This is a genomic window from Herbiconiux daphne, from assembly GCF_024979295.1.
GTDB classification, from domain to species: domain Bacteria; phylum Actinomycetota; class Actinomycetes; order Actinomycetales; family Microbacteriaceae; genus Herbiconiux; species Herbiconiux daphnes.
Window position 1 is genome coordinate 509,797 of sequence record NZ_JANLCJ010000002.1, and the last position, 54,862, is coordinate 564,658.

The window sequence follows — 54,862 nt, forward strand, 5'->3', positions numbered from 1 at the left end:
GAGACGATCGCTAGCCGGCCACCAGCGTGAGCACCGGCGCACGCGGCGCCGAGGTCGAGTCGAGCTGCACACCGGCCGTCACGGTCTCGCCCGGTGCCACGTAGCGGGCCCAGTCGGTGCCCGTGCAGGTCACGGTCTTCGCCTTCACGGCGCAGTCCATGCCCCACGAGTTCACGACCACAGTGGCGTTCGGGTCGGGCCACGAGACGCTCCACCCGGATGACCCGCCGCTGTTCGTCACCGACACCTCCGCCACGTACCCGGCCTGCCACTCGCTCTGCAGCGCCCACGAGGCCGAGAGGTCGCCGAGCGATCCGGTCGAGGGCGGCACGGCAGGGGGCGGCACGGCAGGGGGCACCGCGGGCGGCGGCACGTTCGGCGTCGCCGGCGAGCCCGACGGGGTCGGTGAGCCCGAGGCCCCGCCGATCGGCCCGGGACCGGCCGATCCGCCGATCGTGCCCGGCGCATCCGGTGCCACCGACGGCAACGGCGTCGGCTCGCCCGAAGGCCGCGGCGCACCCGGAGCCGGCGTGCCCGAACCCGACTCCGGCCCAGCCCCGCCCCCAGGCCCAGCCCCGTCCCCGTCCCCCGCCCCCGGCGCCACCGGCGCCCGAGGCACCACCGGCGCCCCCTCCCCGAGCACCGGGGCGAGCGCCGCGAGCTTCTCCGCCTGCGGCGTCACCCAGTCGTCCTGCACGATGCCGCCCGTGTCGCCGCTGTTCGGGTTGAACGACCAATACGAGAAGCTCAGCGCGTTCACCGCCAGATAGTCGACGAGGGCTCCGAGCCAGGCGCGGTCCGACGCGGTCTGGAGCTTCGTGCCGAACTCCCCCACCAGCACGGGCGCGATGTTCTCCGTGACGAGGTAGCCCCAGTTCGCGTCCCACACCCCGGGCAGATTCGCCGGATAGTCCGCCGCCGCGAACCACGCCTGTGAGAAGATCGACGCCGGGTAGTCGTGCGGCGAGTACACCACCCGATCCGCCACAGAGAGCGCCACCGGCGCCGCCGCGACATCCGCGAGCCCGCCGCCCCACCAGGTGCGGCTGCCGTCGCCCTGCTGTTCGACGCCCTCGACCACGATGAGCAGCCGCGGGTTCACCGCCAGCACGGCGTCGCCCGCCCGAGTCGCGGCCGCCCGCCAGTCGACGGCCTCGTCGCCGCACCCCCAGCAGGCCGTGCCGTGCGGCTCGTTGTGCAGGTCGAACCCGATCACCGCGGGCTCGGACGCGTACCGCTCGGCGAGCATCGTCCAGTCGGCGATCCAGGTGGCCTCGCTGAAGCGGTCGGTGTACCAGAGCTCCGACTGCGCCCCCGAGTCGGGCCGGTGCCGGTCGAGGATGACGCTGAGCCCGTAGCCCTTCGCCGACTGCACCACGACGTCCATCAACTGCAGCGGCGACAGGTCGACCAGCCCCGGATTCGCGTTCGCATCGATCGACGTCGAATGCGCCGCCGCGAGGCACTCGTTCGAGAACGGCAGCCGGATAGTGTTGAACCCCATCGACGCGATCTGCGCGAGACCGGCGTCGAGACTGATCGACCAGAGGCCGTGCGGGGCGCAATTGCTCGTCTCCATGCCGAACCAGGCGATGGCCTTGATGACGAACGGCGACCCGTCCTCACGCTCGATCGTCGCGCCGTCGGTGTGCAGCCAGCCGGCGACGGATGCCGCGCCCGCGCCGCTCCGGTCCGACCCGGCCGTGGGCGCCCCCGTCGACCCGCCCGCCGAGGTCTGCGCGGGTGCGGCCGTCGGGGTGCCGATCGGTCCGGGCGCCGCCGCGCCGGTGTGCGGCGTGGCGCCGGGCCCGGCATCCGTCGTCTGCGCCGCGGCCCCTGACTGCACTGCGCGCCCCGGGTCTGCTGTGGGGACCGCATTCTGAGCGCCCGCGAGACCCGCGCCGCCCGCGCTCGGCGCCGCCACCGCCGACACCAGAGACGACACCGACGCCGCTGATGCCACAGATGCCGCGCCCACCACGCCCGCGACGAGCACGACCGCGAGCAGCCCGGCAGCCCGCCCACGCCACGGCGCCCGCCACGCAGCCTGCCGCCGCGCGCGCCGCGCAACCGAGGTGTCGCGCTCCGAACGCCGGCTCATCGCCCAGACCGTGCCACGGCCGCCCTCTCCCCCGGGTCGTCGGCCCGATCGTCAGTGCCAGCCCGGCGCTCCACCCCTGCGCACCGGTTAGGAGGGGAACGATATCAGGTCAGCGCCCGACGATGGTGACGAGCGGTTCGTGCCGGCGGATGCGCACCCGCAGATGCAGGTCGGAGCGCCTGGCGATGACGAGCCCCACCACCACGGCCGCGAGCGCCGGCACCGCACCCGACAGCACCATGCCGACGTGGGCGCCGAAGTGCTCGACCACCCACCCCATGGTCGGTCCGCCGATCGATTGGCCCCCGAGCAGCACGAGCACGTAGAGCGACATCACGCGGCCCCGGATGGCGGTGTTCGACGACATCTGCACCAGCGCGTTGGCGCTCGTGATGAAGAGCAGCCAGCCGAAACCCGCGAGCACGAGGGCCGCGCCGAAGAGGTATTCGCTCGGCATCAGGCCGCTCGCCGCCTGGAGGGTGCCGTAGAGGGCCGCCGACACCACGATCGTGCGCAGCCGCACCGTGCGCCGCCGCGTCGAGAGCAGCGCCCCGGTGAGCGCCCCGACGGCGACGAGCGTGTTGAAGAGGCCGTAGCCGCCCGGGCCGACCTGGAACACGTCGTTGGCGTAGGCGGCGAGGATCACCGGCAGGTTCTGCGAGAAGACGGCGAGGAAGGCGAGGATGACGATGGTCCAGAGAATGGTCGGCTTGCTGCGGGCGTAGCGGATGCCCTCGATCAGCTGCCCCTTCGCACGCGGCGCGACCGGCGCCGGGTAGAGCTCGCTCGTGCGCAGCCGGCTGAGCGCGAACACGACGAGGGCGCACGCGATCGCGTTGATGCCGAACGACCAGCCCGCCCCGACGGCCACGAGCAGGGCACCGCTGATGGCCGGACCGATCAGCCCACCCAGCTGGAACATCGACGAGTTGAGACTGATCGCGTTACGCAGGTGCACCGGCCCGACGAGCTCGTTCGTGAACACCTGCCGCGCCGGGTTGTCGATCACCGTGACGAAGCCCAGCACCACCGCGACCGCGTAGATGTGCCACACCTGAACGGTGCCGGTGAGGGTCAGCACGGCGAGCGTGAGGCTCGTGAGCACGGCGGCGGTCTGGGTGAGCATGAGCAGCAGCCGGGTCGGGTAGCGGTCGACGATCACCCCGCCGACGAGCCCGAACAGCAGCATGGGCGCGAACTGCAGTGCCACGGTGATGCCCACCGCGGTCACGCTGCCCGAGAGCTGCAGCACGAGCCAGTCCTGAGCGATGCGCTGCATCCACACCGCGGTCATCGCGACGATGTTCGTCATGGCGAAGATGCGGTAGTTGCGCACCGTCAGCGAGACGAGCGTGTGCTTCCACGGAGGCGGCGAGCTCAGAACGGTGATCGGTTCGGTTTGGGGATATCCGGAGAGAGTCGATGCCACGAAGAGTTTCCTAATAATTGTTCGCCTGCCTTCGACGCTAGCGAAGGCCGCAGCATTGTGAGACTAAATTGGAGCTATAACTCCTATTGGCTTTTCGAATGAACGGATGCCGCGTGTTCGACCCTGTCCTCCTCCGAACGTTCCTGGCCGTGGCCGAGACCCACAGCTTCACGAAGGCCGCGACCCAGCTCGGCCTCAGCCAGCCGACCGTGAGCCAGCAGGTGCGAAAACTCGAGACGGCAGCCAAGCGCATCCTGATCGCCCGTGACACGCGCATCGTGACGCTGACCGACAACGGCGACGCGATGGCGGGGTTCGCCCGCACGATCCTGGCCGCGCACGCCGCCGCATCGAGCTACTTCACCGGCTCGGCCATGCGCGGCCGCCTGCGGTTCGGGGCCGCCGACGATCTGGCCATCACGCAGCTGCCGCGCATCCTGCGTCACTTCCGTCAGCTCTACCCCGAGATCAACCTCGAGCTCACGGTGAACCAGAGCCTGCCGCTCTACCGGCAGCTGAAGGCCGGGCGGCTCGACCTGATCTTCATCAAGCAGATCCCCGAGGCGAACGACGGCGCCATTCCCGAGCAGGGGCGGGTGGTGCGGCGCGACACCATGGTGTGGATCGCCGAGGAGAAGACGGTCATCGACCCCGGCGAGCCTGTTCCGCTGATCGTCTATCAGGCGCCGAGCATCAGCCGGCAGCTCGCGATCGAGGCTCTCGAGGCGGCGGGGCGAACCTGGCGCGTCACCTGCAACACGCGCGAGGTGAACGGGGTGCTCGCGGCGGTGCGTGCGGGCATCGGGGTGGCGGCTTTTCCGCACACGCTGATTCCCGACGACCTCGTGAAGGTGAGCAACAAGTTCAGCCTGCCGGCGCTCGGCGACGTCGACTTCACCCTGCTGTCGAACCCCGCCGCCCCCTCCGAACCCGTCGAGGCCCTCTCCTCAGCCATCCTGGGACGCGCCCTCTCCCGCACAGGCGCCTAACCCCTCTCGCCCTCCCCCGCCGTCCCGCCCCTCCTCGGGCCCCTGCTCCCCCCTTCGCCGAGTTGCGCCAAAGTGCCCTTCCCTGCGCCAATTGTGGGCACTTTGGCGCAACTCGGCGGAAGGGAACGGGAGGGAGCGTCAGGGAGCGTCAGGGAGCGTCAGGGGCGGCGGCGGCGCAGGTCGGGGAGGAGGGCGCCCCAGGAGCGGCCGCGGAGGGCGCTGACCCAGACGCCCGCGCCGTAGGCGAGGTCGTCGAGGCGCCGCAAGAGCGCGAACCGCACCGGATCGAGCCGCACGCGCGTGCGCCGGTGCTCGATGGCGACGTCGACCAGGTGCGCCACGAGCACGGCCCGCCGCAACCGGGCCGAGAAGAGGCATCCGATCGCGACCGCCGGCCACCAGTGCCGCAGCAGCAGGGCCATCGCCTGCACGAGCGAGGCGAGCAGTCCGCTCGCGGTCAGCCCGGCCGCGACCCGCACCGGATGCCCGCTCTTCGACAGCTTCGCCGCCAGGCGCCACACCGTCACGGCCGAGATGCCGAGCGCGACCGGCACCGACCACCGGCGCTGGGCGAGCAACGCAGCGACGACGGCGGCGCTCCACGGCGCGAGCACGGCCGGCGCGATGTCGTGCGGATGCCGCTCGGCCAGCGGATGCGCGCCCGTTCCATAGAACGCCTTGCGCGCCATCCAGGTCACGAGCGCCGTGCGGTGCTCGTGCCACACCGTCGCCGCGGGTTCGTAGCGCACGCGCAACCCGGCGTCGGCGAGCCGCCACACGAGGTCGACGTCTTCGCCCACCCGCATGTCGGCGCTGAAGCCGTCGGCGAGCGCGTCGACCCGCCCGAGCAGAAAGGTGCTCGACACCCACGACACGCGCGCCCGCTGCCGCACGATCGCGGGATCTCCCCCGAGATCGAGCGACGACCGGGCGTCTTCGTAGCGGCCGATCCAGTTGAGGCCGCGGTCGCCCGGCAACCCGAGCACCCGCGGTGCGACGAGCGCCACCCGCGCGTCGGCGAAATGCGGCAGCATCGCCGCCACGGCCTCCGGATGCGCCACCACGTCGGAGTCGACGAACGCGACGAACGGCGTGGTCACCAGCTGCAGTCCGGCGTTGCGCGCCCCGGCCGGGCCCACGTTCTCGGCGAGTTCGACGAGTCGCGCCCCGTGCGCCCGGGCGACCGCCCGCATGGCCTCGACGTCGACGGATGCGTCGTCGACCACGATCACCCGTGCGCCCACCGTGTGCGGCGCAGCCCCACCCGCGTCTCCGCTGCCGAGTGGGTCCGCGGAGTCAGCCGATCCGGACGGGCCGCTCACCACCAGCGCGTGCAGGAGCCGGTCGAGCTGCGCCGGGCGGTCCCGCACCGGAATGACATACGTGACCTGCGTCGGGTCGCCCGACGGGAGCGATCCCACGACCGGGTCGGCGATACCCGTCTCGAGCAGCCGATCGGCGAGCACCGCCGTGGCCCGATCGCGCACGGTCAGTTCGCGCCCGTCGAAGAGGCCGGACGCGGCCGAGGTCAAGTACAGCACCCGCGTCGGTGCACCCCCGATGAGCGCCCGCCCGCCGTCCTTCACCCGAACCCGCCGCCCCAGCCGCACGACCGTGCCCACCGGCAGCGGCAACACCTCCGCCGGCGGTCCACCGCCGCTCATGGCGCTGCCTCCCCGCTCGGTTCCACGCAGTCACTGGATGCGCGCGAGACGGAGACGCCCAGCATGCCGTTCGCGTCGGGCACGCCGGCGGCGACCCGCGCCGTGGCGTCGGCGATCATGCCGGCGAGCAAGGCCTCCCCTTCGGCGGCGGTGGCGCCCGTCGGATCGCCGAGGATGCCCGACGGCGACACCGATTCGACACCGGATTCCGCCAGTCGAGCGAACAGCTCCGGCAGCGGCGTCGTGCTGCCCGCCGGCGGCAGCGGCAGAGCGACCGCGTGCGGCATGAGATGCAGCATGAGCGAGGTCTCCACCCGGCCCGCGTGCGCATCGACCACACCCTCGAAGCCCGAGTTCCGGGGCACCGTGCACGGCACCCACGCCACCCGGTGGCCCTCGGCCACCAGCTGGGGAACAGCGGATGCGAGGGTCGTGACATTGCCGCCGTGACCGTTCACGAGCACCACGCGCCCGGCCCAGGTCGAGAGCGATCGCACGAGCTCGATCAGTACGAACCGCAACGCCTCGTGACCGATCGAGACGGTGCCGGCGAACGACTGATGCTCGCCGCTGGCCCCGAAGGCGAGAGCCGGGGCGACCACCGCTCCACGGCCCAGACGCTCGGCGACCCCGGCGACGACCGCCGAGGCGATCACGGTGTCGGTGTCGAACGGCAGATGCGGGCCGTGCTGCTCCGTCGAGCCGATGGGCACCAGCACCACCGCGTCGGCGGGCACGCGTGGCCACGACGCGGCGGACAGGTCGATCGCACCCGCTGCCTCCGGGCCGGCCGACCCGGCAGAACCCCGCCGGCGCTCCCCACTCACCATGCCCTCGAGGCCTCCTTCGGCGTCGCGTCGATGGTCCACGGTACCGTCCGCCCTCGGCCATCGCCCGACGCCCGACCAGCCCGACCAGCCCAAACAGCCCGAGCAGCCCGCCCGGCCCGTCGCGACCGCGCGTCAGCCGTCGGACTCGGCCTTCGCCAAGGGCTTGGCCGTGCGCGTTCGCGGGCCCGTCTTCGACGTGGTCTTGGCCGGAGGCGCCGTCGACGCCCCGGAATCGACGACCGCGCCCGACGCGCCCCCGCCCGCACCACCGGCATCCGCACCGCCGCCCGCGCCACCCGGCCCGCCCGAAGCCCCCGCCCCGTCCCCGCCGAGCGTCACCTCGAACCCCGCCGGAATCACCAGATCGCCCACCCCCAGCTCATGCACCGATGCGTGCCCGGTGCCGAGCACCGCCGAGTCGAGCCCACCGCGCAGGATGTCGAGCACGTTCTCGACCCCCGCCTGCCCGTTCGCCGCGAGTCCCCACAAGTAGGCCCGCCCGATCATCACGGCCCGCGCCCCGAGCGCCACCGCCTTCGCCACGTCGCCACCGCGCCGCACCCCGCCGTCGAGCACCACCTCGATCTGGTCGCCCACGGCCGCCACCACCGACGGCAGCGCGCGGATCGTGGCCGGCGTCGTGTCGAGGTTGTTGCCGCCGTGGTTCGACACCGAGATCGCCGTCACACCGGCGTCCACCGCGCGCCGCGCGTCGTCGACCCGGGTGACACCCTTCAGCATGAACGGCCCGCCCCACTCCTCGCGCAGCCACGCCACGTCGTCCCAGGTGGGCGGCGGCGTCTGCATCCACTCGTAGTAGGCGCCGAAGAAGGTCGGCGCGTCGCCACCGGGCGGCTGCAGGTTCGGCGCCGTGAGGTCGGGCAGCTCCCGCCGCTTGAGGTAGGCGAGCAGCCATTGCGGATGCGGCAGCACGTTGGGCGCGAACGTCACCATCGTCTTGAGGTCGAGCTTCTCGGGAATCGACGGGCTGCCCCAGTCGCGCCCGTTCGAGAACGACCAGTCGAGCGTGGCGATCAGTCCCTTCGCCCCAGCCTTGCGCGCCCGGTCCATGCGCTGGATCATCGCGTCGCGCGTTCCCGTCCAATACATCTGGAACAGCGTGTCGGGGTTCGCCGCCACGACCTCCTCGACCGGCTTCGACGCGAACGACGACAGCCCCATGCTGATGCCCCGATTGGCCGCGGCCCGTGCCACCGCCACCTCACCGTCGGGGTGCACCGCCTGCACACCGGTGGGCGAGATCATCACCGGGAACGACAGCGGCAACCCCATCACCGTCGTCGAGAGCTCGCGGTTGGGCTTGTGCCCGGCCACGTGCGGCGCGAATCCCAGCTGCGAGAACGCCCCGATGTTGTCCTCGATCGTGAGCCCGCGCTCCGACCCGGCGACCAGTGCGCCGTAGACCGAGCTGGGCAGCCTCTTCTTCGCCCGGCGCTGCGCCTCGGCGACCGTCTCGAACCAGGGATTCATGATTGCCCTCTCTCATCGTTCGTGGCCGCCGAGCAGGCGACCGGATGCCGCCGGCAGGGCGGCATCGCATCAGAAGTACTGCGCACCCGCGTCGACACTCAGGTGCTCGGCCGTGATGAACTTCGCGTCGTCCGACGCCAGGAACGCCACCGCGTCGGCGATGTCCTCCGCATCGACCGACCACACCGGCAGGAACGGCGTTCCCATCACCGCGAGCGGCGGGTTGCTCTCGTTGGTGTGGGTGATGGCGGCGATCATGTCGCCCGACCCCATCGGCGTGTTGACGGCGCCCGGGTGCACGCTGTTCACCCGGATGCGGTGCTTGCCGAGCTCGGCCGCGAAGGCGCGCGTCATGCCGGTCACGGCGTGCTTCGACGCGGTGTAGTGCACCATGAACGGCTGCATCTTCTTGCCCGCGTAGGAACTCGTGAGGATGATCGAGCCGCCGCCGCGCTCGACGAGGTGCGGTGCGCCCACCATGACCGTGTTCCAGACCCCGGTCACGTTGATGTCCATCGTGGTCTGGAACATCTCGGGCGTCGTCTCGTTCCAGATCGCCGGGATGCAGATGCCGGCGTTCGCCACCACGATGTCGAGCCCGCCGAAGTCGGCGACGGCCCGGTCGACGAACGCCCGCATGGCAGGCAGGTCGCGCACGTCTCCCTGCTCGAACGCGATGCGCCGGTCGAGGGCCTCGACCTGCTTCACGGTCTCGTCGAGGTCGGCGATCGACGACGAGTCGTAGGGCACGAGCGGGATGTCGCCCGCCAGATCGATCGCGATGATGTCGGCGCCCTCGCTCGCGAGCTTCACGGCGTGAGCACGCCCCTGCCCGCGCGCGGCACCCGTGATGAACGCGACCTTGCCGGTCAGTCTTCCCGCCATGTTTCAACTCCTTCGTCGACATGCAGCTTCTCGGTCCCCACCATATGACACCCGGTGCCACAATGCCAGGCTCCCCGCAGACCGCGCAGCGCACACGCCCCGCTGACCGCACCCACCCCACTCACTGCCGGAACACCTCGCCGAGCGCCGGCGCGATGTCGTGGAACGACCGGATGGCCCGGAAGGCGCCCCGCCCGATGCGCGCCAGTTCCCGCCCGAGCTCGACGTCTTTCTCGCCGCTCGTGTCGAGCAGCACGTCGAGTCGGGGCAGCCGCCCGGCGAACGGGCGCGGGTCGGGCCCGGCGTTGTGCACGCAGTCCGACAGCAGGATGACGCGGGCGTTGCGCTCGGGAACGCCCGCGAGCTGGGTGGCCGCCAGCTGCAGCGGGAAGGCGATGTTCGTGAGCCCCTTGGCCGGGATGCGCAGCATGTCGTCGAGCAGTTCCATGGCCCGCACCGGGTCACCGAGTCGCGAGAGCACCGCGGCATCCGACCAGAACGCGATCACCGCCAGCCGGTCGTGCGACAACTCCGCCGCGAGCGCTCCGACGGTGGCCGCGGCCGTGCGCACCCGTTCGCCCTTCATCGACCCCGACACGTCGACCGCCAGCACCACCGACCGACGCGCCCGCACCCGCTCGCGCACGATGATGTCCTCATCGTCGGGCACGGGCCGCTCGGCGAGCATCTCGAGCGTCAGGTCGAGATCGATGTCGTCGCTCCCGCCGCGGTAGGGCACGCTCGCGAAATGGCCCGATCCCCGGTCGCGGGCGGTGTCGGCCTTGGGCTTCGGCACCGACAGCCGGGCCGCGATCTGCGCCGCGCGTGCACGCACGACCGGTTCGACGAGGGCCTCGTCGTCGCCGACGAGCGTCACGGTGCCCTCGTCGTCGGTGAAACCCGCGCCCGACGCACTCGGCCGCTTCTTCGCTCCCGCCGACCCTCCTCGTCCGGGCTGCGGTCGCAGCACGAGCCCGGCACCGCTTCCCGCCACCTCGAACGCCGTCGGATCATCGACCAGCTGCTTCGGCTTGCGCCGCAACGGCGTGGCCCCGCGCGGAGCATCCGTCGACCGTCGCGAGACGGGACTGTCGGCCTCGACGGCTCTTCATCCGGGCTCCGCCCGGGCGGGTTCCAGAATGAAGTGGTCCTCCCAGATCTCGCGCAGCACGCGTTCGGGCGACGTCTCGGCCGCTTCGTCGACGTGGATGCGCCCTGACAGCGACACGAGCATCGCATCGAACAGGGTGGCCTGGTAGTCGGTGTCGGAGGGCTCGACGAGATCGCGCAGTTCGAACAACTCGTGGGCGACGAGCGCGCAGTCGATCGCGCCGCGCACGCTCGACCCCTGGCGCACGTCCGGATGCTCACGGGTGGCACGCGTCACCGCCACGGCATCGGGGATGATGCGGTCGGCGAGCGGCCCGATCAGTCCGGTGCGCAGCGCCACGATCCCCCGCTCCGACTCCGCGTCTTGATAGCCGATCACGATGCGGTTGAGCCGGTCGCTGACGCTGGTCGACAGCCGGGTCGTTCCGACGTTGTCGAAGGGGTTCATCGACGCGATCACCCGGAACGTCGGCTGCGCCTCGACGAGCCCCACCCGCGGCACCTCCACGGCCCGGTCGGCCATCGCGGTGAGCAGCGTGTTGAGCGTGTCCTCCGGCGCCCGGTTGAACTCCTCGATGTAGAGGAAGCCGCCCTCCCGCATCGCCTCGACCAGCGGACCGGCGACGAAGTTGTCGGCGCTGTAGTCCTCGCGCAGCACCCGGGCGGGGTTGTGGTGGCCCACGAGCTTGGCCGGCGAGAGGTCGGCGTTGCCCTCGACGAAGAACAGCGGGATGCCCCATTCCTCCGTGATCGCCTTGAGCATGGTCGTCTTGCTCGTGCCCGGCGGCCCCTCGAGCACGAGGTCGCGGCCGGCGGCCACGGCCGCGAGCGCGAGTTCCAGCTCGCGCTCACGGCCCACCAGGTGCGCGGCGATGCGGCGCCGGGTCTCCTTCACATCGGTCTCGCCCACGGGCATCCTCTCGTCACTTGATCGTGTAGCCGGCGTCGATCTTGAGCTCCGTGCCGGTCACGTAGCGGGCCTCGTCGGAGGCCAGGTAGAGCACCGCGTTCGAGATGTCGATCGGTTCCACCCACGGGATGGGCAGCGCGTTCGTGGTCGCGAAGATCTCGGCCGCGGCATCCTGAGTCGGATGCTCGACGTCGGGCATGAACAGCCGGAACGTCGCCTCGTTGAGGATCATGTCGGTCGCGACCCCGGTGGGATGCACCGTGTTGACCCGGATGCGGTGCGGCGCGAGTTCGAGCGCGAGCGTGCGCATGATGCCCACCACCGCGTGCTTCGACGCCGTGTAGGCGACGACGTTCGGGGTGCCCTTGAGGCCCGCGGTCGAGGAGGTGAGGATGATCGACCCGCCGGTGCCCTGCTCGATCAGGTGCGGGATGACCGCCTTGGCCGTGTGCCAGACGCCCTTGGCGTTGATGTCGTTCACCATGTCCCACTCGGCGTCGGTCACCAGCTGCGACTCGTCGCCGAACGCGAAGACCCCCGCGTTGGCCGACACGATGTCGACGTGCCCGAGCTCGGCCACGCCCTCGTCCAGCGCCGCCTTCAGCGCGTCGAAGTCGCGCACGTCGGCCGTGCGGGCGACGATGCGCCGGTCGAGCGCCTCGACCTGGCGCACGGTCTCGTCGAAGTCCTCCTGGGTCGCCCCGGCATAGAACCGCTCCATGCCGGGGATCGATTCCGCGATGTCGACCGCGATGATGTCGGCGCCCTCCTGGGCGAGCCGCAGGGCGTGCGATCGCCCCTGCCCGCGGGCCGCACCCGTGATGAAGGCGACTTTTCCGTCTACGCGTCCCATGCCGGCCGCCTCACTTGATCGCCGCGCCGGCGTCGACCGGCAGGGTCACGCCGGTGACGTATCGCGACTCGTCGGAGGCGAACCAGAGCACCGCGTTGGAGATGTCGACCGCCTCGACCCACGGGATGGGCAGGGCGTTCATCTGCGTGGCGGCATCCGCGAAGTCCTGCTTCGTCGGATTCTCGAGGTCGGGCCGGAACAGCCGGTAGATGGCGTCGTTCTGCACCATCGGGGTGTCGACCGTGGTGGGGTGGATGCTGTTCACGCGGATGAAGTCGGGTGCCAGTTCGAGCGCCAGGGTGCGCATGAGGCCCACCACGCCGTGCTTGGCCGAGACGTAGTGCGAGATGTTCTCGTAGGGGAAGAGGCCCGCGTCCGAGCTGGTGAGGATGATCGATCCGCCCCGGCCGCCGGCGCGGATGTGCGGGATGGCCGCCTTGGCGGTGCGCCAGACACCGCCGAGGTTGATGTCGATCATGTTCTTCCATTCCGCATCGGGAATGTTCTCGGAACGGTTGGGCGTGCCGGAGATGCCGGCGTTGGCCGACACGATGTCGAGCCGGCCGAGCTCGGCGACACCGGCATCCAGTGCGCTCTTCAGCTGGTCGAAGTCGCGCACATCGGCCTTCGACGCGACGATGCGCCGGTCGAGCGCCTCCACCTGCCGCACGGTCTCGGCGAGATCCTCCTCGGTCGCCGGGTCGTAGGGGTTCTCGGGGATCGCCTCGCAGATGTCGATGGCGATGATGTCGGCGCCCTCTTGCGCCAGGCGGATCGCGTGCGACCGCCCCTGACCACGTGCCGCGCCCGTGATGAACGCGACCTTTCCTTCTACACGCCCCATTGCGTGCTCCTTTCGTCATGGGCCGAGGGCCCGCGTATTTCGATCTGGTGACCTACTTGATGAGCGAACCGGCATCCACCGGCAGGGTGACGCCGGTGACGTAGCGCGACTCGTCGGAGGCGAACCACAGCACGGCGTTGGAGATGTCGACCGGCTCGACCCACTTGATCGGCAGCGCGTTGAGGGTCTGGAACCGTTCCCCGACGACGTCACGGGTGCGTTCGGCCACCGGGAGGTCGCCGGCGAACAGCGCGTAGGTGGCGTCGTTGTGGATCATGTCGGTGTCGACACTGGTGGGATGCACGGAGTTCACGCGGATGAAGTCGGGCGCGAGCTCGAGCGCCAGCGTGCGCATCAGGCCTACCACGCCGTGCTTGGCGGCGACGTAGTGCCCGATGTTCGGAATCGCCATCAGGCCGGCCGTCGAGGAGGTCAGGACGATCGACCCGCCGTTTCCGCCCGCCTTGAGGTGCGGAATGGCCGCCTTCACGGCGTGCCAGACACCGGTGAGGTTGGTGTCGAGCATGTCGCTCCACTGCTCCTCGGTGAGTTCCTCCATGCTGCCGAAGCTGAAGATGCCCGCGTTCGCCGCCACGATGTCGAGCCGGCCGAGTTGCGCCACCCCGTCGTCGAGTGCGGCTTTGACCGCCTCGTAGTCGCGCACATCGGCTTTCGTGGCGACGATCCGACGGTCGAGTGCCTCGATCTGCCGAACGGTCTCCTCCATGTCGGCCGGGGTCGACATCGGATACGGCACCGAGTCGATCTGGTCTTCGATGTCGACCGCGATGATGTCGGCGCCCTCCTGCGCCAGCCGGAGCGCATGACTCCGCCCCTGACCGCGTGCCGCACCGGTGACGAATGCGACCTTGCCTTCTACACGCCCCATTGCGTGCTCCCTTCTCTTCTTTTCTCTTCCTTCTTGCGATGCCCGGGATGCCTTGCGATGCCCGGGATGGCCCGGATCAGAACTGCGTGTTGCCCGCGTCGACGGTCAGCTCGAGGCTCGTGACATACCGCGACTCGTCGGAGGCGAGGAACAGCACGGCGTTCGACTGGTCGACCGGTTCGGTGATCTCGATCGGCAGCAGGTTGGCGAGCATGCCGCCGAGCTTCGGATGCGCCTCGAGCAGCGGCCCGAAGGCGTCGCCGCCGAGGGTGCCCATCGGTGTGTTCACGCCGGTGGGGTGGATGGTGTTGACCCGGATGTTGTACTCGGCGAGCTCGGTGGCGTAGGCCCTCATCAGCCCGACGACCCCGTGCTTGGCGCTGACGTAGGCCGAGAGGAACGGCAGGCCCTTGATGCCCGCCGCCGAGCTCGTCATGATGATCGAGCCCCCGCCGTTGTCGATGAGGTGCTGCGCCGTGCCCTGCACGGTGTTCCACACGCCGGTGAGGTTCGTGCCGATGGTCTGGTCCCAGACCTCGGCCGAGGTGCCCTTCCAATCGGCGATGACGCAGATGCCGGCGTTGGCCACCACGATGTCGAGCTTGCCGAGCTGGGCGACCCCGTCGTCGATGGCGGCCCTCAGGGCCTCGCGGTCGCGCACGTCGACCTTGGTCGCGATGATGCGGCGGTCGAGTGCCTCGACCTGCCGCACGGTCTCGGCGAGATCCTCCTCGGTCGCCGAGGGATAGTCGATGTTCGGGATGTGGTCGGCCAGATCGACCGCGATGATGTCGGCACCTTCCTGCGCCAGCCGGAGCGCGTGGCTGCGCCCCTGCCCCCGTGCCGCTCCGGTGATGAAAGCGACTTTGCCTTCGACACGCCCCATTGCCTGATCCTTCCTGTTGACACGCGGGTCGTGATGTGCGGCCCGTGGCTTCGTGACGCCGTGCCCCCGATGCTCAGTTGGGGGTGAATCCGGCGAGCGGGTTCTCTTCGCAGGCGCTGACCGGGGGCCGGTCGGGCCGGGTCAGCGAGAGGGTGATCGGGATGCCCCGCTTCTTCGTGGTGATGAGTCCGGTCGCGATCGGCCGGCCGTCGCGGCGGGGGCCGCGCACGGTCGAGTGCGAGTGGTCGCCATCCGGCTTCGGGATCGAGCCGTCCATCTTGCGCTTCTCCAGCGCCTCCTCGCCGAAACCGCGCACGCACTCCGGGTCGGGCCCGTCCAGGGGCAGACCGGTGAAGAACTTCGCCGCCATGCACCCGCCCTTGCAGGTGTCGAAGAAGCTGCAGCTCGTGCACGCGCCGCCGGACTGCGGCGTGCGGAGCCGGGTGAACAGCTCGGAGTTGCGCCAGACCTCCTGGAAGCCGCCCTCACTGCGCACGTTGCCGGCGAGGAACTCGTCGTGGATGGCGAACGGGCAGGCGTACACGTCGCCGATCGGATCGATCAGGCACACCACCCGCCCCGCGCCACACAGGTTGAGGCCCGGCAACGCCGACCCGTAGGCGGAGAGATGGAAGAACGAATCGCCCGTCAGCACCCCTTCGCCGTGAGCGACGAGCCAGTCGTAGAGCTCGCGCTGCTGCTCCGGCAGCGGATGCAGCTCGTCCCAGACATCCGCACCGCGACCGCTCGGCCGCAACCGGGTCAGACGCAGCTGCGCGCCGTACTCGTCGGCGATGGCCTTGAACTCGTCGAGCTGGGGGATGTTCTGCCGCGTGCAGACCACCGAGATCTTGAACCCGGTGAACCCGGCATCCTTCATGTTCTGCATCGCCCGCATCGCGGTGGCGTAGGAGCCGGGGCCGCGCACGTAGTCGTTGACCTCGGCGGTCGCGCCGTCGAGCGAGATCTGCACGTCGACGTAATCGCTGCCGGCGAGCTTCTGCGCCACCTCGGGGGTGATCTTCACCCCGTTGGTCGAGAACTTCACCCCCACCTTGTGCGCGGTGGCGTAGTCGACGAGCTCCCAGAAGTCGCTGCGCACCGTCGGCTCGCCCCCGCCGATGTTCACGTAGAACACCTGCATGCGCTCGAGCTCGTCGATCACCGCTTTGCACTCCTCGGTGCTGAGCTCCCGCGGGTCACGACGACCCGACGACGACAGGCAGTGCACGCAACTGAGGTTGCAGGCGTAGGTCAGCTCCCAGGTGAGGCAGATCGGCGAATCGAGACCGTACTCGAACAGATCCACCAACCGGCCCGGCTGGGGCGGCGGCGCGGGCTTCGGGGCTTCCGGGCGGGCATCCAGGAGTGTCATGACGACCTTTCGACGACCATCGACGACTGCGCCAGCGTGCCGAGGGCCTGCTGATAGCGAGGCAGATCGGCGGCGGCGATGCCGGCGGTCTCGCACGCCACCCTGACCGATGGCGCCGAGGCGAGTGATTGCACGACCGCCAGCAACGTGCGGTCTTTGAGGAACGACAGCTTTCGCGTGCCGAAGTGGTAGAGCAGGGCTCCGAACGGTTCAGGGCGAACGGACACCTGGGGATGCAGATCCCACGCCGTGTCCAGATCGACCCCGTCAGGATTCAGCCGAGACATGGCAGCGGCTCAGTAGACGCCGCACATACCGTCGATCGATACTTCTTCGACCAGCGAATCGGCCTCGATGGCTGCCGGCGCTTCGCTTGCGGTCGCGGTCTGTTCACGTGTACTCATGGGATTCTCCTCATGGTCGTAATCGTCTTCATCGTCGAGTTACTGTGATGGACACGATACTAATGACACCGAGTGCCGAATGGAAGGGGGAACGATGACCAGCGCATCGTCCGGGCCGCCCGCCGGCCCCCCGCGCCTCGGTCGCCAGCCCTCCACCAGCCAGGCCGAGCTGAGTCACATCGCGCTGCAGCTGTTCATCGAGCACGGCTTCGACGCCACCACCATCGACGACATCGCCGCTCGCGCGGGCATCGGCCGCCGCACCTTCTTCCGGTACTTCCCCTCGAAGAACGACCTGCCCTGGGGCGACTTCGACAGCCTGCTCGACCGCATGCGCGACCATCTGCACTCCCTGCCGGCCGGCCTGTCGCTGGTCGAGGCGTTGCGCGCGGCCGTGATCGAGTTCAACCGGTTCCCGCAGGAGGAGGTGCCCTATCACCGGCAGCGCATGGACCTGCTGCTCAACGTGCCGACCCTGGTGGCGCACTCGACCCTGCGCTACGCCTCGTGGCGGCAGGTGGTCGCCGAATACGCCGGTCAGCGCCTCGGCGTGCCCGAAGACAGCCTGCAGCCACAGGCGATCGCTTGGACCTACCTCGCCGTCTCGCTCGCGGCCTACGAGCAGTGGCTGAAGAACGACGACGCCGACCTGATCGCGTTGCTCGACTCCGCGTTCGAGCTGCTCGACACCACGTTCGATCCGCGGCACGACGGTCCGTGATGGCACGCGAGCCTCGCGGCGGCGATCCGGGCGGCGATTCGGGCGCTGGCCCGCGCGCCGGCTCGGCGTTCGACGTGATCGTCGTCGGGGCCGGGGGTTCGGGAGCACCCCTCGCCGCCCGATTGGCCGGGCCCGGATGCCGCGTGCTGCTGCTCGAGGCCGGCCCGGCCCCCGGCACGGTGGCCGGCCTGCCGCCCGAACTGCTCGACGCGGGAATCATCCGCGGCGCCGACCCGGCGCATCCCGACAACTGGGCGCTGCCTGCGCAGCTGACCGCCGGTCGCCCCTATTCGATCGCCCGCGGCCGCGTGCTCGGCGGTTCGACGACGGTGAACGGCGGCTACTTCGTGCGGGCCCGGCGGGCCGACCACGACGACTGGGGCGCCGCCGGCAACGACGAGTGGAGCTACGAGGCCTGTCTTCCCTTCTCGCGCGCGCTCGAGACCGACGAGCAGTACGGTCCGCTTGCCGCACCCCGGCCGGGCCCCGACGACGCTCGGGCGGTAGCGACAGCGGCGACGACGACGGCGACGGCACTGCATGGCAGCTCGGGGCCGATGCCGGTCACCCGGCCCGCGGTCACGAGGGAGGGCGCACCGCACCCGGTGACCGCGGCGTTCGCGGCGGCAGCCGGCGAACTCGGCTTCGCACTCGAGGCCGACAAGAACGGCGAGCAGCCCCCCGGGCACGGACCGTTGCCGATGAACGTGCGCGGCGGCATCCGGTGGAACACCGCCCTGGCCTATCTGCTGCCGCTCGGCACGAACCCCGATCTCGTGGTGCGCGGTGACGCCACCGTGCGCCGGGTGCTCTTCGAGGGCACGCGGGCCGTGGGTGTCGAGCTCGCCGACGGCGAGGTGGTGCGCGCGGGGCGGGAGGTGGTGCTCGCGGCCGGCGGCATCCTGACCCCGCACCTGCTGCTGGTGTCGGGGGTGGGGCCGCGCGACGAACTCGCCCGGCACGGCATCCGGGTGGTGGCCGAGTCACCCGGGGTCGGGGTCGGGTTCAGCGACCACCCCCAGGTGCAGCTGACCTGGCGCCCGCGGCCCGGGATCACCGGGCCCGAGATCACGCCGCCCGGCATCGCCACGCCCGGGGCCAGCACGACCGCCGCTCCCGGCGGTTGGCCCGGGCCGGCCATGGAATGGGTGCTCAACGCCCCGCCCGAGCAGCCCGGCGGTGCCGACATCGAGGTGCTGCCGCTGCTGAAGCCGATGGGCTACCTGCTGCACGGGGTCGTGGCGCCCGACGACCCGCCCGATCTCGCCCTGCTGGTGGCCCTTCAGCGCGAGGCGGCGCGCGGAACCATCCGGTTGGCGTCGGCCGATCCTGCCGTTTTGCCCGAGATCGACTACGACTACCTCTCCGTTCCCGCCGACCACGCCGGCCTCCGGCGCGCGGTGCGACTGGCCGCGCGCCTGGTGGGCACGCGCGCGTTCGCGGCCGTCTCCGAGGGGCTCACGAACATCGACGAGGCCACTCTCGCAGACGACTCGCGCCTCGACTCCTGGGTGCGCTCGAACCTCGGCACGGCCATCCACCTCTGCGGCAGTGCGCGCATGGGCCCCGCCGACGACCCCGGCGCCGTCGTCGACCAGCACGGCCGGGTGCGCGGCGTGACGGGTCTGCGGATCGCGGACACGTCGATCCTGCCGACCGCCCCGCGCCGTGGTCCGGCGGCGACCGCGGTGCTGATCGGCGAGCGCGTGGCCGCGTTCCTGCGCGACGGCGACTGACCGAGCCGCCGCCGAGCCTGAACCGCTGTCGAGCACCGCGCCGCTGTCGAGCAGCGCGCGGCGCCCTCGGGCCCGCCACGCGTCCTTCCACCGGTGGGAGGATGGACGTATGGCCAGAGACCCATCGTTCGCCCTCTCGTTCGGCACCCAGGCCGCCGCCTACGATCGAGGGCGCCCGGGCTACCCCGACGACGCCGTCGAGTGGATCATCACCCGCGCGGCCACCGACGACGACGCTCTGCCCGACGTGGTCGATCTGGGAGCCGGCACCGGAAAGTTCACGGACTCACTCGTCTCGCGCGCGGCCACGGTCACCGCGGTCGAACCGGATGCGCAGATGCGCGAGCGCCTCACCGCCAACCTGCCCGGAGTGGTCGCCGTCGCGGGAACAGCCGAAGCCATCCCGCTCGGTGACGAATCGGCCGATCTCGTCACGGTCGCCCAGGCCTGGCACTGGGTCGACCCCGAGGCGGCGTCGCGCGAGGTCGCCCGCATCCTGCGACCCGGTGGAGCCCTCGCCCTGATCTGGAACATCCGCGACGCCTCGGTCGACTGGATCGCCGAGCTCGGGCGCATCATGGGCGCCTCGGAAGCCGAGCGGTTCGACAGCCTCACTCCCCCGATCGGTGAGCCGCTCACCCGTGACGCTTACGCCGAGTTCCACTGGAGCAACCCGATCAGCCGCGATGAGCTGCACGCGATGGTCACCTCGCGCAGCTACGTGATCGCGATGGGCGCCGCCGAACGCGACGACCTGCTCGCGCGCATCGACCACCTGCTCACCACCCACCCCGACCTCGCGGGCCGCGACACCTTCGACCTCGCCTACTCCACCCGCGTCACCATCGCCCGGCACTTCTGAGCGAGGCACTGCACCCCACGGCTCAGCACAGCACAGCAACACCGCACCCCACCGCACCCCGACCGCACCGCACCCGCACCCGCACCACCGCCCACGCCGCGCCCCGCGGGGTACCATCGACCAATGGCCATCGTGACCCTCGAACGCCCCGCGAAGCACACCGTCGTGCGCTCGTTCGCCGGCCACCTGGATGCCGCTCCCGACGCCGTCTTCGCCGCTCTCGCGCGTCGGCTCGGCGGCCTCACGGGCGACGAGGGCCAGTCACTCGTCGACGAGCCCAGCCGTACGGTGATCGTGCAGGGCGAGTGGTGGTACCGCGCCGAATACCGCGTGCGGCCCGAACCGGATGCCGCGACCGGCACCCTCGTCGAACACGAGATCGTGAACGTCGCCTCCACTGCCCACTGGGCCGGCCCCATCGCCGGGCGCGCCGTCATCCGCTCGGCTCCCGCCGACTTCCAGGCCCTGCTGACGGAGCTCGCGTGAGCGTCGCCGACGGCGTCGGGTTCTGGTCGAAGCGCGGCCCCATCCTCATCGCTCTCATGGTCACGACCGGGCTGGTCGCGATCGACGCGACCATCCTGGCCACCGCGGTGCCCTCGATCGTCGCCGACCTCGGCGGTTTCTCGGCCTTCCCGTGGCTGTTCTCGATCTACCTGCTCGCGCAGGCGGTGTCGGTGCCGATCTATGCCAAGCTCTCCGACACGGTGGGGCGAAAGCCCATCATCCTGATCGGCGTCGGGCTCTTCCTGCTCGGGTCGGTGCTCTGCGGGTTCGCCTGGAGCATGCCGGCGTTGATCGCGTTCCGGGCCATCCAAGGTCTCGGGGCCGGCGCCGTGCAGCCGATGGCCATCACCATCGCCGGCGACATCTACACCGTCGCCGAGCGCGCGAAGACCCAGGGCTACCTCGCGAGCGTGTGGGCCATCTCGTCGGTCGTCGGCCCGACTCTCGGCGGCGTGTTCTCGGAGTTCGTGTCGTGGCGCGGGATCATCTTCGTCAACGTGCCGCTGTGCATCCTGTCGGGCTGGATGCTGATCACCCGCTTCCACGAGAAGATCGAGAAGCGCGAGCACACCATCGACTACGCCGGCGCCATCCTGCTCACCGTGGGTATGAGCTCCATCATCCTGGGGCTGCTCGAGGGCGGTCAGGCCTGGGCCTGGAACGCGCCCGAGAGCATCGGCGCCTTCGTGCTCGGCGGCGCCGCGCTCGTCGCGTTCGTGTTCGTCGAGAAGCGGGCGGCGGAGCCCATCCTGCCGCTCTGGGTGTTCTCGCGCCGTCTGCTCATCACCACCACCGTGCTCGCGCTCGGCGTGGGTGCCATGCTGATCGGGCTCACGTCGTATGTGCCCACCTATCTCGAAGGGTCGATCGGCGTCTCGCCGCTCATCTCAGGGCTCGCGCTGGCCGCCCTCACCATCGGCTGGCCGGTCTCGGCGTCGCTGTCGGGCCGCATCTACACCCGCATCGGCTTCCGGTCGACGGTGCTCATCGGCGTGGTGCTGGCGGTGATCGGCTCGATCGCGCTGGCGCTCGTCTCGGCGACCCCGTCGGTGGTGGCCGTGGCCGTCGTGTGCTTCGTCATCGGCCTGGGCTTCGGCTTCATCAACGCTCCGGGCATCATCGCGGCGCAGTCCAGCGTGCCCTGGCACGAACGCGGGGTGGTGACCGGCACCAACCTGTTCGCGCGGTCGATCGGCAGCGCGGTGGGGGTCGCGGTGTTCGGGGCGATCGCGAACGGCATCCTCGATCAGGCGCCCGGGGGTGAGCTCGACCCCGACGCGATCATCGCGGCATCCGGAGCCGTGTTCACCGCGGTGGCGATCTGCGCGGCTCTCACCATCGCGGCCGGCCTGCTGATGCCCCGGTCGCGGGTCGAAGACGTCGAGCTGGCGCCCGCGCAGAACTGATCGGCGCACCACCCGTGCCGAGCCGACCGGATGCCTCGCCCGCACCCGGGGTGAGCGATATCTTGGCTCTATGCCCGACACGCTGACGCAGGCGACCAGCACGCCGAGCGGTGTGCCCGTGCGACGCCGCCGGCGCTTCTCGATCAACGCCGTGCTCGACAACCTGTTCTTCATCGTGGCGGGTGTGGCCTCGGTCTGGCTGGCCTACCTCGTGCTCACCGAGGGCTTCGTGTCGGGGTGGGCGCAGGTGTGGTTCTACCTCGTGTTCTGGGTGCTCGTGGCCTACATCGCGCTTCCCCGGCTGCACCGCATCCTCACCAACATCTACGTGCCCAACTACTTCATCGGCCGCACCCGCACGAGCGACGGACTGCTCGGCGACCCGGTGAACCTCGGCCTGCTCGGGTCGGAGGAGCAGGTGCACACCGCGATGGCGGCCGCCGGATGGACCAGGGCCGACGACCTGACGCTTCGCAGCGCCAGCCGCATCGTGATGTCGACCGTGCTGCGGCGCAGCTACAACGAGGCCCCGGTGAGCCCGCTGATGCTGTTCGGCCGCAACCAGGACTTCGCCTACCAGCAAGAGGTCAAGGGCAACCCGGCGAAGCGCCATCACGTGCGGTTCTGGCGCTGCCCCGACGGCTGGCTGCTGCCCGGAGGCCATCACACCGACTGGCTCGCGGCCGGCACCTACGATCGCGCGGTCGGCTTCTCGCTGTTCACCCTGCAAATCACGCACAAGATCGACGAGAACACCGACGTCGAGCGCGACCACATCGTGCAGACGGTGCAGGATGCCGACCCCGCGGTCTCGGTGAGGGTTCTGAAGGACTTCGCCACGGGCTATCACTCCCGCAACGGCGGCGGCGACGCGATCATCACCGACGGCGACCTGCCGATCATCGACCTGAAGGCCGTGACGCCGTCACCGGCGGCGGTGGCCGAGACCGCCGTTCCCGTGCCGACCCCGCACACGTCGGGCGACACGGAGCCCCTGCCGCAGAAGACGGTGCGACGCCCGGTGCAGACCACCTTCGGCGCGGTCGTCGTGCTGTTGCGCGCCCTGACGCCGGTGCTCATCATCCTGCTGGTCGTGTTCGACTGGGGCGGAGCGCGCGACGCGATGACGCTCGACCTCGGCGCCGACGTGCCCGACGCCATCGATCTGCGCGACACGGCCCTGTGGGCGATCATCGTCGTCACCGCGGTGTTCGGCATCGCCGAGCTGCTGTTCGGCGTCTACGTGTTCATCGGCAGCAACGTCGCCCGCATCGCGGTGCTGACCTTCAGCGTCGTGAACATCGTCATCGCCGCGGTGCAGCACTTCGCCGGCGGCCTGCCGATCACGCTCGGCACCAACCTGATCGGGGTGTCGCTCGACATCCTGATCCTGATCGCTCTCTCGAGCAGCCGTGCGCGCGACTACGCGCGTCGGCCCCGGCAGAAGGCTACGCGGCGATCGCCGCGAGGCTGAGGCCGGTCACCGAGAGGGCGACGACCGCCGACGCGAGGGCGACGTTCGAGAGCAGGGTCACCGGCATCCGGTGCCTGGGGATGCCCTGCACGACCGCGGACATGGCGCGGGGCCGGTCGCTGAAGGCGCCGAGCGGCTCGCCCGTGGCGTTCGTGGCGAGGAAGTGGCCGGCGCTGTACTCGACCATTCCCGCGTACTCACCCGCGCGCGACGCGACCCAGAGCTTCGCCTCGGGCGAGGCCCAGGTGACGGCCGGAGCGACCGGTGCGCGCGATGCCCCGGATCCTCCGGATGCTGCGGAGGCTCCCGATCGATCGACGACCGGACCGAGATTGCTGAGCAGCGCCATCGACGTGCCTTCCGTGCAGACGTGAAATGGTTAGTGGTGACTAACTGTTAGACAGACTAGCGAAATTCACGACCCGTCGAGGGGGCTTGCGCCGGTTCGTTCCGGGATGCTAGGCGGCGACCTCGTCGGCGGGCATGCGCACGATCAGGGCTCCCGGGTCGACCCAGGTCTTCACCGCGATCGCCGTGCCGAAACCGTCGCCGTCGAGCTCGATCTCTTCGGGCCGGCTCAGCCGCATGACGAGCTCTTTGCCCTTGAGGTAGTTGAGTGCGCGCACCTCTTTGTCGGTGCCCATCAGGCGTCGGCCGACCGCCGTGCGGCGCAGCACGCCGTTCTCCCAGAAGATCTTGGCCATGATCTGCACCCAGCCCACGAACCCCTCGGGCCGCAGCAGCACGATGTCGAACTCGCCGTCGTCGACCGCGGCATCCGGCAGCAGCAGGATGTTCGCGGGCAACGACCCGCAGTTGCCGATCATGATGGTGTGCGCCCGCACCGAGCGGTTGCCGGCGCCGTCGAGGTTGTAGCGGATGCGCAGCTGGTTCTTGTCGCGCAGCACCTGAGCGATGGCCTTCACGTAGGCCAGCCAGCCGACCTTCGCCTTGAGGTCGTCGTCGGTCGCGGCGAGCATCTTGGCGTCGAGCCCGAGTCCGGCCATGACGAGGTAGGCGTGCTGGGTCACGGAGTCGTCGCCGTGCCGGATGCGGATGAGCCCGAGGTCGATCTTGCGGTCGGCGCCCCGGAACGCGGTCTGCAGCGAGTTCTCGACGTCGTCGAGCGTGAGGTCGAGATTGCGGGCGAGCAGGTTGCCGGTGCCCGACGGCAGCAGCGCGAGCGGCACGCCCGAGTCGTGCAGCGCCTCGGCGACCGCGCGCACGGTTCCGTCGCCGCCGGCCGCGATCACCAGGTCGGCGCCCTGCTCGAGGGCCTGCTTGGTCTGACCCTGGCCGGGGTCGTCGGCGGTGGTCTCGATCCAGATCGTCTCGCCCCAGCCCGCGGCAGCCTCTTCGGCGGCGACCGCGGAACGCAGCGCGTCGAGGTCGACCTTGATCGGGTTGTAGACGAGGGCTGCGACACGAGGCGAGTTCATGATCGCGACGGTATCAGGATGCGCCAGGCCGCGCGCGCGACGGTGGCCGTAGCGGCTTGCGCCCGCGGAGCGGTCAGAGCTCGGGAAGCGGCGCGGTCGGAGCTCGGGCAGCGGCGCGGTCAGAGCTCGGGGAAGTCGGAGCCGTAGAGCGCCCGCAGGTAGGCCGTCGCGGCATCGAGATCGCCGTCCATGTAGGCGCTCACCGCCCCCCGCCCGCTCGACGCGGCCCGTTCGAGCGGGAACTGCGCCTCGATCGCCCGCGCGAGCGAGGCCGCGGCCCGCACGCTCTGGGTCTGCGACGGGCTCGTGAGGTCGGGCAGGGGCGAGAGCGCGTCGTCGGCGAGCCGCTCCCAGAGCCAGCACTGGTCCCAGAGCAGGCTGAACGACGACTGCTGCAGCGCCTGGCGGATGGCCGCCGTCTCGAGGTAGTACGACGAGATGCCCACGTCCTGACGGTGCTTCCACACCAGCATCAGCCTGATCAGGGCGCGCACCGACCCGTCGTCGTCGATGCGCGACAGCAGCACGGTGCGCGCACCGGCGCGGTGCCGAACCCATCGGCGGGCGACATCCGGAACCCAGAGCAGATCGGAACCACCGAGCGACGACCCGGCCTCGGCCGCCGCCTCGTAGGCCGGGATCAGACGGATGCCGGGAGCCCCCAGCTGCTCCACCAGCACCGATTCGGCACTCGCGCTCACGAGCGCGGCCGGCGCACCGGCCGCCGCCGCGCGCAGCACGTCGATCGAACGCGCGACCGATTTCGGCTTGGCTCCCCGAAGCACGACGAAGACGTCGAAGTGGCTCGATTCGCGCACCGCGGTGCCGTGGGCGAACGATCCGGTGTCGACTACGCGCAGCACCGCCGCATCCTCCATCAGCTCGTTCGCGACACGATCCCTGAGCTGCTGGGCACGCTCGACGTCGCCCGCGGTCGGGCGCACGTGTTCGGCGAATGCGTGAAAAGCCTCGGCGATGACATCGGGCACGGCGTCCTCCCGATTCCGAATGTACTCCGCGGCAGGGTCGACCAGAATGGGCGAAGAGAACGGGAGGATGACCGGTCATGGCCCGATTGATCTACAGCGCCATCACGTCGCTCGACGGTTTCACCGAAGACGCGCACGGCGACTTCGACTGGAGCGCGCCCGACCCCGAGGTGCACGCGTTCGTCAACGACGCCGAGCGCCGGGTGGGCACCTACCTCTACGGCCGCCGCATGTTCGAGACCATGCGGTTCTGGCAGAGCGTCGAGACCTCGCCCACGGCTCCCCCGTCGCCTGACGTGCCGCCCGAAGCGGTCGATTACGCGACCGTGTGGCAGGCCGCCGACAAGGTGGTCTTCTCGGCCTCGCTCCGCCCCGACGAGGTGACCACCCCGCGCACGACACTCAAGCGGGCTTTCGACGTCGCTGCGGTGCGGCAGCGAAAAGACGAGGCAACGGCCGACCTGTCGATCGGCGGACCCACCATCGCGGCGGCGGCTCTTCGCGCCGGGCTGGTCGACGAACTGCAGCTCTATCTCAACCCGGTGGTGGTGGGTGCCGGCAAGGCGGCGCTGCCCGCCAGGCTGCACGTCGACCTGCGGCTCGTCGACGAGCACCGGTTCTCGAACGGGGTGGTCTTCGTGCGCTACGCGGTGGGGTGACGACCCCCGCTTCTCAGCGCCCGCGCTTCGGGTGCGCGGAGTACCGCTGGTCGGCCAGCTCCCAGAGATCGAACTCGCGCAAGCGCCGCATCCGCTCGTCGCGGTCGCGCAGGTAGTCGTCGTCGACCACGACGCGCGACACCCGTTCCACGTCGTCGAGCCGGTTCGCCAGCTCACGACTGATCTCTCCCCAGGCCTTCTGCCGGGCATCTTCGATCAGGGCGTCGACCCATTCCGGGTCGTCGGACGCCTCGCGGATGCCCCGCGCCACATCGCGATAGACGTGCAGCCGCGCGTCGAGCAGGTCGACGTCGCGCGACTTGTAGTCGTGCTCGTGCCGGGCCGCACCCCGTGACCCCTCGGCCTCTTCGATCACCTCTTCGGCGTGCGCCTCGTTCTGCGCCTGCTCGGCAACGACGGCGTCGACCGCGTCGCGCACGAAGGCGGCCGCCCGATCGCGCGTGAACCGCTCGTCGTCGCGCAGGGCCGACACGATCAGGCGGTTCTTCAGATCCATCACGGCCGAGAATCGCGCGATGAGCATGCCATCGGCGACCGCCGCTTCGAGGTCGTCGGCCGAGAGCGCGGGAGCGTCGTCGACGGGCTTGCCCGACGCGAGCCACCGAGGTGCCCGCTCACGCCGCCGCCAGCCCATGTGCCGCCCTCCTCGACTCCCAGGATAAGCGCCACCCCGTTCGACACGCAGGCCCGATCGGCGATCTGTGGAAATCACGCGCAGATGTGCTGCGAGATCCAATCCGGGGTGTCGGCGAGGGCGAGGCGACCGGATGTCACGAGCCGAGCGAACTCGATCGCCTCGTCGCTCAGGCGCCCGTCGGCGGAGTCGGGCGCGTCGCGCCCGACGTGCACCGAGGCCCACCGTGCGAGCCGGGGACCCACTCGGGCGGCCACCGCGACGATGCCGGCGAAATGCCGGGCCTGCCCGCGGGTGCGGTCGTCGAACTCGGCGGCGAAGCCGCGGCCGGTGAGGCGGTTGCGGCCTCCGCTCGCCGCGTCGAGCATCCAGAGCGGCCCGAGCCGCACCCCGCCCGCGGCGCTGCCGAGTTCCACCAGAAAGCGGCGTGGTGACGGGTGGGCTGCCGCGAGCTCGTCGGCCAGGGCACACAGGCGGGCGCAGGCATCCATCGTTCGAGCGTATCCCGATCGTCGAGCGCCGAACTTTCGCGTTGAGAAAAGTTTCGTTGTGTGAAAGTATTTGGTCATGCCCGCCACCCGTCTCGCCCCCGACCCCGCGGTCGCCGCGCGCGACGACGAGCATCCGGGCCTGCGCGAGCGCAAGAAGCGCGAAACCGCGCGCGCGATCGAGGTGGCCGCCGTCGAGCTCGCCGCGGAGCATCCGTTGACCGAGATCACCATCGAGGCCATCAGCGCACGGGCCGACGTCACCAGCCGCACCTTCTTCAACTACTACGCGAGCAAAGAGGATGCGGTGCTCGGCCTGTCGAAGGCGTTCGGGCCGCCGCTCGTGCGGCCCATCGACTACGTTCCCGGGCAGCCGGTGCTCGACACCGTGATCGCCTCGGTGCGCGACGAGTTCGCCTCGATCGACTTCGGCACGCCCGAGCTGCAGGCGAAGCGGCGTGCCGTGGTGGTCGAGAACCCGTCGCTGCTGGTGCGCGACTTCCAGACCATGGGCGACATCGAAGAGAGCGTGGCCGTGCAGGTGATGCGGCTGCTCACCGAGGAGTGCCGGGTGCCCGAGGCCTCGCGCGAGTCGCACGCCTGGGCGATCGTCGTGCTGGTCGGGTCGGTCATCCGCCTCGCGACCCGCACCTGGAGCCAGGAGACCCGTCACCGCCGGCCCATCACCGACCACATCGACGACGCCCGCGATCTCGTGATCGCGGCGGCACGACTCCGCACCTGACCGCACGCCCCCGCGCCTGCCCCCGCTTCACCGCTCGCGCTGACTCGCTCCCCGCTTCACGGCTCCCCGCTCCACCGGCTTCTCGCTCCACCCGCTCCACCACTGCCCGTCAACTCCCCCGGCTTCACCCGACACCCCGAGGAACAACCATGTCAACCACCCCCGACGTCAACGAGACCGTCGAGAAGGCACCGCCCGAGCTGAGCCAGCGTCGTGTCGGCCTGATCTTCGCCGCCCTGATGGTGGCGATGCTGCTGTCGGCGCTCGACCAGACCATCCTCGGCACCGCGCTGCCGACCATCGTCGGCGAGCTCGACGGTGTGAACCACATGCTCTGGGTGGCGACGGCCTACATCCTGGCGTCGACCATCGTGATGCCGGTCTACGGCAAGCTCGGCGACCTGATGGGCCGCAAGTCGTTGTTCGTCATCGCGCTGTCGATCTTCGTGTTCGGCTCGATCGTGGGCGGGTTCGCCAACTCGATGGAGTGGCTCATCGCCGGCCGCGCCGTGCAGGGCCTCGGTGGCGGTGGGCTGATGATCCTCTCGCAGGCGATCATCGCCGACGTCATCCCGGCGCGGGAGCGCGGCAAGTACATGGGCTTCATCGGCGTGGTCTTCGGCCTCTCGTCGGTCGCCGGCCCGCTGCTCGGCGGTCTCTTCACCGACGTGCTCAGCTGGCGACTCGCCTTCTGGATCAACGTGCCGCTCGGCATCGCGGCCATCATCGCCGCGGTCGTCTTCATCCGGCTGCCGAAGATCGTGAACGCCGAACGCCCGAAGATCGACGTGGCGGGCATGATCACGCTCGCGATCGCGGCATCCGGTCTCGTGCTCACCGCGTCGTGGGGCGGCACCGAATACGACTGGAACTCCCCCGTCATCATCGGCCTGATCGTCGTCACCGTGCTCGCCGCGTTCGCGTTCGTGATGGTGGAGCGCAAGAGCGCCGAGCCGGTCATCCCGCTGTCGCTGTTCCGCAACCGCAACTTCACCCTCACCACCCTCGGCGGGCTCGCCATCGGCATCTCGATGTTCGGCGCGATCGGCTACATGCCGACCTTCCTGCAGATCGTGAACAGCGTGAACGCCACCGTGTCGGGCTTCATGCTGCTGCCGATGCTCGGCGGTCTGCTGGTGACCGCCATCGGTGGCGGGTTCCTGGTGACGAAGACCGGGCGCTACAAGTGGATGCCGATCGTGGGCTCGCTCGTGATCGCCGCCGCCCTGGTGCTGTTCTCGACCATGCGGTCGGACACCCCGTTGCCGCTCATCTTGTTCTACCTGACCATCCTCGGGCTCGGCATCGGCCTCGCGATGCAGGTGCTCGTGCTGATCGTGCAGAACTCGGTGCCCCACAGCCAGGTGGGCACCGCGACCGCGGGCAACAACTTCTTCCGTGAGATCGGAGCTTCGCTCGGCTCGGCGATCGTCGGTGGCCTCTTCGTGGCACGCCTGACCGATCAGCTCCAGGACTCGGCGGCGTCGGCCGGTGCGGCCGCCGGAGCGGTGCCACTCGACACCAATGCGCTCACGCCCGCCGCGATCAACGCGCTGCCGGCCGAGTTGCACCAGATGATCGTCGACGCCTATGCCAACGCGTTGAGCCCGGTCTACCTGTTCCTCGTGCCGCTCATGCTCGTGGCCGCGCTGCTGCTGTGCTTCGTGAAGGAGATCCCACTGGCCACCACGACGGTGCAGCCCGAGGGCTGATCGGGCGTGGGCTGATCGGGCGAGCGGTGGTCGCGCGAGGCGTCGGGATACTCAGCGCCTGTCGAACGGAAAGCCCTCGAGCATCGCGGTGACGTCGTCGTAGACGGCGAACGCGCCGGCGTCGCGGAGTTCCGCCTCGCCGGTGCCGCCGCTGCGGAGGCCCACGGTCGCGACTCCGGCCTTGCCGGCGGCGACGGCGTCCCAGGTGGCGTCGCCCACCATGAGCGCTGACGCGGCATCCGTCTTCGCCTTCTCGAGGGCAACGGCGATGATGTCGGGTTCGGGTTTGGCCGTCTCGACGTCGTCGGCGTTCGTGACCGCGAAGAGCAGATTGTCGATGTCGAGCACGCGCCGCAGTTCGTCGAGCTCTTCTTCGGGAGCGGATGTCGCGAGCACCACGCGCAGGCCGCTCTCGTGCGCCCGCCGAATGATGGCCTGGGCGCCGTCGAACCGCCGCAGGCGCGGCCACAGCTTCTTGTAGTTGCTGCTGTGCAGTTCGGAGGCGTCGTCTCCGACGGCCTCGGCGCGGTCACCGAGCAGGGTCTCGAGCAGCTTCTGCGAGTCGAGCCCGATCGCCCGATGGATGCGCCAGGTGTCGACCGGTTCGCCCACCTGTTCGAAGGCGCGTGCCCACGCGTCGACGTGCAGATAGTTCGAGTCGACCAGTGTGCCGTCGACATCGAACAGCACCGCCTCGATCGCCGCGGTCGGCTTTCGGGCGGCGGGTGCGGTGTCGTCGGGTGCGCTCATCCTCTAAGCCAACCACCGTTTCTTCACGATGAGACATTACTGAGGTATGCTCACCTGCATGTCTCAGCCGAAATTATTCCGTTCGAACGTGGCGTCGATCGCTACGGCCGTCGGTCTCACGCTCTCGATCCTCCTCGCTGCGGGGGCGACCGCTGCCGACGCGGCGCCACCCGCGGGTGGCGAGACCCAGCTCGTGAGTGTGTCCCGAGCCAGCACGGGGGCCGATGCGAACGCGCAGGATGCCTCCATCTCGGCTGATGGCCGGTACGTCGCATTCTCCTCCGCGGCGACGAACCTCGCCTCGACGGTGACGAATGGGCGGAAGCAGATCTTCGTTCGAGACCTCGAATCAGGCACGACCACGTTGATCACTCAGAACATGGGTGTTGCGGGCGACGGCGACTCGACGAGCCCGTCGATTTCGGCCGATGGAAGCGTCGTGGCGTATCTATCGAGTGCGAAGAACCTCGCGGGAAGCGCTCGAACGGGCTTTCAGCAGGCGCTAGTGTGGTCGCGCGCGACGAACTCGTCGGTATTGGCGAGCGCCACCAGCGACGTCGTGCCCGGCTCCGCCAACGCCGATGTCGGCGAAGTGACGCTTTCCGATGACGGTTCCACAGTTGCGTTTAGTACCACCGCGAATAACTTGACAACCGACGCCAACCCAACTGGTTGGCGTGAAATCTTCGTACGGGTCTTAGCGTCGGGCATCACGACACTCGCTAGCTTCGGCTCGTCGGGTCCCGCAGACGACACGTCCGGTCACCCGGCTCTATCCGGTGACGGACATGTCGTGGTGTTCTCCAGCGCCGCGACACTCGCAGATGTCTGGAGCAACGGGAGCGATCAGATCTATCGTCGCGACCTCGCCGCGAACTCCATCCAGATGATCAGCAAGAATCGTTCGAAAGCGGCCGGAGGCGGGGGTTCGTCGCTCAACGCGGATGTCTCGAGTGATGGAAACGTAGTTGTCTTCTTCAGCGCAGCATTCGACCTGACGGACACGCCCACCGTGAGTCACGGCATCTACTGGCACGATGTTCGAGACGGACTGACACGGATCGGATGTCCCGACTATGTGACTGGCGGAATTGCAATCGGTGGGTACAACAGTCCGTCGATTTCTTCAGATGGCTCGTCGATCACCTTCTTGTCGTCCGCCAAGCGATTGACGCGGGAAGGGGCAGGCGATGGAGTGGTTCTGCAGGCCTACGTGAACGACTTGAAGACGGGAGTCATCCGCTTGGCCAGCCGATCTACCGGCTTCAGCGATGACGCGGAGGACGCGGTCTCTCAGCCCTCCGTCTCGGGTAACGGGCGAATGGTCGCGTTCTCATCCAGGGCAACAAACCTGGTTCCCGGTGCCGGACCGTTCTCGCAGGTGTACGTACGCAGCATGAACGAAGATCCGGGAGTCGAGCGTGTCGGGGGCACCGATAGGTTCGCGGTGTCGGCGGGAGTTTCTGGCGGAACCTTCGGGGCGAATGTTCCCGTGACTTATGTCGCGTCCGGGGAGACCTTCGCCGACGCGCTATCCGGGTCGGCAGCGGCCGGTGCGAAGCATGCGCCAGTGCTACTCGTGACTAGGAATTCCATACCGGGGCCGGTCAGTGATGAGCTTCGACGCCTGACGCCGAAGAAGATCGTCGTGCTCGGAGGGGTGAACACGATCGACCCGTCGGTCGAGCGCGCGCTGGCGGCCTTCAGCCCATCCGTCACCCGCATATCGGGCGCAGATCGTTTCGCGCTCTCGGCGGCCGTCTCCGCTGCGACTTTCGGCGAGGCAGGGGCGTCCGTTCCGATCGCTTATGTGGCATCGGGCGCGGTCTTTCCCGATGCGTTGTCCGGCTCGGCGGCGGCGGGATATCTGGGCGGTCCGGTCTTGCTCGCCACGAAAGAAGGGGTGTCGACACGGGTTTTCGCCGAGTTGGGACGTCTGAGACCTGCGTCCATCGTGGTGCTCGGCGGGGTCAACACCCTCAGCGATTCCGTCGTCGAGACCCTGTCGAGCATCGCTCCCACATCGCGCATTGCCGGCGCGGATCGGTTCGCGGTCTCCGCGGGTATCTCGGCAGCGACCTTCCCCACGGGAACGATCGCGGCATACGTCGCATCCGGCGCCGTGTTCCCTGACGCCCTCTCGGGATCCGCCGCCGCCATCAGACGCGGCGGACCGGTGCTCCTCGTCACAGCCGACCGTATTCCCGACCCGATCAAGGCCGAACTGGCCCGGCTCAAGCCCACCAGAATCATCGTGCTCGGCGGCACAGCCACCGTGTCTGAAGCCGTCCTCAACGACCTCAAGACCTACGCGGTGCCGATTTCGTGACGTGAGACCGGGGTGTGAGTGGCGCCCCGGTCGTCACGATCCAGTGACGCCCGACGTCTGCGATTGATCGCCCGTCGGCTGCAGAAGTGTGCCGCCACGGCGAGGGTGGGATCGGTCGGGTTCAAGCACACGATCGAACTAAGAGCCTGCTGACTCGGGTCTCGCTGACCCGTGTCCCGCTGACCCTGTGCCCCGCTGTCTCAGGGTCCCGATGACTCGAGTTCCGGCGGACCCCGGGTCCCGATATTTCGAGTCACCGCTGACTCCGGGGCCCTGTGACTCGGGTCCCGCCGACTCGGGGTCCCGTTAGCCAGGAGCCCCGGGCCAGTCTGCGCCCCGCTAGCTCAGCGCCCCCTCCGGGCGCGGGAAGCGCTCGAAGAGCTTGTCGAACACGGCGTGGCGATCGAACTGCAGGGCGTAGGCCCGAGCGTGTTCGGCGCGATCACGGCGCTCGGCGGGGGTGGTGTGCAGCACGGCCTCATCGATCGCATCGGCGATCGCGTCGGGTGCATCGACGGGAACGACGATGGCGTGGTCGCCGATCGCCTCGCCGATGCCACCGGTGAGGGTCGTGATGACGGGGCCACCCCCCGCGAGCATCTTCTCGGCGAGGGCGATGCCGAAGGTCTCGACGAACTCGGGGCGAGGCTTCGACGGCAGCACGAACGCGGCGCACCCGGCCATCAGGTAGGGCTTCTCGGCGTCGCCGACGTCGTCGAGAAAACGGATGCGCGACGCGAGCGGCGAGGCCGCGGCCAGTCCACGAAGTGCACCGGCCTGCGGCCCACGGCCCGCGATGATGAGGGGCATGTCGGTGGTTCGCCCGATCTCGCTGCGTTCGAAGCCGGCGATGAGGTCGTCGACACCCTTCGCATCGGTGAGGCGAGACAGGAACAGCAGGTAGCCGTCACGCTCGAGACCGCGCGCGGCGAGCAGGTCGTCGGTGGTGAGCTCGTCGAGATCGAGATAGGCGGCCGCATCGATCGCCGGGTAGGAGACGACGATGCGCTCGCGGCACTGCTCGGCGAACCGCGTGCCGTGCTGATCGTCGACCCGCTGAGCCTCGGAGATGATGAGGTCGCGCGTGTACTCCGACACCGCCACGCAGTGATCTTGACTGAGGTAGCTCGACAGGATGTGGGCGGCGGCCCCCAGCCGGCCCTCCTCCACTGCCGTGCGCACCACGTTGGTGACGTCGGACCCGACCGCCTCGGCGATGGTCGTGACGTTCACCGGCAGGCCGGTGCTCCACGCGGCGCGCATCGCGTCGGCCACCGCGATGGTGTGCGGGCTCAGGTAGAGAGAGAGGGCCACCGTGGGCACGCCGTCGGTGAAGAGCTCCACCAGGCGGCCGGTGATGCCGGCGACGTAACGGCCGTCGGGCACCTTGTAGTCGCCGACCGGCGCCGGCCGCTCGACGATGATGCCGGGGCTGTAGGGCAGCACCGAGTCGAGCGGCTTCAGCGGCAGGCCGGCCTGCTCGAGCTTCTCGATCGGCCAGGTGACGATGCGCACCTCGTCGAAGCCGCGCACCAACGCGGTCTCGGCGAGGTTGCGCGCCTCGACCGAATGCCCGCAGATGACCGGATCGGCTCGCACCACCACGACGAGACGGTTGCGGATCGCGTTCATGAGCTCTCTCCTGTTCGAGGCTGAGGGTCAGGGTCGGACGAACCCGATGGCGTCGGGCCCGATGGTGTCGGACCCGATGGTGTCGGGCCCGCCGGTGTCTGACGGGCTTCTGGCGGGTCTGCAGGCACCGGATCGTCGGCAACGAGCCGGCCCGGATCATCGGGCTCAAGCTCGAGTTCGAACCCGAGCGCCGGATCGTCGGCATCGGTGACCACCACCGACCCCTCCGGGGCCAGGTCGTCGTCGCCGATGTCGCTCTCGGTCTCGATCGAGGCCGCACGCTCGACCTGCGCGTCGACGGCCGCGGCATCCGTCGCCGCCGCGCTCGCATTCGTCGCTCCGGCATTCGTCGCTCCGGCATTCGTCGCACCGGCATTCGTCGCACCGGCATTCGTCGCACCCGCCGCCGGAGCCGAACCCGGCGAGCCCGGCGAGCCCGCCGACCCCACCGGCGCAGCCGGCCGCGTCGACGGCGGCACCTCGACCGAGCCCCACCCGCTCGGCTGCGGCCCGAGCGTCACCACGAGTTCTCCGCCGCGGTGGAACTCGTCGCCCCGCAGCCAGCTGCGCTCGAGCGGCACCCCGTTGAGTTCAACCGACTGCACGTATTGCACGGGGCCCCCGGCAATGGGCTCGACGAAGTCGCGCGTGCGAATGGCGAACGTGCCGTCGCCCACCGCGATCGTGGCTTCGGCGAACGACGGCGCGTTCACGAGGAAGATGTTCTGGCCCGCCACCGGGAACAGCCCCAGCGAAGCCCAGACGTACCACGAGCTGAGCCCGCCCGAGTCGTCGTTGCCGGGCAGCCCACCGCGACCCACGCCGAATTGCTGGTGCACCACGTTGTGCACGATCTCGGCGGTGCGATCGGGGCGACCGGCGTAGTGGTAGGCCCACGGCGCATCCATGTCGGGCTCGTTGTTGAGCCCCTCGAACCGGCCGAGGTTGTAGCCGGTGAGCAGCTCTTCGGCGCCGGGCTTGTTGCCCGGCTGGGTCACCGGCTCGGCCCCGTAGCCGAAGAACTCGTCGAGCTGCTGCACGAACCGCTCGCGCCCGCCGCTCACCTCGATGCGCCCCGCCATGTCGTGCAGCAGCCGGAACGAGTAGTTGTATCGGCTGCCCTCGTAGTAGGTCGAGTCTTTGAGCAACCCGGATGTCGCGTCGAAGGCGTTGGCCCACCGCTCGGCCAGCTCGTCGAACTGGGCCGCGAGCGCCTTGTCGCCGACGTGCCGCGCCACGTTCGCCGTGCACCAGTATCCGAAGGCCAGGTCGAGGGTGTGGCTGATCGGATGCGCCTCGCCCCGCAGCAGGAACTCCTCGCCGTAGGTGCGGCGCAGGTCGTCGGACATGTGCACGAGCGCCCAGTCCCAGTCGATGCCGGGCAGGCCCAGCTGGCACAGGTCGGCCAGGAAGGTGTGCGCGAGCGCACTTCCCTGCCGCGAGAACCGGTCGCCGCCGCGCGCCAGCCGGTAGCCGATGGGAAAGTTGCCCTCTTCTTCGCAGATGGTGAGCAGAGCGTTGGCGAGCTCGACGGCCCGCTCCGGCGCGAGGGCCGTGAGCAGCGGCAGCTGGGTGCGATAGATGTCCCACATCGTCGAGATGTCGAACGCGAACGGGCCGTCGGCCGGCCAGAACGGGCTCTCGGACTCGGCGAAGCTCGGCTTGATGAGCGAGTGGTAGAGCGCCGTGGTGAACACCGTGCGCCGATCGGCCGAGGGCGTGTCGACCGTGATCGTCTTGAGCTGCTTGCGCCAGGTCTTCTGGGTGCGCTCGCGACGCGCCTCGAACCGTGCGGGGCCGGGCCCGCAGTCGGCCCGCAGGTTGCGCTCGGCCTGCTCCACCCCGCGGAACGAGAACCCGATGCGCAGCTCGATGGTCTGCCCCGGCTCGCTCGGGCCTGCCCACATGAGCCCGAAGGGGCGCAGCGTCGTGGGGCGGATGTGATCGAAGTCGAGCCGGGTGCCGCCCGGCATCAGCCGCCGGTCGTACCACAGCATCTGGCGCCACTGCGGGGTGTCGCACTCGATGTGCACCGCTATCGGCGCCCCCTCGGCCACCACCACGCCGCTCGCGACCCCGGGCTCGATCGTCTCGAGGTGCGCGCGCAGCGGAATGGTCGAGCCGTAGGGAATGGCGAGCCCGCCGAGCGAGAAGTCGATCACGATGCGCGCGTTGGAGTGGCGCGGGAACGTGTAGCGGTGCACCGCGCTCTTCGGCCCCACGGTGATCTCGGCCGTGACCCCCGAGTCGAGGGTGGCGGAGTAGTAGCCGGGCTCCGCCTGCTCGTCGGTGACCTGCCAGGTGCGCCCGAGAACGTCGAGCGGCTCGACCATCGGCGTGACCCGGAAGTAGTTGTAGTACTTGCGGATGGCGCCGGTGCCCGACTGCTGGAAGTGCGAGAACCCCGACGCGAGCTGGGTGTCGTGGATGGTCGACGGCACGCCCTCGAGACTGAGGTCGTATTTGCCGTAACCCGTCGGGTAGGCGCCCGAATAGGCGCAGGCCGACACCATGCCGAGCGGATAGGTCGCCCCTGGATGCGTGTTGCCGATCTGCGGCTTCGGCCACCACCAGGTGGCCGCCAGACCCGTCGCCGGCGGCAGACTCGTGACCTCTGACCCGATGAAGGGGTCGACGGAGCCGTTCACGCACACACCGATTTCGGGATGCCGGCTTCGTGGGGCCTGCAGGTCATCGTCGGAGCGTAAGTTTCGCAGGCGGACAGCACATGAACCACCGGTGACGCCCCGGCAAACGGATGAGTCGCGATCATGCACACATCATGCCAGCCGGTTGTTTCAGGCTCGGGTCGGCGGCGCAGGTTGTGGATGGCGATCGCGAGACCGCTGGTTGTGGAGGAGAGATCAGGGCGGCGGCGCGGTCAGCAACGCCGCCCGCTCGATGAGATAGGGACCGAGTTCGGCCAGGGCATCGTCGCCGGCGCGCTTGTTCCAGCGCACGAACACCGTGTCGCCGCGCAGGCGCAGCACTCCGTCGCCGGCGCGCAGACTCGCGGCGTCGAGGGGCACGGCGACGGCGTCGTAGTTCACGGTGTCGCCCTCGTCGAACCGGCCGTTGAAGGCCGCGCGCCGATAGTCGCGGCGCTCCTCGGCGCGAGCCGACTGGTTGGTGACCCGGCCCGGCTCGACGGCCCGCGTCACCGCACCGATCTCGAACAGCCGACCCTGCGCATCCAGCAGCAGCACCCCGAGCCGCCAGACCCGCTCCACCGGCACCATCGCGGGCGATCGACGGATGCCCAGAATCGCGCGTCGCGCCTCGAACGACCCCAGAGCCTCGGTGCGGGCTCCGGATGCCTCGAGCGAGCGCACGACGGCGGCGAGCAGTTGCTGCAACCGCGCCTCGATCACCTCGTCGGAGTCGGATGCGGCCCGCCGCGACTCAGCTCCCGACCCCTCAGCCCCTGTACCCTCCGCCGGTTGCTCCGCCATACTGCGACCGTACTATCGCCGCCGGCTGCTGGCACTGCCCGGACGCAATCCTCCGATCCAGGTGAGCAGCACGATTCCGCCGATGCCGTGGGTCGATGCGAGCAGCACGATCGAGAGCGTCTGCGGGTCCGCGCCCACCAGCCCGATCCCGGCCGCCGCGACGACCGCGACCACGACGACGGAGCCCACCCCTGCCGCGGCCCACCGAGGCAGCCGCAGCGCCCAGCACGCGGCGACGACGCCGGCTACCACAAGCCCGATCACGAACCCCAGGAACACCCCGATCAGCAGCCCGACCTGCGACGCCACCAACGGGTAGTCGAACGATACGGGTGCGGCAGCCGACGCGCCGGTGAACACCAGGTCACCGAGCAGCACCGCCGCGGGGAACAGTGATCCGAGAACCGCGCCGATGAGCATGCCGCCCGGAACGGCGAGCATCGCGACCCGCGCGAGCGGCGGCAGCGACGCGGGCTGCGAATCACCCTTAGGGACAGACCACGGCCGGGGCCGGTGGCGCGCGCCGGAGTCGTCGCGCCACCCTGCCCCGTCGGTCATACGCCTCCGCCTCCACTGCTGCCGTTCGCGTTGTCGGCGACCCGCTGCCAGTAGAGCAGCCAGTTCGCGCCCGCGATGCGCGAGTTGATGATATTCAACGTCGGCCCGAGATCGCGCATGATCTTCGCGTGCACGTAGAGATGGAGGTATCCGCTCGGGTCGTTGTACCAGGAGAAGGTGATCAGCGAACCCGCCCCGTCGAAGTGCCCCGCCTGGGCGAGGAACTGCATCGCTCCCCCGTTCGCCGTCTGCATGCGCACGGGCGCGGCCAGGGCCTCGAGCGAGAACGGACTGGCGTTCAGCGGCAGGATCTGACCGTCGACCGGGTAGGTGCGCGGTGCCCCGCTGATCGGGAAGTAGCAGTTGAAGCAGCCACCGTGCAGCAACCGGTCGACCGCCGACTCCGACGCCGTCGGATGCACGGCGTGATAGCCCGGCAGGGTCGCCGAGAAGTCGTAGCTGTAGAACCAGACCGGGTCGATCAGCACGGGATAGACGGTGTCGTCGGCCAGCTCGACGTGCTGGGTGAGGGTGGAGCCGCTCCACGAGTACCCGGTCTCGAGCGGCTGCCCCGCCGAATCGATCGCCCACGGCGCCTCGACGGTGCCGATGTAGTGGAACGCGGCATCCGTCACGATCGTGTCACCACCCGGAATCGTGCGGGTGCTGCTGCCCTCGGGCAGGTCGAAACGGTAGGAGAAGTCGTCGCCGGCCGACGGCGACGCGATCGCGGTCATCAGGCGCACGCCGTTCATGATCGGCTGCACATAGGCCGCGGCCTGCGCCTCAGGGCCAGCCGTGAACGACGTGATGCCGTCGGACTGTCGCGCCTGGCCCCGGGCGTCGTCGATCGTGACGCCGACCGGCTGCCCGGTACCCTCGGTCTGCGCAGGAGACAGACGGATGCCGGCTGCCGCGTCGGCCGCGATGCCCGCGGTAAACGGCATCGCGCCGGTCTGCGCGGCGATCTCGGCCGTCTGAGCCTGGCCCGGAGGAACACTCGTCTGCCGCAAGAGCTCGGGCGCCAACCGCCCGAGGAGGGCGACGGGATCGGCGATGAGGGACTCCGGCGACCCGGAATCGGGCGTGGCTGCCGACGCGACCGCCGGCAGTTGGATGAACGCGCTCGCTGCGGTCGCAACCACGGCCAGTGCGGCAGAAAGAAGCCGCAGCTTGTGTCGATGGGAAATGGGCATCGAGAGGCCTTTCGTTGTGCTTGGCCGCCCCCGAGGTCCTACCGCGGGGTAAAGCCTATACACATGTGGCGTTTAATGCGCATGTGTTGCGAGGTTTTCTCGATTCGTGTCGCGGGGCCGCCTCGGGCCCACTCCGTTGCGTGCCAGAGCGCCGAGTTGGAAGACGACGAGCGCCAGCACCACGGCGGCCGCGGCGAACTCCGGCACCAGTTCTCCGCCCCCGATGCGCACGGCGGCCGCTCCGAGCGGCGGTGCGAGGGCGATGCCGGCGTACATCGCGGTGGAATACCACGAGAGCGCGATACCCGAGGTGGCGGGGTCGATCTCGATCAGGCGATGCTGGATCGGCAGCGTCGCGGCGTTCGCCGACGCACCCCAGACGGCGAACAGCACCGCGGTTCCGGCGAGACTGGTGGCGAACAGCGGCACGAGGGCGAGCGACAGCAGCTGCAGCGCGAGGAAGAACCCGGCCACGCGCCGGTTGCCGAACCGGTCGGTCAGCCGCCCGGCCACGACGTTGCCCGCGATGCCGGCCACGCCGAACACGAGCAGCAGGAAGGCCAGCAGCGAGGGCGACCCGCCGGTGACCGGCGCGGTCACCGTGGAGCTGAAGATGTAGACGGCGTTGAACCCGCAGACGAGCAGCAGCACGGCGCCGAGGGTGAGCAGGATGCGCGGGTCGGCGAGAATCGAGAATCGCCGCCGCACCGACACCGGCTCGCCCACCGGCACCCGCCGCACGAACAGGGCGATCGCTACCGCGACGATCGCGGCGAGGCCGGCCAGCCCGAGCAGCGGCTCGCGCCAGCCGCCGACCGCTGCGAGAGCGGTGCCGAGGGGAGCGCCGAATGCGGATGCGGCGGTGAATCCCACGGCGACGAACGCGATCGCCCGGCCTCGACGCGCTGCCGGCGCGAGTGAGGCGGCCGCCGCCGTGGCCGCGGGCACGAGGGCCGCGCCGCCCAGGGCGGCCACGAGGCGGCCGACGGTGAACACGGGCAGCGAAGGAGCGAGGGCCGCGATGAGGGTGCCCACGGCGACGAGGGCCATGCCCGTGGCCATGAAGATGGTGCGCGACATCCGGGTGAAGAGAATGGAGATGGCGGGGGCGGCTACAGCGACCACGATCGCGTAATAGCTGATGGAGTAGCTGACGTCGGCGGCCTGCACGCCGAGGGTGGAGGCGATCGACGGCAGCAGCCCCGCGATCACGAAAGCATTCGTCGCGACGACGAAGAGGCCGACCGCGAGGATGGCCAAGCGCGAGTACAGCCGATGCGCATATGATTGTTCGATGGTCGTCATACGATCACGATAGCATTAGTTCGATGTTTATCAAACTATTATTCGACCGTAACCCGTTCGGGTGAGATCGTCAAGAGGTGGTGACCGCAGCATGGGCAACGACTACCCCGTGCCCGACATGAACGACGTCGAGCTCGTGGAGGTGCTGCGTGCGCTGGCCGATCCGATCCGGCTCGACATCGTGAAGGTGCTCGCCGACGGCGAACCCCACCCGAAGAGCGCCACCGACTGGGGCTTCGACGTGCAGAAGTCGACGCTCGCCCATCACTTCAAGACGCTGCGGGAATCGGGCATCACCCGCACGATCGTCGACGGCCGCACCCACGCGATCCAGCTGCGGCGGGTCGAGCTCGACGACCGGTTCCCGGGGCTCATCGCGGCGCTCACGGCCGGCTGATCGGGGTCTTCAGGGCAATCGGCGCCTGACGGCTCAGCCGTCGCACTTCGACAGGTCGGTCTCGGCCAATGGCTCGCCCTCGGCGATGACGTAGGTCACGAGCAGCACCACCGGCTCGGTGCCGTCGTTCTTTCCCTCGTGCACGTAGTGCGCACCCTCGACGATCGACTCGCCGGCGTGGTAGACGTGCACCCCGTCGGGGTAGATCGGCGCGTAGTGGGTGAACACGCCGGATTCCACGACGGCGATCAGCTGGCCGTCGTGGCAGTGCGGCCCCGTGCCGGCGCCGGGCGCGATCGTGATGCGACGGAACGCCACCTGGGTCGGGCCCGCCACCTCGACGTCGACCGCATCGGGCTGGTCGCCCTTGCCGAGCTCTTCGACCGTCACGGGCTTGGGGGTGGCGGGCGCGGGCGCGGTCGCCGCGGGGTCGGCCGCTGGGTCGGCGGTGGGGCTCGGCGCAGCTGCGGCGGGAGTGGGCGTCGGGGTGGCCACGGGCGTGGATGTCGCCGCGGCCGCTGTGGCGGCATCCGTCGATTCGGTGCCGGTGGGCTGCGCGGCGCATCCGCCGATCATGAGGGCGAGCAGCAAGGCGGGCGACAACAGCACGGTGGTGACGGTGGGTCGGGACTTCACGATGAACCTCTTCGTTCGCGGGCCGGATGACGCGCGGAGCGGGTGCCCCGAGAACCCGTGATCATCGTGGCAGAGGCGGCTCAGCGGATGACGGCGGGTGGCACCCCCAATTCGGGGCGGCGGAGGCATCCGGAGGCCTTGTCAGATCGGTCGTGAGGGCGTAACATACAACCAAATGGTTGTACAAGAGTTGACTGAGCCCGAGGCGGATGCCGTCTTCCACGCGCTGGCGGATGCCACGCGTCGCGACATCGTTCGTCGAGCCGTGCGGCAGGAGTCGTCGATCTCGGCGCTCGCGGTGAGGTACGCGATGAGTTTCGCGGCCGTGCAGAAGCACGTCGCCGTGCTCGAGCGATCGGGGCTCATCGCCAAGGAGCGACGCGGAAAGGAGCAGATCGTGCGAGCGAACCTCGAGACCATCGCGCGGGCGAATCGCCTGCTCGGCGAGTTCGAGGCGATCTGGCGCGATCGGGCGAAGCGCATCGAGGATCTGCTCGAGGGCGATGGCGCTGAATTGGCTCCGGATGCCCCGAATGCTCCGGATGCTGTGCGTGCTGCGGATGCCCCGGATGCTCCGGTACAGCCCAGTGGATCGAACACGAAAGGACAGGAAGCATGACCGTCATCAGTTCGAAGAAAGACCCCGAGGCGCTGACCCTCACGTTCGTGGCGGAATTCGCCGCGCCACCGGAGCGCGTGTGGCAGATCTGGGAGGATCCGCGGCAGCTCGAGCGCTGGTGGGGCCCGCCGACCTGGCCCGCGACGTTCGACCGTCACGATTTCGTCGAGGGCGGCACGTCGTCGTACTACATGACCGGGCCCGAGGGCGACAAGGCGGGCGGATGGTGGCGCACGACCGCCATCGCGGCCCCGACCCGGCTCGAGTTCGACGACGGTTTCGCCGACGACACGGGCGAGCCGAACACCGAGCTCCCGGTCACGCACATGGTGGTGACGCTCGACTCCGTCGAGGGCGGAACCCGCATGACCACGGTGGCGAGCTTCGCGTCGCTCGACCAGCTCGAACAGATGGTCGGAATGGGCATGGAAGAGGGCATGGCGCTCGCGATGGGGCAGATCGACGAGCTGCTGGAGGGCGCGACGCAGCGTTCGTGAGCGGGTGCGTCTTCGGGAGCGCGGTCGGTGTGTTCGGCGCGCGGTCGCGGTGGGCGGCTGCGCGGGGTCGCGGTGGGCGGCGGCGCGGGGTCGCGGTGGGCGCCGGCGTTCCGGCGCCGCGCTCACCCCGGGTTGACGATGCCGAACAGGGCGAGTTCGGGGGTGTCGAAGCGGCCGAGCGGTTCGTCCGCGTCATCCGTGGCGAAGTAGTCGTCGCCCTCTTTGACGATGCGTCCGACGACGTGGCCCGAATCGGTCACCACCTGCCACTCGCTGCCCGAGGTCTGTTCGAGCACGACGTTGCGGGCGTCGCGGTCGAGGGGTCCGTTGTCGGTCATCGCCGTCACTCGGATTCGTTGACGGGATTGCCGTCGGGCCCGAAATCGGAGTCGATGTCGTAGGGGTCGTCGGCCGCGGCGGCGTTCGCGTCGACCGCGGTCGGGCCTGCCGGTGTGCTGTCGGCATCGGGGCTTGTGCCGGCATCACCGTCGATGTCGGTGTCGGTGTCGTTCGGGTCGTCTGCTCGGGCAGCGGAGTCGTCGCTCATGTCATTTCCAATCGGGCGTGGGACCACCGCGCGGCGCGATCGTCGACCTCTTCCACTATCCCCCGGAACGCGATCGTCGGCGCGCAGCACCGCCGACGACCCGATGTCGGTGGCTCCGTGTTGACTTATCCTCATGAAGCCGACGTTCACCCTCTCGCGCGACAGCGCGGTGCGATCACGACCCGTCGTGGCGCTGCCGACGCTGCACGAGCGCTTCGACGCCGCCATCCGGCGGGTCGCCGAGCACGAGCGCGCCATCTCCGGGCTCGAGGCCGCCCGCACCCGAGACCTCGCCGAGGCGGCCGGTCTCGCCGAGGCGATCGAGCGCGGCGAGTTGGGGCGTGCCTTGCGCGGCAACGAGCACGAGTGGGCCCGGCGCAAGCTGCTGTCGGAGATCGGATGCCTCACCCACCGTTCCGAGCGAACGCTGGCTCGGCTGCTCAACGAGAGCGAGGTGCTGGTCGCGAACCTGCCCGCGACCGTCGACGCGCTCGCATCCGGCGACATCTCCTATCAGCACGCGCGATCGATGGTGGCGCACGCCTCGACGCTTCCCGAGCTGGCGCGATCGGCCTTCGAACTCGCCACCCTCCCGGCCGCCCGCGAACTGACCGCGGCACGGTTCGACGACCGCGCGCGCCGACTACGTGAGCGGCTGCATCCGGAGTCCATCGTGGTGCGCACGGCAACCGCGCACGCGGAGCGATCGGTCTGGCTCGAACCCCAGTGCGACGGCATGGCCACGCTTCACCACCACCTCGCGGCGGCCGACGCGTTCGCCATCCACGACCTGATCGACCGCACCGCCCGCTCGTTGCGCGCCGACGACGAGCCCCGCACGCACGCGCAACTGTGCTCCGACGTGCTGGCCGACGCCGTGCTCGGTCGCGACGAGAAGGGTCGGCGGCTCAGCCCGACCGTCGTGGTGACGGTGCCCGCGGCCACCCTCGCGGGTGCGGCCGATGACCCGGGCGATCTGCACGGCTATGGTCCGATCGATCCTGCCACCGCCCGCAGGATCGCCGCTCATGCGCCCTCCTTCCTGCGAGCGCTGATCGACCCCGACACCGGCGAGACCCTCAGCGTCGGCCGACGGCGCTACCTTGCCCCCGCCGATCTGCGCACCGCATTGATGCTCGACGACGAGACCTGCCGCTTTCCGGGCTGTGGTCGCCGTGCCGCTCGTTGCGAACTCGATCACACGCTGGCGTGGGCCGAGGGCGGTGAGACGTCGGCAACGAATCTCGCGCACCTCTGCTCCCGTCACCATCACCTCAAGCACGAGGGAGGTTGGTCGGTCTCCCCCGCCGCCGGCACCCGTCGAGGCCTCGACTGGCGTTCCCCTCGCGGCAACATCTATCGCACCCTTCCCGAGGGCCGACGTCGCTCGACGGTCGCATCGGCTTCGCCACCCGCATCCGCACCCGCACCCGCGCCCGCGGCCCAGGGCGACCCGGACACCGCGCCCATCTCAGCCCCGCTCCCCGACACGGTGCCGGCGCCTCCACCGCCGTCTGGCGGGCCACACTCGACCGCCCCTCACTCTCCGACCGACCCACCTCGGTCGGCCCCGACGCGCCCTGCGACCGACTGGCCTCGATCGTTAGCCACCCACCCGGTGCCCCCATCGTCTCGAGATGATCACGGTGAGCTCGCACGTTCAGTCCCTCACCCGGAGGCTGACGATCCACCACCGTTCTAGAGCTCCGCCACCGTTCTTCGAGCATCGCCGATCGTGCGTGCCCTCGCGCCGTGGCGCCCACGTGCTCAAACCAGCGCCTCGCCACTGGGTCGTTTCGTCGACGGAGCGCCGAGGTTATCCTGGAGCCATGAAGGATTCCCAGAAACCAGCGCGACGCGACCCCGATGTCGGCGCCGGAGAAGAAGTCGACTCCTTCGATCGCGATCTCGAGGCGAAGATCCACATGTACATCGCCGCGGCGACCCCGACCGAAGGTCCGGCTCCCGCGGGCTGAAGCCTCGCGACCGTTCCACCCACGCCGCGCCTTCAGTCGCGCCCGCAGATCGCGAATGCGATCGGCCACCGCACGGCCTGTGGATTACGCTAAGCCCTCTAACTCACCAAGGCGCAGGCCGCAGAACGCCGTGCACTGTGCGGCATCGCCTTGCCGCAGCGCGTTGCCGCGCATCCCGCCGAACTGCGACGCCGCAGCACTGGCCCCGCGACGCCGCTCCCCGCCCTCACGCCGCCCGCAAAAACGCCTCCTGCCGATACCCGTCGCGATCGAGCACCGACACGGTCGACTCCGGCACCTCGATGAAGGCGCCCGGCAGGTCGCTCAGCGGCTCCGACACGATCACACGCGCACCCGCGTCGAAGATGCGCAGCCGGTCGAGATCCGGATACGTCGCCTGCAGCGTCTCCATGTCCTCCGAATGGAACAGCGTGCGCGACGCGTGCGCCGTCGAATACCGGAACGCCCAGATCGTCATCCCGTTCGACACCGCGAACGTCCCCTGCACCGGATTCGGCACACTGAGGGCGGCACCGATCCGCTCCACCTCGCGAATAGCCCGCGCCATCGCGGCGATCGGATCGACCTTCAATCCATACGTGAGCGCTAGGTAGAACAGTGCCTCCGAGTCGGTCGTGCCCCGGATTGACGAGAACAACGCCGGATCCACCTCCAGCAGCATGTCGCGCCTCATCAAGTCGAACTGTCGCAGCGCACCGTTGTGCATGAACATCCAGTTCTCGTGCCGAAACGGGTGACAGTTCGTCTGCTGAATCGGCGGTCCAGCGGCCGCCCGCACGTGCGCGAAGAACAGCGGGCTCTCGATCGACTGGGCGATCTCCCTCAGATTCTCGTCGTACCACGCCGGTTCGATGCTCCGGAACAGGGCGGGCGCCGAGCCCGGCACGTCCCGCTCGGGATACCAGCCCAGACCGAAGCCATCACCATTGACCGTCTCTTTGCCGAGCGGCGAATTGAGCGACTGCGCCACCAGCGAATGCTGCGTCTCGAGCACCAGAGTCGACGGCGTCAGCGCCTCCCCCGAATAGGCCAGCCAGCGACACATCCTGCACCTCCTCGCAGGCACCGGATGCCTGCATCGGCTTCACTTGCGACGACCCTACGCCGATGCGCGCGGGAGCACAGCCGGGCCGGGGTAGCCTCGGTGCATGGCGGTGCATCGAATCGTGATCGAGCTCGAGATCGACGTGGAGAACGAAGACGCGTTCAAAGACGCTCAGATCGTCGACATGGATCCGCGATCGATGGCGCTCTCGGATGCCGACGACGAATCCGTCACCCGCATGGTGACCGCCGCCGTGCTCTTCGACGTGCACTGGCGGCGCCGCGGCATGAACCCGACACTGAAGTCGAGCGGATGGCGCGTGCGCGGTGTCGACGGCGGCTACGTCGAGCACGTGCTTCCCGCCGACAGCTGAGCAACCGCGCTGGGCGGCCGCACTGAGCAAGCCGCACCGAGTAACCGTGCTGGGCAACCGCACTGAGCAAGCCGCACTCAGCATCCCCACTGAGCAACCGCGCTGAGTGAGCGCACCGTGCAGGCGAACCGAACCTGAACAGATGCGCCCACGGGACGGCCACGCGACAAACCCCCGGCACCCCCACTGCCGCCCGCGAAGACCTGCACTCCGACCCCTCAGCGCCGCCCGAGGTGCTCATGCACCGACGAGATCACGACCGACCCCTCGCCTACCGCCGACGCCACCCGCTTCACCGACCCCCGTCGCACGTCTCCCACCGCGAACAACCCCGGCACCGACGACTCCAGCGGCGCGGGCGGCTCGTCGCGCGCCCAGGCCCGGCGCCCGCCCTCCACCACCACCTCGTGCCCGGTGATCACCGATCCCCATTGGTCGCGCAGCACCTCGTCGGGCAGCCACTCCGTGTGCGGCCGCGCTCCGATCGTGATGAAGAGCGCCTGGCAGGGCACCGCCACGCTCGACCCGTCGGCATGCTGCAGCACGATGCTCTCGAGCAGCGGCTCCGCCGGAGGCGCCGCCGCTTCCGCGCCCACCACGCGTGACCGGGTGATGATCGCGACCCCGCCCGCCGCCAGCTCGTCGACGAGGTACTGCGACATGCTCTCCGCCAGGGTCGACCCCCGCACGACGAGGGCCACGGATGCCGCATACCGACTGAGGTGCAACGCCGCCTGCCCCGCCGAATTGCCGCCTCCCACCACGACCACAGCCTTGCCCTGCTGGGCCTTCGCCTCGACGGCCGTCGCGCCGTAGAACACCGACACCCCGACGAACGGCGCCAGCTGCGGCACCGCCAGCCGCCGGTAGGTGACACCGCTCGCGACCACGACCGCCCCGGCCCGCACCCGCGCCTCGTCTCCGATCTCCACAGCGAACCCGTCGTCGACGACGGCGAGCCCCGTTGCCCTCCTGGCGTGCGCGAACCGGGCCCCGAAGGCCCACGCCTGTTGGTAGGCGCGTTGCGCGAGGTCGGCTCCCGACGTGCCGCGCGGAAAACCGAGATAGTTGCGAATGAGCGAGCTCGAACCCGCCTGCCCACCGATCGACTCCGCCTCGAGCACGAGGGTGCTGAGCCCTTCCGACGCTGCGTAGACGGCGGCGGCGAGCCCGCCCGGACCGGCCCCGATGACGACGAGGTCGACCGCCGCTCGAGGCAGGTCGGTCGTGAGTCCATAGGCGGAGGCGAGGGTGGCGTCATCCGGATCGGAGAGCAGCCGGCCGTCGGGCAGCCGTACCGCCGGCAAGGTGAGGTCGGCGCGGTCGGGACCGGCGCCGAGTTCGACGGCACGCTCCGACGCCGGTGCCACGAGCTCGGCACCGGCACCGCCCCGGGTGAGCAGGATGCGCAGGGCATGCGTGCGCGGCAGAGCGCTGTCGCCGATCACAGCGAAGCCGGTCTGGGCACGACCGGCGGCCCTCTCCCAATCGAGCAGCAGATCGGTGACACCGCGGTGGAACGACTCGTCGGGGTCGCGCGACGGCACCACGAGGTAGTAGTCGATCATGGTGCGGGCCATCAGCTGCGAGACGGTCTCCGCCGTCTCGGGCAGCGCCCACGACCCCCAATCTATGAGCAGCAGACGGCGCACGTCGGGAAACAGGGCGCGCGCGTGCACGAACAGCGGGTCGTCGCCGGAATCCCGATCGGGAGCCGCAGCCCCAGGGCGTGATGGCACAGCGCTTGCCGCCTCGGGGTCTGGCATCACCGGGTCGGCAGCGGAGCGGCGCGCGATCACGAGGGCGATCTCCCGCGCGGTGTGGGGCGGTCGAGCTCCGCGCGCTCGGTCATCGGCACCAGCGGAGGTGACGAACTCGTCGGTGTCCCCAGACGCGAGGGCGGTCACCAGGTCGTGCGCTCGATCGAGATCGGGCTCGTCGAACACGTCGTAGTCGGCACCGTACCGCCGTCTCAACTGCTCCAGCACCGTCGTGCGGGCGGGCTCGTCGGGCACCGACACCAGAATGCCGGCTCGCGCACGCACCATCTCGACCTCGTCTCGCCCGAGAACACGCACCCGCGGCGTTCGGGCCGACGGAGCGGTTCGGCGGCGATGTTACTCGCCGCCGAACCGCCTGACCAGATCGGGAGTCTCTCGACCGCGTCCCTAGTTGTCCACAGGTCGCAACCCGACTATTGCTCATCATCCGCCCTGCCTGTTACGGTCGACACGCACGTGGGGACGGGCAGCGGTCGACACTCCGGAGCTCCACCTGATCACCCTCGCCACCCCGCTCGCCACCCCGCATTCCGCACCGCAGACGATCGCCGCCCTCGCCCTGGTGCTGCTGCCGATCGTCATCGTGTCCGCCGTCATCAACCTTCGATTACGTCTACTCCGCGAGCGCGCGCGACAGCTCCGGATGCCGCGGCACGACCATCACCGCGACCCCTCGAGCACACCCCGACCTGGTTGACTGTGGCCATGCAGTACGTGTATCCGAGCATGCGAAGCGGTAACTGGTCCGCGGAAGACCTGCGCGACGATTTCCCGGGTCCCGCGCTCGACGCTGCCCGCTGGGTCGACCACTACCTGCCGCAGTGGACGACTCCCGAGCGCTCCGCCGCCCGCTACGACTTCACCGACGGCGGTCTGCAGCTGCGTATCGACGCCGACCAGCCCGCGTGGCGCGACGAAGACGGCCCGTTCCGCGTGTCGAACATTCAGACCGGAACGTTTTCCGGACCGGTCGGCTCCGACGTGGGCACTCACCGCCACACAGACGGGCTCACCGTGCGCACCGAGGTCGCGACATCCGCCCTGTGGACGCCGTCGGGCGGGGGTTACGCCGAGGCGACGGTGCGGGCGACCGACGACCCCACGTGCATGCTCGGGATCTGGCTGGTCGGGTTCGAGCAATCCGGGCCCGACGACTCGGGCGAGATCTGCATCGCCGAGCTCTTCGGCAGTGCCATCGGGCGAGATCGATCGACAGTGCGGCTCGGCGTGAAGGCGCACCACGACCCGCGTCTGCGCACGGAGGTCACCGATCTCGAGCTGCCCATCGATGCCACCGGCGCCCACACCTATGGCGCCGGCTGGACGGCCGACTGGATCGAGTTCGTGATCGACGGTCGGGTCGCACGAAGGGTGACCCAGGGCATCCGCTATCCGTTGCAGCTGATGATCGACCTGTTCGAGTTCCCGACCGGCGATGCGCGACCGGCCGACGCCTACCCGAAGACCGCACTCGTGCAGTCGGCGCGCGGCTACCGCCGTCGTTAGCCTCGGCTGCCTTCTCGGTCGGCCATGACGGCGTTCCGCGATCTCGACGACAGCGCCGCGAGCACCGAACGCGACGACAGCAGGGCGACGACGCCGAGGAACGACCCGATCGAGACCACGGATGCCGCCGACCCGATCGATCCCACCGAGAACGCCGACCCCACGCTCCCGATCGAACAGAACGATCCGACGCTGCCGATCGAGAGCACGGATGCGCGCGACCCGATCGAGAGCACCGAGTTCGTCGACCGGATCGAGAGTCTCGACCCGCGAGACCCGTGTGCCGACACCCGTCTCTTCACCGCGCCGCGCGTAGACCTCGTCATGGGCCGAGCGTAATCCCGACACCTCTCGCGGGCCAGAGGCGAAGCGGCCGGCCGCGACCGAGCCGACGGTCGACCGACGCACTCTGGGCAGAGCCGGCGCCCGGAGTCATCAGTTTGCGCGGTAGGCGCGGTAGAACGCGTCGGCCCCGGCGAGGGCTCGCGCGACGGTGGAGGCATCGTTGAGCGACGACGGATCGAACAGAGCACGGTCGAGGCCCGACCCGAGCACCAGAAAGGCGAATTGGTCGGCCGCCAGGTCGGGGTGCGGCACGTTCAGGAGGCCGGCGGAGTGGTAGCGGGCGAGTCTCTCCGCGATCGCCGCCATCACGCGCCCGGGCACGCGCTCGTAGTAGTCGGCGGCCAGCTGGGGAAAGCGCTCGGCCTCGCCGATCAACAGGCGTCGCGTGGCGATCACCCGCGGTGCGAGCACGGCTCGCCCGTGGGCGACGGCGAACTCGCGGAGTTCCACGTCGACCGGCCGGGCTCCGACCTCGCCCTGAAGATGATCGCTCACGAACTGCTCGGCTATCTCGGTGACCCGGCCGATCACCGCGTGGAAGAGCTCGTCTTTGCTGCGGAACAGGTTGTAGACGGTGCGCTTCGAGACGCCGGCGTCGGCAGCGAGGGTGTCGAGATTCGTTCCGATGTAGCCGTGCCGCACGAAATGCTCGGTCGCCGCGTCGAGCACGAGCGCGCGCGACCGCACCTGCCTCGGGTCGACTCGGCGCGGGGCATCCGGTGGTTCTACTCTTGCGCTCTCGACGATCACGATGCCATTATGCACTCACCAGTGCACTACTACACTCATCAGTGCACAAACCTTCCGAGGAGTGTGCCATGACCACCACGACCACACAGGGATTCGACACGTCGGCCGCGGTCACCCGGTCGATGCTCGGCTGGGGAGTCGTGGCCGGGCCCTTCTACGTCGTATTCGGACTGGTACTCGCACTGACACGACCCGGCTTCGACCTGTCGCGCGACGCACTGAGCCTGTTGCTGCTCGGTGACATCGGATGGCTGCAGGGGCTCAATCTGATCCTCGCCGGTGTCATGACCGTGGTGGCGGCTGTCGGGCTCTGGCGCACGCCCGACTGGTCGCGTGCCGCGGCGGTGCTCGTGGGCGTCTACGGCGCCTGCCTGGTGCTGAGCGCCGTCTTCCCGCCCGATGCGACGGCCACGTTTCCGCCCGAGTCGGCCGGTGGCGTCGTCACGGCGAGTGGGCTGCTCCATCTCGTGTTCGGCGGGCTCGGATTCCTGTCGCTCGGGGCTGCCGCGATCGTCGCCGCGGCCTGGTATCGCCGGCACGCGCCGAGGGGCGCCGTCTGGTCGATCATCGCGGGAATCGTGGTGATCGCCTCCTTCGTCGTGGGCGGCGCGCTCTCGGCGAACGCGGCCGGAGTCGCTCTGCTGTGGCTGGCCGTGCTCGCCGGATGGGCCTGGCTCGCCGCGACCTCGGTGGTCGCGTATCGCGCGGTGCCGCATCCGGTGCTCGCCCGTCGCTGACGGCTCGCCAGCAGCGAAGGCACGTCGCCGCTGACGGCTCACCGGCCCCGAAAGCACATCGCCGCTGACGGCTCGCGGCCGTGCTGCTCGCGGTCGTCGGGCTCGTCACCCTCGTGCCCGCGATGCGGGAGCGGCGGATGCCGGCCCTGCCCTCCTGACAACTGCCAGCCGTTGCCCGGGCGCATCCCAGAGCCCCGGCCTAGGCTGAGGGCATGCCCCGCCGTGCACCCGAACCCATCTACACCGTCGCAATCGGATTGGGCCGGGCGTTCTTCGGCGCATTGCGCCTGAAGCACCGCGCGACCGGGCTCGAGAACATCCCGGCCACGGGCGGCGCCGTCTATGCCATGACCCACTTCGGCTACCTCGAATTCGCCTTGGTCGAGTGGCAGACCTGGCTGCACAACCGGCGCCGGGTGCGGTTCATGGCCACGAAGCGCGCGTTCGACAAGCCCGTCGTCGGGTCGCTGCTGCGCGGCATGAAGCACATCGAGGTCGACATGGCCGCTGGCGGAGCGGCCTATGCCGAGGCCGTCGCAGCCCTTCGGCGCGGCGAGATCATCGGCGTCTTCCCCGAGGCCGGGGTGAGCGCGAGTTTCACCGTGCGCGAGCTGAAGTCGGGCGCGGTGCGATTGGCCGCCGAGGCGGGAGTGCCCGTGATCCCCGTGGCGGTGTGGGGCGGGCAACGCCTGCTCACCAAGAACCGACGGGTGCGGATGCGCGACCGCGTGGGCGTGGAGGTCGACTTCGCGTTCGGCCGGCCGATCGTCGTGTCGCCCGACGATTCGGTGGCCGACACGACCGCCGAACTGCGGTCGACCCTGCAGCAGCTCACCGACACCTTGCAGGAGGATTACCCGCAAGACGGCACCGGCCAGTGGTGGCAGCCACGACGCCTCGGCGGCACCGCTCCCACCGTCGAAGAGGCGGCGGCGTCCGATGCCGAACGCGAGGTGCGCCGCGCGGCCGCGAAGGCCGCCGCCGAGTAGGCCGCCGCCGAGGAGGCAGCCGCCGGGTAGGTGCACTGCGCGACGGTCGCGCGCGCGGCATCCGCTTCACGACTCGACGAGGGCAGCGGAGCGCCGCTCGGCCCGCAGCGCCGGCAGGTAGAGCAGAGCGCCGAGCACGCTGAACGCCCCGGCGGCAGCGATCGCCAGGCCCGTCGACGTGACCTCGGCGAGCGGGGCGAGCACGAGCACCCCGATGCTGAACGTGCCCCCGGCCACCATGGAGTTGATCGACAGCACGATCGCGCGGTTCGAACTCGAGCTCTGCCGGTGCAGCAGTGTGCTGTGCATCGGCCCGGCAGCGCCGTGAGCGAAGTAGGCGAGCCAGTATCCGGCGATGAGGCCGACCGGTCCGAGCGCGACGCCCATGCCCGCCACGAAGAGTCCGTTGAGCACCCGGGCGATGATCGCCGTGCCCGCGACCCCGAGCCGGGTGCGTGCCGCGCGCCCGGCCAGCACCGAACCGGCGGCGAACAGGGCCCAGGCGGCGGCCGAAGCCGGGCCGAACAGCGCTCCCGCGGCATCCTCACCTCCGACAAAATCGGCCAGTTGCACGGGCGTCAGCGTCTCGAACGCGACCATGGCGATCGACCAGAACACCTCCACGAGCACGAGTGCCGCGAGCACCGGACTGCTGACGAGCAACCGGATGCCGCCGCCGATCGACCCGACGGTGCCCCGAGGTGCGGCGGCGAGCCGTCTCCGCCGCTCCGCGAACCGGCGCCGGCGAAGCGGGTAGCGCTGCAACGCCGAACGACCGAGAGCCGTCAGCGGAACGCCAGCGGCGGGGTCGCCAGCCGCCAGACCGCCGGCAGCCAGGTGGCCAGCGACCGGAAGCGAATCCGCGCCACCAGCGCCCGATCGATCGTCACGCGACGGCTCGCGCACGAGCAGGGCAAGCAGCACCGTATGCACGGCATAGAGGCCGAGCGCCACTGCGAACGGCAGCGCGAGAGCCGACTCCGACCCGAGCGGCTGCCACGCCACCAGCGCTCCCCCACCGACCGCACCCCCGGCGATCGCCACGCCGAGCACTCCGCCCGCCCGGCTCAGCGCCCGTTCGATCGGGGCCGCCGGGTCAGCCGCCTGGGCGGTGTCGACATACCAGGCCTCGAGCGGCCCGGAGTCGAGCGCCCGAAAGACGCCCTGCACCACGAGCGCCACCGCGAACACCCAGAACGATTCGGCCACCAGCATCAAGCCGGCCGAAACAACGGCCAGGATGCCGCTGGCGATCAGTAGCGGACGCCGCCCGATCGCATCCGCCAGTCCGCCCGTCGGCAGCTCGAGGCCGAGCACCACGAACCCCTGCAGCGACAGCAGCACGCCGACCTGCGCGAGCGGGATACC

At 69.9% G+C, this 54,862-nt stretch carries 58 protein-coding genes and 1 pseudogene (2 of these 59 running past the window's edge); 23 read left to right on the forward strand and 36 right to left on the reverse strand.

Translation table 11 applies throughout. From position 1 onward, the window contains the following. Nucleotides 1-30 carry the final stretch of a geranylgeranyl reductase family protein gene (locus N1032_RS07900; protein ID WP_259538477.1) on the forward strand. Its footprint begins 1,740 nt before the window's first position, so 30 of the gene's 1,770 nt are visible here — the last part of the coding sequence; the start codon falls outside the window, past its left edge; it ends in the stop codon at nucleotides 28-30. On the opposite strand, the gene N1032_RS07905 is transcribed toward N1032_RS07900, so the two are convergent. After that, nucleotides 11-2,101 carry a cellulase family glycosylhydrolase gene (locus N1032_RS07905; RefSeq protein ID WP_259538478.1) on the reverse strand — a complete coding sequence of 697 codons (2,091 nt, stop codon included), beginning with the start codon at nucleotides 2,099-2,101 and terminating at the stop codon, nucleotides 11-13. The two genes, N1032_RS07900 and N1032_RS07905, sit on opposite strands and share 20 nt — an antisense overlap. 109 nt (nucleotides 2,102-2,210) lie before the next feature. Next, nucleotides 2,211-3,530 (reverse strand): MFS transporter, encoded by a 1,320-nt coding sequence (locus tag N1032_RS07910; RefSeq protein WP_259538479.1) that lies wholly within the window; start codon nucleotides 3,528-3,530, stop codon nucleotides 2,211-2,213. A gap of 113 nt (nucleotides 3,531-3,643) precedes the next feature. Between N1032_RS07910 and N1032_RS07915 the strand changes: the two genes are divergently transcribed. Beyond that, nucleotides 3,644-4,519, forward strand: a complete 876-nt coding sequence (locus N1032_RS07915) for a LysR substrate-binding domain-containing protein (protein ID WP_259538480.1) — start codon at nucleotides 3,644-3,646, stop codon at nucleotides 4,517-4,519. Between the two features lie 158 nt (nucleotides 4,520-4,677). On the opposite strand, the gene mftF is transcribed toward N1032_RS07915, so the two are convergent. The 13 genes from mftF to mftA all read right to left on the reverse strand — a co-directional run bounded on the left by mftF (nucleotide 4,678) and on the right by mftA (nucleotide 16,660). After that, nucleotides 4,678-6,183 carry a mycofactocin biosynthesis glycosyltransferase MftF gene (gene mftF, locus N1032_RS07920; protein ID WP_259538481.1) on the reverse strand — a complete coding sequence of 502 codons (1,506 nt, stop codon included), beginning with the start codon at nucleotides 6,181-6,183 and terminating at the stop codon, nucleotides 4,678-4,680. Continuing rightward, the gene (gene mftE, locus N1032_RS07925; protein ID WP_259538482.1) at nucleotides 6,180-7,052 is read right to left on the reverse strand and encodes a mycofactocin biosynthesis peptidyl-dipeptidase MftE; all 873 of its coding nucleotides are present in this window, start codon (nucleotides 7,050-7,052) and stop codon (nucleotides 6,180-6,182) included. The genes mftF and mftE overlap by 4 nt, the downstream gene beginning before the upstream one ends. A 93-nt stretch (nucleotides 7,053-7,145) precedes the next feature. Further along, nucleotides 7,146-8,504 (reverse strand): pre-mycofactocin synthase MftD, encoded by a 1,359-nt coding sequence (mftD, locus tag N1032_RS07930; RefSeq protein WP_259538483.1) that lies wholly within the window; start codon nucleotides 8,502-8,504, stop codon nucleotides 7,146-7,148. Between the two features lie 69 nt (nucleotides 8,505-8,573). Further along, a complete protein-coding gene (locus N1032_RS07935) occupies nucleotides 8,574-9,389 on the reverse strand; it encodes a mycofactocin-coupled SDR family oxidoreductase (protein ID WP_259538484.1) in 816 nt (271 codons plus the stop codon). 121 nt (nucleotides 9,390-9,510) lie between these two features. Beyond that, nucleotides 9,511-10,431: a vWA domain-containing protein gene (locus N1032_RS07940; protein WP_259538485.1), complete on the reverse strand. Its 921-nt coding sequence runs from the start codon at nucleotides 10,429-10,431 to the stop codon at nucleotides 9,511-9,513. A 66-nt stretch (nucleotides 10,432-10,497) separates the two neighbouring features. After that, nucleotides 10,498-11,409, reverse strand: coding sequence for an AAA family ATPase (locus tag N1032_RS07945; protein WP_259538486.1), 912 nt, complete (start codon nucleotides 11,407-11,409; stop codon nucleotides 10,498-10,500). Between the two features lie 13 nt (nucleotides 11,410-11,422). Next, a complete protein-coding gene (locus N1032_RS07950) occupies nucleotides 11,423-12,262 on the reverse strand; it encodes a mycofactocin-coupled SDR family oxidoreductase (RefSeq protein ID WP_259538487.1) in 840 nt (279 codons plus the stop codon). Nucleotides 12,263-12,272: 10 nt separating this feature from the next. Further along, nucleotides 12,273-13,106: a mycofactocin-coupled SDR family oxidoreductase gene (locus tag N1032_RS07955; protein ID WP_259538488.1), complete on the reverse strand. Its 834-nt coding sequence runs from the start codon at nucleotides 13,104-13,106 to the stop codon at nucleotides 12,273-12,275. Between the two features lie 52 nt (nucleotides 13,107-13,158). Next, on the reverse strand, nucleotides 13,159-13,995 hold the full coding sequence (locus N1032_RS07960) for a mycofactocin-coupled SDR family oxidoreductase (RefSeq protein WP_259538489.1): 837 nt from the start codon (nucleotides 13,993-13,995) through the stop codon (nucleotides 13,159-13,161). Between the two features lie 76 nt (nucleotides 13,996-14,071). Beyond that, a complete protein-coding gene (locus N1032_RS07965; protein ID WP_259538490.1) occupies nucleotides 14,072-14,881 on the reverse strand; it encodes a mycofactocin-coupled SDR family oxidoreductase in 810 nt (269 codons plus the stop codon). Nucleotides 14,882-14,954: 73 nt separating this feature from the next. Then, a complete protein-coding gene (gene mftC, locus N1032_RS07970) occupies nucleotides 14,955-16,256 on the reverse strand; it encodes a mycofactocin radical SAM maturase (RefSeq protein ID WP_259538491.1) in 1,302 nt (433 codons plus the stop codon). Then, nucleotides 16,253-16,543 (reverse strand): mycofactocin biosynthesis chaperone MftB, encoded by a 291-nt coding sequence (gene mftB / locus N1032_RS07975; protein ID WP_259538492.1) that lies wholly within the window; start codon nucleotides 16,541-16,543, stop codon nucleotides 16,253-16,255. Before mftB ends, mftC begins: the two co-directional genes overlap by 4 nt. Before the next feature lie 9 nt (nucleotides 16,544-16,552). Beyond that, the gene (gene mftA / locus N1032_RS07980; RefSeq protein WP_259538493.1) at nucleotides 16,553-16,660 is read right to left on the reverse strand and encodes a mycofactocin precursor MftA; all 108 of its coding nucleotides are present in this window, start codon (nucleotides 16,658-16,660) and stop codon (nucleotides 16,553-16,555) included. Nucleotides 16,661-16,754: 94 nt separating this feature from the next. Here mftA and mftR point away from each other — a divergent pair, with 94 nt between their 5' ends. From mftR to N1032_RS08010, 6 genes are all read left to right on the forward strand, one after another. After that, entirely contained in the window at nucleotides 16,755-17,381 is a 627-nt protein-coding gene (mftR, locus tag N1032_RS07985) for a mycofactocin system transcriptional regulator (RefSeq protein WP_259538494.1), read from the forward strand. Further along, entirely contained in the window at nucleotides 17,381-19,117 is a 1,737-nt protein-coding gene (locus tag N1032_RS07990) for a GMC family oxidoreductase (RefSeq protein ID WP_259538495.1), read from the forward strand. The genes mftR and N1032_RS07990 overlap by 1 nt, the downstream gene beginning before the upstream one ends. Before the next feature lie 109 nt (nucleotides 19,118-19,226). After that, nucleotides 19,227-19,979, forward strand: a complete 753-nt coding sequence (locus tag N1032_RS07995) for a class I SAM-dependent methyltransferase (protein WP_259538496.1) — start codon at nucleotides 19,227-19,229, stop codon at nucleotides 19,977-19,979. Nucleotides 19,980-20,102: 123 nt separating this feature from the next. Further along, on the forward strand, nucleotides 20,103-20,465 hold the full coding sequence (locus N1032_RS08000; RefSeq protein WP_259538497.1) for a hypothetical protein: 363 nt from the start codon (nucleotides 20,103-20,105) through the stop codon (nucleotides 20,463-20,465). A 56-nt stretch (nucleotides 20,466-20,521) separates the two neighbouring features. After that, nucleotides 20,522-21,892 (forward strand): MFS transporter, encoded by a 1,371-nt coding sequence (locus N1032_RS08005; protein ID WP_259538683.1) that lies wholly within the window; start codon nucleotides 20,522-20,524, stop codon nucleotides 21,890-21,892. A gap of 70 nt (nucleotides 21,893-21,962) precedes the next feature. Then, nucleotides 21,963-23,366 (forward strand): LssY C-terminal domain-containing protein, encoded by a 1,404-nt coding sequence (locus N1032_RS08010; protein WP_259538498.1) that lies wholly within the window; start codon nucleotides 21,963-21,965, stop codon nucleotides 23,364-23,366. Here the strand turns inward: N1032_RS08010 and N1032_RS08015 are convergent. The 3 genes from N1032_RS08015 to N1032_RS08025 form a co-directional block, all read right to left on the reverse strand. After that, nucleotides 23,341-23,715: a hypothetical protein gene (locus N1032_RS08015; protein ID WP_259538499.1), complete on the reverse strand. Its 375-nt coding sequence runs from the start codon at nucleotides 23,713-23,715 to the stop codon at nucleotides 23,341-23,343. The two genes, N1032_RS08010 and N1032_RS08015, sit on opposite strands and share 26 nt — an antisense overlap. Before the next feature lie 109 nt (nucleotides 23,716-23,824). Continuing rightward, entirely contained in the window at nucleotides 23,825-24,805 is a 981-nt protein-coding gene (locus N1032_RS08020) for a diacylglycerol/lipid kinase family protein (RefSeq protein WP_259538501.1), read from the reverse strand. Nucleotides 24,806-24,924: 119 nt separating this feature from the next. After that, entirely contained in the window at nucleotides 24,925-25,794 is an 870-nt protein-coding gene (locus N1032_RS08025) for a hypothetical protein (RefSeq protein WP_259538502.1), read from the reverse strand. 77 nt (nucleotides 25,795-25,871) lie between these two features. On the opposite strand from N1032_RS08025, the gene N1032_RS08030 reads away from it, so the two are divergent. Further along, nucleotides 25,872-26,453, forward strand: a complete 582-nt coding sequence (locus N1032_RS08030; RefSeq protein ID WP_259538503.1) for a dihydrofolate reductase family protein — start codon at nucleotides 25,872-25,874, stop codon at nucleotides 26,451-26,453. Between the two features lie 13 nt (nucleotides 26,454-26,466). Here N1032_RS08030 and N1032_RS08035 read toward each other — a convergent pair whose 3' ends face one another. Both N1032_RS08035 and N1032_RS08040 read right to left on the reverse strand, forming a co-directional pair. Then, complete coding sequence (locus N1032_RS08035; protein ID WP_259538504.1) at nucleotides 26,467-27,108, reverse strand: hypothetical protein; 642 nt, start codon at nucleotides 27,106-27,108, stop codon at nucleotides 26,467-26,469. Nucleotides 27,109-27,182: 74 nt separating this feature from the next. Then, nucleotides 27,183-27,599, reverse strand: a complete 417-nt coding sequence (locus N1032_RS08040) for a hypothetical protein (protein WP_259538505.1) — start codon at nucleotides 27,597-27,599, stop codon at nucleotides 27,183-27,185. 76 nt (nucleotides 27,600-27,675) lie between these two features. On the opposite strand from N1032_RS08040, the gene N1032_RS08045 reads away from it, so the two are divergent. Then, complete coding sequence (locus N1032_RS08045) at nucleotides 27,676-28,341, forward strand: TetR/AcrR family transcriptional regulator (RefSeq protein ID WP_259538506.1); 666 nt, start codon at nucleotides 27,676-27,678, stop codon at nucleotides 28,339-28,341. Nucleotides 28,342-28,368: 27 nt separating this feature from the next. Here the strand turns inward: N1032_RS08045 and N1032_RS08050 are convergent, their stop codons facing one another. Further along, nucleotides 28,369-28,497 carry a hypothetical protein gene (locus N1032_RS08050; RefSeq protein ID WP_259538507.1) on the reverse strand — a complete coding sequence of 43 codons (129 nt, stop codon included), beginning with the start codon at nucleotides 28,495-28,497 and terminating at the stop codon, nucleotides 28,369-28,371. Here N1032_RS08050 and N1032_RS08055 point away from each other — a divergent pair. Continuing rightward, nucleotides 28,491-30,053 (forward strand): MDR family MFS transporter, encoded by a 1,563-nt coding sequence (locus tag N1032_RS08055; protein WP_259538508.1) that lies wholly within the window; start codon nucleotides 28,491-28,493, stop codon nucleotides 30,051-30,053. The two genes, N1032_RS08050 and N1032_RS08055, sit on opposite strands and share 7 nt — an antisense overlap. A gap of 51 nt (nucleotides 30,054-30,104) precedes the next feature. Here N1032_RS08055 and N1032_RS08060 read toward each other — a convergent pair whose 3' ends face one another. Next, on the reverse strand, nucleotides 30,105-30,803 hold the full coding sequence (locus N1032_RS08060; RefSeq protein WP_259538509.1) for an HAD family hydrolase: 699 nt from the start codon (nucleotides 30,801-30,803) through the stop codon (nucleotides 30,105-30,107). 58 nt (nucleotides 30,804-30,861) lie between these two features. Between N1032_RS08060 and N1032_RS08065 the strand changes: the two genes are divergently transcribed. After that, nucleotides 30,862-33,132, forward strand: a complete 2,271-nt coding sequence (locus tag N1032_RS08065; RefSeq protein WP_259538510.1) for a cell wall-binding repeat-containing protein — start codon at nucleotides 30,862-30,864, stop codon at nucleotides 33,130-33,132. 339 nt (nucleotides 33,133-33,471) lie between these two features. Here N1032_RS08065 and N1032_RS08070 read toward each other — a convergent pair whose 3' ends face one another. The 6 genes from N1032_RS08070 to N1032_RS08095 all read right to left on the reverse strand — a co-directional run bounded on the left by N1032_RS08070 (nucleotide 33,472) and on the right by N1032_RS08095 (nucleotide 41,275). Further along, nucleotides 33,472-34,764, reverse strand: a complete 1,293-nt coding sequence (locus N1032_RS08070; protein WP_259538511.1) for a glycosyltransferase — start codon at nucleotides 34,762-34,764, stop codon at nucleotides 33,472-33,474. Continuing rightward, nucleotides 34,761-37,412 carry a glycoside hydrolase domain-containing protein gene (locus tag N1032_RS08075; RefSeq protein WP_259538512.1) on the reverse strand — a complete coding sequence of 884 codons (2,652 nt, stop codon included), beginning with the start codon at nucleotides 37,410-37,412 and terminating at the stop codon, nucleotides 34,761-34,763. Before N1032_RS08075 ends, N1032_RS08070 begins: the two co-directional genes overlap by 4 nt. A gap of 216 nt (nucleotides 37,413-37,628) precedes the next feature. Next, entirely contained in the window at nucleotides 37,629-38,216 is a 588-nt protein-coding gene (locus N1032_RS08080) for a hypothetical protein (RefSeq protein ID WP_259538513.1), read from the reverse strand. 12 nt (nucleotides 38,217-38,228) lie between these two features. After that, entirely contained in the window at nucleotides 38,229-38,774 is a 546-nt protein-coding gene (locus tag N1032_RS08085) for a hypothetical protein (protein WP_259538514.1), read from the reverse strand. Then, nucleotides 38,771-39,970: a hypothetical protein gene (locus N1032_RS08090; protein ID WP_259538515.1), complete on the reverse strand. Its 1,200-nt coding sequence runs from the start codon at nucleotides 39,968-39,970 to the stop codon at nucleotides 38,771-38,773. The genes N1032_RS08085 and N1032_RS08090 overlap by 4 nt, the downstream gene beginning before the upstream one ends. Before the next feature lie 72 nt (nucleotides 39,971-40,042). Further along, entirely contained in the window at nucleotides 40,043-41,275 is a 1,233-nt protein-coding gene (locus N1032_RS08095) for an MFS transporter (RefSeq protein ID WP_259538516.1), read from the reverse strand. A 91-nt stretch (nucleotides 41,276-41,366) separates the two neighbouring features. Between N1032_RS08095 and N1032_RS08100 the strand changes: the two genes are divergently transcribed. Next, nucleotides 41,367-41,672 (forward strand): ArsR/SmtB family transcription factor, encoded by a 306-nt coding sequence (locus N1032_RS08100; protein ID WP_259538517.1) that lies wholly within the window; start codon nucleotides 41,367-41,369, stop codon nucleotides 41,670-41,672. Between the two features lie 33 nt (nucleotides 41,673-41,705). Here the strand turns inward: N1032_RS08100 and N1032_RS08105 are convergent, their stop codons facing one another. Beyond that, nucleotides 41,706-42,308 (reverse strand): cupin domain-containing protein, encoded by a 603-nt coding sequence (locus N1032_RS08105; protein WP_259538518.1) that lies wholly within the window; start codon nucleotides 42,306-42,308, stop codon nucleotides 41,706-41,708. A gap of 175 nt (nucleotides 42,309-42,483) precedes the next feature. Between N1032_RS08105 and N1032_RS08110 the strand changes: the two are divergent. After that, nucleotides 42,484-42,804 (forward strand): annotated as a pseudogene (locus N1032_RS08110) (ArsR/SmtB family transcription factor); the annotation flags it as partial. 119 nt (nucleotides 42,805-42,923) lie between these two features. Continuing rightward, entirely contained in the window at nucleotides 42,924-43,424 is a 501-nt protein-coding gene (locus N1032_RS08115) for an SRPBCC family protein (RefSeq protein WP_259538519.1), read from the forward strand. Nucleotides 43,425-43,546: 122 nt separating this feature from the next. On the opposite strand, the gene N1032_RS08120 is transcribed toward N1032_RS08115, so the two are convergent. Next, a complete protein-coding gene (locus tag N1032_RS08120) occupies nucleotides 43,547-43,762 on the reverse strand; it encodes a hypothetical protein (RefSeq protein WP_259538520.1) in 216 nt (71 codons plus the stop codon). A gap of 5 nt (nucleotides 43,763-43,767) precedes the next feature. Beyond that, nucleotides 43,768-43,971, reverse strand: a complete 204-nt coding sequence (locus N1032_RS08125) for a hypothetical protein (RefSeq protein ID WP_259538521.1) — start codon at nucleotides 43,969-43,971, stop codon at nucleotides 43,768-43,770. 133 nt (nucleotides 43,972-44,104) lie between these two features. On the opposite strand from N1032_RS08125, the gene N1032_RS08130 reads away from it, so the two are divergent. Both N1032_RS08130 and N1032_RS08135 read left to right on the forward strand, forming a co-directional pair. Beyond that, entirely contained in the window at nucleotides 44,105-45,673 is a 1,569-nt protein-coding gene (locus tag N1032_RS08130; protein ID WP_259538522.1) for an HNH endonuclease, read from the forward strand. 127 nt (nucleotides 45,674-45,800) lie between these two features. Then, entirely contained in the window at nucleotides 45,801-45,947 is a 147-nt protein-coding gene (locus tag N1032_RS08135; protein WP_259538523.1) for a hypothetical protein, read from the forward strand. A gap of 226 nt (nucleotides 45,948-46,173) precedes the next feature. On the opposite strand, the gene N1032_RS08140 is transcribed toward N1032_RS08135, so the two are convergent. Next, a complete protein-coding gene (locus N1032_RS08140; RefSeq protein ID WP_259538524.1) occupies nucleotides 46,174-47,013 on the reverse strand; it encodes a class II glutamine amidotransferase in 840 nt (279 codons plus the stop codon). A 103-nt stretch (nucleotides 47,014-47,116) separates the two neighbouring features. Between N1032_RS08140 and N1032_RS08145 the strand changes: the two genes are divergently transcribed. Continuing rightward, the gene (locus N1032_RS08145; protein ID WP_259538525.1) at nucleotides 47,117-47,386 is read left to right on the forward strand and encodes a hypothetical protein; all 270 of its coding nucleotides are present in this window, start codon (nucleotides 47,117-47,119) and stop codon (nucleotides 47,384-47,386) included. A 218-nt stretch (nucleotides 47,387-47,604) separates the two neighbouring features. Here N1032_RS08145 and N1032_RS08150 read toward each other — a convergent pair whose 3' ends face one another. Continuing rightward, a complete protein-coding gene (locus N1032_RS08150) occupies nucleotides 47,605-49,434 on the reverse strand; it encodes an FAD-dependent oxidoreductase (RefSeq protein WP_259538526.1) in 1,830 nt (609 codons plus the stop codon). Between the two features lie 124 nt (nucleotides 49,435-49,558). Here N1032_RS08150 and N1032_RS08155 point away from each other — a divergent pair, with 124 nt between their 5' ends. The 3 genes from N1032_RS08155 to N1032_RS08165 are packed head-to-tail and all read left to right on the forward strand — an operon-like array spanning nucleotide 49,559 to nucleotide 51,012. Next, nucleotides 49,559-49,864: a hypothetical protein gene (locus tag N1032_RS08155; protein ID WP_259538527.1), complete on the forward strand. Its 306-nt coding sequence runs from the start codon at nucleotides 49,559-49,561 to the stop codon at nucleotides 49,862-49,864. A gap of 8 nt (nucleotides 49,865-49,872) precedes the next feature. After that, nucleotides 49,873-50,673 (forward strand): glycoside hydrolase family 16 protein, encoded by an 801-nt coding sequence (locus tag N1032_RS08160; RefSeq protein WP_259538528.1) that lies wholly within the window; start codon nucleotides 49,873-49,875, stop codon nucleotides 50,671-50,673. Between the two features lie 24 nt (nucleotides 50,674-50,697). After that, nucleotides 50,698-51,012 carry a hypothetical protein gene (locus N1032_RS08165; RefSeq protein ID WP_259538529.1) on the forward strand — a complete coding sequence of 105 codons (315 nt, stop codon included), beginning with the start codon at nucleotides 50,698-50,700 and terminating at the stop codon, nucleotides 51,010-51,012. A 96-nt stretch (nucleotides 51,013-51,108) separates the two neighbouring features. Here the strand turns inward: N1032_RS08165 and N1032_RS08170 are convergent, their stop codons facing one another. Further along, entirely contained in the window at nucleotides 51,109-51,768 is a 660-nt protein-coding gene (locus N1032_RS08170) for a TetR/AcrR family transcriptional regulator (RefSeq protein ID WP_259538530.1), read from the reverse strand. A gap of 68 nt (nucleotides 51,769-51,836) precedes the next feature. On the opposite strand from N1032_RS08170, the gene N1032_RS08175 reads away from it, so the two are divergent. Beyond that, nucleotides 51,837-52,505: a DUF998 domain-containing protein gene (locus N1032_RS08175; RefSeq protein ID WP_259538531.1), complete on the forward strand. Its 669-nt coding sequence runs from the start codon at nucleotides 51,837-51,839 to the stop codon at nucleotides 52,503-52,505. Nucleotides 52,506-52,543: 38 nt separating this feature from the next. Here N1032_RS08175 and N1032_RS08180 read toward each other — a convergent pair whose 3' ends face one another. After that, complete coding sequence (locus tag N1032_RS08180) at nucleotides 52,544-52,690, reverse strand: hypothetical protein (RefSeq protein WP_259538532.1); 147 nt, start codon at nucleotides 52,688-52,690, stop codon at nucleotides 52,544-52,546. Nucleotides 52,691-52,717: 27 nt separating this feature from the next. On the opposite strand from N1032_RS08180, the gene N1032_RS08185 reads away from it, so the two are divergent. Continuing rightward, on the forward strand, nucleotides 52,718-53,494 hold the full coding sequence (locus N1032_RS08185) for a lysophospholipid acyltransferase family protein (protein ID WP_259538533.1): 777 nt from the start codon (nucleotides 52,718-52,720) through the stop codon (nucleotides 53,492-53,494). A gap of 66 nt (nucleotides 53,495-53,560) precedes the next feature. Here the strand turns inward: N1032_RS08185 and N1032_RS08190 are convergent, their stop codons facing one another. Continuing rightward, nucleotides 53,561-54,862: the 3' portion of an MFS transporter gene (locus N1032_RS08190; RefSeq protein WP_259538534.1), read on the reverse strand. Its footprint extends 171 nt past the window's final position; the window shows 1,302 of its 1,473 coding nt (coding positions 172-1,473); the start codon falls outside the window, past its right edge — the gene reads right to left on this strand; its stop codon occupies nucleotides 53,561-53,563.

Coding starts and splice junctions, on each gene's coding strand:
- N1032_RS08160 (WP_259538528.1), top strand. CDS start 49,873: ATGCAGTACGTGTATCCGAGCATGCGAAGCGGTAACTGGTCCGCGGAA.
- N1032_RS08165 (WP_259538529.1), top strand. CDS start 50,698: ATGACGGCGTTCCGCGATCTCGACGACAGCGCCGCGAGCACCGAACGC.
- N1032_RS08100 (WP_259538517.1), top strand. CDS start 41,367: ATGGGCAACGACTACCCCGTGCCCGACATGAACGACGTCGAGCTCGTG.
- N1032_RS08080 (WP_259538513.1), bottom strand. CDS start 38,216: ATGGCGGAGCAACCGGCGGAGGGTACAGGGGCTGAGGGGTCGGGAGCT.
- N1032_RS07935 (WP_259538484.1), bottom strand. CDS start 9,389: ATGGCGGGAAGACTGACCGGCAAGGTCGCGTTCATCACGGGTGCCGCG.
- N1032_RS08115 (WP_259538519.1), top strand. CDS start 42,924: ATGACCGTCATCAGTTCGAAGAAAGACCCCGAGGCGCTGACCCTCACG.
- N1032_RS08040 (WP_259538505.1), bottom strand. CDS start 27,599: ATGGATGCCTGCGCCCGCCTGTGTGCCCTGGCCGACGAGCTCGCGGCA.
- mftA (WP_259538493.1), bottom strand. CDS start 16,660: ATGAGTACACGTGAACAGACCGCGACCGCAAGCGAAGCGCCGGCAGCC.
- N1032_RS08020 (WP_259538501.1), bottom strand. CDS start 24,805: ATGAACTCGCCTCGTGTCGCAGCCCTCGTCTACAACCCGATCAAGGTC.
- N1032_RS08140 (WP_259538524.1), bottom strand. CDS start 47,013: ATGTGTCGCTGGCTGGCCTATTCGGGGGAGGCGCTGACGCCGTCGACT.
- mftR (WP_259538494.1), top strand. CDS start 16,755: ATGACCAGCGCATCGTCCGGGCCGCCCGCCGGCCCCCCGCGCCTCGGT.
- mftD (WP_259538483.1), bottom strand. CDS start 8,504: ATGAATCCCTGGTTCGAGACGGTCGCCGAGGCGCAGCGCCGGGCGAAG.
- N1032_RS08010 (WP_259538498.1), top strand. CDS start 21,963: ATGCCCGACACGCTGACGCAGGCGACCAGCACGCCGAGCGGTGTGCCC.
- N1032_RS08120 (WP_259538520.1), bottom strand. CDS start 43,762: ATGACCGACAACGGACCCCTCGACCGCGACGCCCGCAACGTCGTGCTC.
- N1032_RS08030 (WP_259538503.1), top strand. CDS start 25,872: ATGGCCCGATTGATCTACAGCGCCATCACGTCGCTCGACGGTTTCACC.
- N1032_RS08035 (WP_259538504.1), bottom strand. CDS start 27,108: ATGGGCTGGCGGCGGCGTGAGCGGGCACCTCGGTGGCTCGCGTCGGGC.
- N1032_RS07995 (WP_259538496.1), top strand. CDS start 19,227: ATGGCCAGAGACCCATCGTTCGCCCTCTCGTTCGGCACCCAGGCCGCC.
- N1032_RS08175 (WP_259538531.1), top strand. CDS start 51,837: ATGACCACCACGACCACACAGGGATTCGACACGTCGGCCGCGGTCACC.
- N1032_RS08185 (WP_259538533.1), top strand. CDS start 52,718: ATGCCCCGCCGTGCACCCGAACCCATCTACACCGTCGCAATCGGATTG.
- N1032_RS08065 (WP_259538510.1), top strand. CDS start 30,862: ATGTCTCAGCCGAAATTATTCCGTTCGAACGTGGCGTCGATCGCTACG.
- mftB (WP_259538492.1), bottom strand. CDS start 16,543: ATGTCTCGGCTGAATCCTGACGGGGTCGATCTGGACACGGCGTGGGAT.
- N1032_RS08145 (WP_259538525.1), top strand. CDS start 47,117: ATGGCGGTGCATCGAATCGTGATCGAGCTCGAGATCGACGTGGAGAAC.
- mftC (WP_259538491.1), bottom strand. CDS start 16,256: ATGACACTCCTGGATGCCCGCCCGGAAGCCCCGAAGCCCGCGCCGCCG.
- N1032_RS07990 (WP_259538495.1), top strand. CDS start 17,381: ATGGCACGCGAGCCTCGCGGCGGCGATCCGGGCGGCGATTCGGGCGCT.
- N1032_RS07955 (WP_259538488.1), bottom strand. CDS start 13,106: ATGGGGCGTGTAGAAGGAAAGGTCGCGTTCATCACGGGCGCGGCACGT.
- N1032_RS08125 (WP_259538521.1), bottom strand. CDS start 43,971: ATGAGCGACGACTCCGCTGCCCGAGCAGACGACCCGAACGACACCGAC.
- N1032_RS08150 (WP_259538526.1), bottom strand. CDS start 49,434: ATGGTGCGTGCGCGAGCCGGCATTCTGGTGTCGGTGCCCGACGAGCCC.
- N1032_RS07905 (WP_259538478.1), bottom strand. CDS start 2,101: ATGAGCCGGCGTTCGGAGCGCGACACCTCGGTTGCGCGGCGCGCGCGG.
- N1032_RS08060 (WP_259538509.1), bottom strand. CDS start 30,803: ATGAGCGCACCCGACGACACCGCACCCGCCGCCCGAAAGCCGACCGCG.
- N1032_RS08180 (WP_259538532.1), bottom strand. CDS start 52,690: ATGCGCCCGGGCAACGGCTGGCAGTTGTCAGGAGGGCAGGGCCGGCAT.
- N1032_RS08135 (WP_259538523.1), top strand. CDS start 45,801: ATGAAGGATTCCCAGAAACCAGCGCGACGCGACCCCGATGTCGGCGCC.
- N1032_RS08085 (WP_259538514.1), bottom strand. CDS start 38,774: ATGACCGACGGGGCAGGGTGGCGCGACGACTCCGGCGCGCGCCACCGG.
- N1032_RS08045 (WP_259538506.1), top strand. CDS start 27,676: ATGCCCGCCACCCGTCTCGCCCCCGACCCCGCGGTCGCCGCGCGCGAC.
- N1032_RS07965 (WP_259538490.1), bottom strand. CDS start 14,881: ATGGGGCGTGTCGAAGGCAAAGTCGCTTTCATCACCGGAGCGGCACGG.
- N1032_RS08005 (WP_259538683.1), top strand. CDS start 20,522: ATGGTCACGACCGGGCTGGTCGCGATCGACGCGACCATCCTGGCCACC.
- N1032_RS07960 (WP_259538489.1), bottom strand. CDS start 13,995: ATGGGGCGTGTAGAAGGCAAGGTCGCATTCGTCACCGGTGCGGCACGC.
- N1032_RS08090 (WP_259538515.1), bottom strand. CDS start 39,970: ATGCCCATTTCCCATCGACACAAGCTGCGGCTTCTTTCTGCCGCACTG.
- mftF (WP_259538481.1), bottom strand. CDS start 6,183: ATGAGCGGCGGTGGACCGCCGGCGGAGGTGTTGCCGCTGCCGGTGGGC.
- N1032_RS08070 (WP_259538511.1), bottom strand. CDS start 34,764: ATGAACGCGATCCGCAACCGTCTCGTCGTGGTGGTGCGAGCCGATCCG.
- N1032_RS08095 (WP_259538516.1), bottom strand. CDS start 41,275: ATGACGACCATCGAACAATCATATGCGCATCGGCTGTACTCGCGCTTG.
- N1032_RS08130 (WP_259538522.1), top strand. CDS start 44,105: ATGAAGCCGACGTTCACCCTCTCGCGCGACAGCGCGGTGCGATCACGA.
- N1032_RS08015 (WP_259538499.1), bottom strand. CDS start 23,715: ATGGCGCTGCTCAGCAATCTCGGTCCGGTCGTCGATCGATCGGGAGCC.
- N1032_RS08000 (WP_259538497.1), top strand. CDS start 20,103: ATGGCCATCGTGACCCTCGAACGCCCCGCGAAGCACACCGTCGTGCGC.
- N1032_RS08055 (WP_259538508.1), top strand. CDS start 28,491: ATGTCAACCACCCCCGACGTCAACGAGACCGTCGAGAAGGCACCGCCC.
- N1032_RS07950 (WP_259538487.1), bottom strand. CDS start 12,262: ATGGGACGCGTAGACGGAAAAGTCGCCTTCATCACGGGTGCGGCCCGC.